This window comes from Pseudoalteromonas sp. 3D05 (assembly GCF_002723455.1).
In the GTDB taxonomy this organism is placed as follows: domain Bacteria; phylum Pseudomonadota; class Gammaproteobacteria; order Enterobacterales; family Alteromonadaceae; genus Pseudoalteromonas.
In genome coordinates, this window is sequence record NZ_PDUS01000014.1 from 57,672 (window position 1) to 115,342 (window position 57,671).

The following is a 57,671-nucleotide window of genomic DNA, read 5'->3' on the forward strand; positions in this document are numbered from 1 at the left end:
CTGAAGTAAGCAGGCTATGCTTGATAGCGCTATAATCAGCTTGATTATGATCTATCCACGACTGCGCAATCAACGCGTCGGCTTGTCGAGGTAAATCATTAATCTTTTTAAATTGACCTATCGCATCAGTTAGCTTTGTGGTGCTTAAGTTAAATAACTCTTTTTGAGTTAATACCTCACTTTGCATGAGCAAAGCATTCCCCACATAATGCGTGTTTTTTTGTAAAATAGCCGCTTTTTCAAGTTTTGTTGCCATCACCATCGCTTTTTCACGCTCACCCATTCTTAAATAACTATTTGTAAGATGACTAAGAATAATCAGATCGTTAGGAGCTTGCTGATGGGCAATTGTTAAGTTTGCTTGCTTAACTGGGGGCGCTTGCGCTTCATTAAGTAGATTATAGATAACGGGGTTATTTAAGTGCTTTAAGAGCTGTTTTGTCGCATCGCGTTGATCGGCCCCCAATACATGGCCACGCCAATCAGCAAACGGGCCCTTTAGAATAAAATCAATATATGTTTTTTGCTTAAATGTGCGCATCGAGCCTGACAAAATCAACGGATACTCACTGGCTAATTGAGGATATTCATAATCGGCTGAGACTTGAAAATAAGCAGTATCTAAATGAGCTATCTCAGTGAAATCAAAGTGCTCATCATCACTAAAATTGACACGATTTTGGTTTGACTGGGTACTAAATGGGATATACGCAATATTAATAACAGCGCTATCAACATCTTCGGATGGATTGGCGATTAAATACATCAACGCAATAGCAAAAAGGGTTAGCGCCGTAAACGCCATAGCTAGCCATTTTTTTCGCTGTTGCGAGAGTGATAAAGCCGCTGTTACCTGCTCTGCTTTATTTAAATTTAAAGCACTTAACGCTGTTTCGTTATCACTGTGAGTTGCATCAATTTTGAGTTGCCATTGATAACCTCGTTTTGAAAAGGTTTTAATTGCATGGCCACCAAAAAGCCCTCTTAAATTACTAATGCTTTGAAAAACAGCCTGCTCAGACACAACCTTGTCTTGCCACACCTGCGATAAAATATCGTCTTTACTAAATACAGTATCTGTATGTTGCAAAAGTAGTGTAAGTACTTTGGCTTCGTTGTGTCGAATAGCCAAGTCCTGACCATTATTTTTAAGTACCAAACTCGTACTATCAAACTCAAAAGTATCAAATATATAACGCATTGTTTTTATTATAATGGCTCATTTAGTAATTTGGTCTATTCGCATTAGCCCACAAGCCAATTAAGAATGGTTAATTTACAATCATATAGTAAAAAATCACGCGAGTCTGTACCCGTGTGATAGCTTTTAGAGACCACTCAATCACATTTAAAAACCTAAATTTATAGTATGTGCATATCAAGCAGGTGGGTTAACAACCATTAAAAACATCGTTTTGCTTAAAGAGCACTATTATAGAGCTGTTCACTTTTTCAATAAGAAAAGTAACTTGTAATTTCACCTCATTAAAATATGCCTTTCTAATTCTAAGTAAAATTATCGGTATGTGGTATGTAGGATGCTTAAGAAGCAGGTAGCGTTGAAAGTCGCCGCTGAAGATAGATTTATTATTCAGGGTTCTGGTTACTTTATATAAAAAAGCACGATAAATGGGTGAGCATTTAGCGTGCTTTTAGATATTGCTTTAAAATAACCCTTTACTTGTTAAGAACCGTATAGAGCTTTCATCAATTGGCGTAGATTTTTTTGGTTCTTCTCCGTCTTGATCAATGCTTTTAAACGTTTTTTTACTTTGGGTTGCGATTTTGCTTGTTGGCTTAACGCCGATATCGCAGCGCTTCGAATGTCTCTAGAATAATTAGAGTCAGCAAAGGCATAAATACTAGCGACTTGTTCGGCATCTAACTCATTGTTACCCATTGCCTTTATAATCGCGCCTTGTGCTTTACTATCGGTTTCCTGTTCTAGTTGATTACTCAGGTAATTCAAACTTTCTCTACTTGGCATTTTTGCCAGGGCTTCTGCCGCATTTAAGCGCAACCTTGGGCTATCAACAGTGAGATAGTCTCCAATAAGTTGTTGATGAGCATTATCCCCACTATTACCTAAAGCGGTAATTAAGGCTGATGCTTTCTCTTGCGTTGCACTGGTGCTCAATGTATCTGCTAATTTTTGGGTTAACTGAGTTGAAAACTCACTGCCCCGCTGGTTTTTTGCAATGGCCCCCATAACCATTAAAGCACTATGAGCCAACTTTGAGTTTTCTTCATTGAGACCATATGACATGGAATACTCAAAAATAGCCTCTACCTGTATGTCCGTTAATGGCTTTTCACTGTATTTTAGTGCCATTAAACTTCGAAAACGCTGATTAGGAGAAAACAAATCTTGCTCAACAAATACCTCTGTCAGTAACTGCTTAGAATTAACTGAATCATGTTTACCTAAATACATAAACAATTTACTTTCTAACGGATCAGCAATTGCTTTTGTTGAAATAAGCGCTTTTAAACTTCCCAAGTATTGATCATTGTTATAAAGAAATTGCAGTAACTCCTTTCGATCACCCTCAAGCCAATCCATACCTTTTAAAGTAGTTATAAACGCTTCAACATTTTTTAAAGGTTGAGGCGGCGCTTTAGGATAAACCCAATCAGCGCTCAAATATTTCCATTGTTTAGGGTCTTCAGGTAAATGCAGTAACCTAGCATCATCCGGTATAGATTGTTTTTTGCGGACTAAGCTAAGCGTTTGCATTACCTCAATCACCATATTGTCATCGCTACTGTTGACTTTAATATGACTATTTCCGAGGGTACTTGTTAGCCAGCATTTATCATTTTCAAAGGTAAACTCATCTCTAATAATGTTAGCCGTGTCTAGTTGCATTAGATTTTTGGCAGCATTAGTGCTTCGCCTAGTGTCAGTAGGTTCTATATAACTAAGTTTATTTCGCATTAGTTTATTGTCAGCTAAAACCGTGTAGAGTGATTTATATTGACCAATGTCATCACGCTCTTTAACCCAGTACGTGTCACCCTGTAAATTTTCAGGTTGCTTAGCACGGTGAAAGGCGCGATATAAAGCGATCAACTTTTGTTGATCGGCTTTTTTTAATTTAGCATTGAATCGATAATCTAGAATTTCCCCCGTGCTATTGCTGATTTTCACAGCAAATGGCACAGAGTATTCATTGCTTGTACTCAATATTTTATTTAGCTTTGCTGTGGCTTGGTACAACTCAAACCCCAACCAATAGGATTTCTCTTCAACCAACAATGGTCGATAAATTAACCGCCCGTGCAAGTCAAACTGACTTTTAGCAGGGCTGTTCATCGAAGTGATATTAGTATCAGCTTTTGATTGAAGTTCAGCCCAAACAGTGCAACGCGGCACTGCATAAGCGGCTGAAACATAACCTAATAGAGTGCAAATTAATAAACTTATTTTAATTAAACGCATCACACTTTGGCCTTTTTACTAATAATTTAAGGTTGCTGATTCTTCTAGAATTGTCCAGCTTTTGTCATACAAGGTGCCTGTATCGTAGATAGTTTGAGTTTTTGTTTTGGTTTTAATTTTACAGCACCACTTATATTTAGGGTACTTAACATAAACATAAAACTCACCAGAAATTGCTTCAATATCATTCGTTACATCAATCCCTAAAGTTATTTTAGAATCAGTAATTGCTTTAGCTAAATCCGCATAAAGTGTGGCATTGAATGTATCTGCAATAATCAAGAAATCGATACCAACACCGCCGCTTGCAACGCCCAAATTGATTTCAGCACTGGCGTAAGCATCCATGCTGGCAGAGACAATATCTCCCCCTAAGTCAATACGGCTATTACCATAGGCTAAACCAATCCCTAAATCTAAGCTTCCGCTAACACCCGCCTCAACAGTAACCGGAACAATAACAATGGTGAACGTTGTTTCCACTACTTTTTGCTCTTCGCTCCAACTGTATCCTAAAGATTTATCTAACGCCGTTAACGTATCGCCCTCGTCAATCAAAGTATCACCAAGCACACTAAAACTTGCCGCATACGTTATTTCACCATCGCTTACATTCGCGCTTGCTTCGGCACTGGCGCTCACTAAGCTCGCTGATTTATCAAATAGGTAAAGATCGAGATCGGCTTCTACTAACGCCTCTGCTGAACCACCATTACTAGACGTAACATTCATATAACTATAAAAAGAAGGGCTGATTGCCACTGCATCACTGTCACCATAAGTGCCACTCCAACTCCCAACTTTGGCCAACGATGTTGCCGCTGAAGCGTTAGTCTGTGAAGCTGGCGCTGAAGTGAGTGTTGTTTTTTTACTGCTTAACTCTGCCGATTCTGCTGTTTTAACTTCGTCATGGTAAAGCACATAAGGAACTTCAACGGTAATATTGTTATTTTCTTTATCATCTTCAATTTCAGCCGAGTCATCCTGAAAAGTAAATGTCATGCTGAAACTATTTTTGTCACTTTCGCGATCAAAGTTATCGTGTATCGCTTTAAGCAGTTCACCATTTACAGCAACATCCCAAGGAAAGTAATGAGATTGCTCGTGATCAGGAAATACGATTTTCATTGTATCCCCATAAGCTTGCTCAAGTTCATTCCATAAATGAGCATCATAAGTATTATCGCCGATGGTTATCGTTGCACTGATGTCAGCCTCTTTGACGGAATCGCCAAATTTTTTGGCATTAACAAAACCGATTAAATCAGGTACTTTATGCGTTGGTTGACCACCACCGCTGGTATCTCTTTTACCAGGACCTGGAAAAATAGCAAAGCCGTCTCCAACTTTAACTTTTTGTAAAACAAAATCATGGTATCGACCATCTTTGATGGCAATCGAGCTGTAAGTTGTTTCGTCGCCTGATTCAATCCCGCGCGATTTATTATCTGTCACATCAGCTTCATTTGATATTACACCGCTGGTGTCAACAAAAGCGGCAATAACAAACTCACCGGTACTGAGGTCTTCGTTTGGAAGGATCAGTTTTGCACTATGATTTTGCTCCCCTTCTTGTAACTGCTCAATATAAAACTCACCCAAATCATAACCATCTGGCTCTTCTTCAGTTTCAAGCTCACTCACTTTGCTTCTTTCAATTAAAATAAAAGAAACACCGACATGCTCATTCGTTAATAATGTTGTTTCTGTACTGAAATCTACAGTAATTTCTTGCCCTGGTTGGTAAACCTCATTGTCTACAGAGCTCATAGATTTCAAAGCGACATTAGCAACAACTTCTTGTTCGGTGGGTTCATTATCCGAACACCCAACTATTAAAGTTAGAGATAAAGCCAACACAGCGCTAACCCTTTTGGACTGATTCATATTGCGATTCCTAAGTTATTGATTGTCATTTTGAGAACTACTTATTAATTAACAAAACCCATGCTTTTATTTAAATTCTGATAGATTCATTTTCAATGGCGGTTAAGCTTAAACACAACTTAATTTATGGCTGAATTTAGGCCGTTTATTTATCATTAAAAATATCTCTACTTTGGTCTTTGATAAGTAAATAACAGCGCGTACTTTCACTTATTTGTTTAGTCAGAGTGGGCTCACCAGCTAAACTTTTTAGTGTAAATTTGCTATTACTTGGACCAGTAACCATCAATTATGTACCTTGAACCCAACAAGCACTTTATGTGTAACGACACCACACAATAAGTACGTAAATTTAACTACCTAGGAATATAGCAAAACATACAGAGTTTAATTTTAAACGCCGTGATTTATACCTAGATAGTACTTTTAGGGTACAAAAAACACATATTTCAAAGGCTATATCACAATAATGGATGAATTATGGAGGGATAAAAAATAAACCAATTTAATCAACGTTAGATGTCAGAAACTAACAAAAATGTTTAAGTTTCATACAGATTAAACTTTTCCTTATTATAGGATTGTTGCCATCCAATTGAGCCACTCTAGTAAGAAAGTAAGGGCTAGCAAAGAGGTCACCGATAAAATTTTTAAAGAGAAACAGAGAAGTTGCGTGCTAGGAATAATAAAAAATAAGAGCTCAGGGTAAACCCACAACCAACAGTTCGGCGATAAAGCGCCTCCTAAAACTCATAACTTGCAAACTAGTGCGTGCCATACCTGATAGCTGACGGCTCATAGCTCAAATGCGCGCCTGACCTTTTCGAATTTCAGGCGCGCACATTTACTTCAAGTTTATATAGCTTCAACCTGCTTTACTTTTTCCCTTTATTCTCCCGCAAACTTTAACATTCGCGTTTGATCGGTAAGCTCAATATCAACCAGCTTGAACGGGCCTTTGGCAGCTTTAGCTATCGCGAAAGGCATCGTGAAATTATCATTACTATCAATTTGTTTTGCTACTTCAACCGTTGCCAGTTTTATACGCTCACCTTTATCTCCTTTGCCAGTTAACGTAGCACGAATAGCGTAGCGACCTGAGTCAGTCACTTGCACAGGCACTTTAGCTTGGTACTTATTATTACCAAGCGCTGTTACTTTAGCTTTATCCATACTGATGGTTTGTGAGCTGTGTACAAACGGCATTTTTATAGAACGTTTTACCGTTTGACCCTGTACTTTAGTATCTACACTTGCCTCAAGCTCATAGTAGCCACTTGCAGCACCTAAGGTTTCTAGGGGGTAATTAAATACGGCTTCACCATTTTCGTAACGTACATCAAGCTTTTCGCCATCAGGGCTTGAAAGTGTGAGCTTCACATCACTATCTTTAAACCGCTTTTTACCCATACTCAGCTGCATTGCGACACGTTGTTGCTGATTTTTTACTTTAAACTGCGATTTAGCATGCAAAGAATTGCTCGAACCTTTTTCAATCACATGCAGCAAGTAGGTGTCTTTGTCGTTAAGCGCTTGGCTTGTTCTTAACATTGCTTTGCCATTTACCTGACCAAGCTTTAGCCCAACGCTGCCATCGCGAAACCCTGCATTTTTCATTTTCTCTTGTGCAACCATGGCTTGCATTGGCATTTGCCTAAAATTGTCATCACGCACCGACAGCTTATCAAGCTGTAAGCCATGGGGCTTAAATACTTCACCGCTATCAAAACGCGCTTTTGGCGCAATACGAATAAAGTTATCTGCTTGGTTTACAAATACCGGCACGCCGCGCTTAAGCTCTTTGCCCGAAACCTTCTGCCAATACTCAACACTGTCTTTTTCAAGCGTTTGTAGCTGAGCGTTCGATGCTGGTTGAACTTGAGGAAACTGATAAACCGTTTGCTCATTCGCTTGGGCTGCTGTGCTTACAAGTACCATTACAGCTGCGAGTGTGGTTAATTTATTAATCATAACGGGCTCCTAAATTCGATTTTTAAGCATGTTTGGCAAGCCAAAACAATTACGTCGACTTTGCTGATGACTCAAAGGTTCACCACCTTGGGTTCGTGATTTATCAATAAACCACACTTCACCAGCTAACGACTGAGAACTGCAATTTAAAAAGCCATCTGAGCAGCTATCTAACCAGTTTTGCGTCACTTCAAGGCCTACTTGATTTTGGTAACCGCCGCAATAGCTGTCGCTATCCCATACAGCTGACTCAACATCACTCCCCACCACAGCTTCGAATCGAGACGGTAAACTTGGACGATTCGGTGTGCCATACAACCACTGCGCGTTATACGATGCCATCCAAGACACTTGTTGTTGCTTTACCGCATCGCTGCCATAACCCAATAACCAACCCAAGCTTTGCTCAAAAGAATTACCCGCAACAACCGCATCAGCCAAAGGTGTTCCACCACTTGAAGGAGCAAGCGCAATGGTGTGCGTGACTTTACTAATGATATTTGGATAACGGCTATCAAACGTTGGGTTAGATAAAATCCAACGCACCACATTGCCGCCATTAGAATGAGTGATCAGGGTTAAATCAGTGATGTTTTTATTATTGATAAATGTAGTGAGCTGCCCAGCTAAACAGCCAGACGCCGCATCTGCCCACATATACTGATCAAAGTCACAATTAATGACCGTGTAATTACTACTGTTTGGTAAACCTTGGCGAACTGTATTAACAAAGCTGCCCGTCCAATAATCATTGTATGCATCGGTTTGTTCGCCTGTACCATGAACAAATGCAACCCCTTCTTCGGCAAATGCGCCGTGGCTTAAGCCAGCTACGAGTGTTAGAGCAGGCATTAATAAGCATGTTTTTATTTTCATGTGTATTCCTGTTGATTATAGTTATCAGGTTAGAGGTGTGACCTCCGATCAGAAAATAGACTACACAGGGTCAAACGCAAGTTTTAATTTACATTTATTTAACTTTTGTGCGTTTTTTAAGTACAACTTATTAGATTTTTATATTAATCGGCATGGGTTAATGGTGAGCTTTAAAGTGCGCAGCAGTGATAAACTTAAAATTAGATGGCAAAGAATAGAGAAACTCATTAGTGCTTCTTTCGCTTGTGTTACTTTTTAAGCCAAGACTTAACCTTACTCATGTGTGTGCGACTCACTGGCACACAGGTTTGGTTTGACATTTTCAATGCTCCTTCTCGGTTCTTTTTTTCTAATGAGTGAATATGGGCTGTATTAACCCAATAGCTTCTGTGAGTTTGTCCAACTGCAAGCTCTGGCGACAGTGAACTAATATCGTCTATGGCATCTTTGAGATTGTATAAAATTAAATGACTTCCAGACTCAAGCACAACATTTAAATAATGTAACTCAGCTTTTAGGTATATAAGCTCTGAAATAGCGTTGATGTTTGCCAATTGCAAAAATTGTTGCGCACGGCCTTGAGTCTCTTCATTTGTTGAAAGTTCAACGGCATTGTTACTGACTGTCTCAGAGGTCAGTGGTTGTGTTAATGCCCCACCAGTGTCACCGTAGCTACCTTGCTGTGAACACACCCTCTCAGTTTGCTTGGTCTTGGAGGCCATATTTGGCGTGTTTGGTTGTTGAATTTCAGGTACTTGTTTATGGGTGGACTCAATTTTAAATCCGAGGACCCAAGGCAAATTAATCGCAATCCATGATATCAGCGCGGGGGGAACCATATTTTGCCACTCTTCGATTAAAGCACCCACGCTGTAAGCTGTTTCTTGCTCTATATACACATCAAAAAGTAGTGAGATCGGCACATAAAGTGTCGCCGCAATTAATGCGCTAACAATCAGCTTAACAAAGTTATTTTGTTTACTAAGCACACCTCTCATTAATGTATGTGTGGCGATAAAAAAACCTAACGCTAAAAAAACCTGTCCTTGCCAAACAATAAAATTTAACCAAAAAGGCAGTATATTGTCGTCATCTGAGACGCTTAAAATACACGCTAAAACAAAGCCAACACACAGAAAATAGCGCCATGGGCTTATCGCACCAATCTGAAACTGCCCATTCATACAATAAACTGCCCATTCATACAAAAATCAATATGTTAATTAAACCAGAAATCATTTAAGGCGTAAATTATTGTTATTAAATAACGCATACAAAGGACGCAAAAATGACATTTACTAAATCATCAATCGCAGTATTAGTGAGCATAATATGTACACACGCTTGGGCTCAAACAGACAACAGTCAAAGCGAGATTGAAAGCATTACCGTGGTGGCTCCTCAACCAGACGGCATTAAAATTAGTTCGAACAAATTAGTAACGCTACCCGGTACGGGCAACGATCCACTCAAAGGTTTAGAAGCACTCCCTGGTGTTGTTTTAGCAACCCCGAATACTGGTGGCCCAGTAGCACAACCGGCTATTCGTGGCAGCTCCACTAACGACAACCTTTATCTAACAGATGGATTAGAGATGGGGTATATTTTTCACAACGATGGTTTGAGTATTTATAACCCACTGCTTATTGAAAGCTTTGAGTTAAAAACAGGCGCTTGGGCAAGCAACTATGCCAATGCAAATGGCGGGGTCATATTAACGCAATTAAGAGATCCAAGCCCTGACACACCAACCAATGTAATTGATTTAAGCTTTTTTCGCAGTGGCTTTTTATATGAACAAGCGATTTCGCCAGATGCCGCGTTCTACGTTTCATTTAGAGAGAGTTTAGTGCACACCTACGTTGATAACTTTATCGAAGACGAGGACTTTTCATTTTCAGTGCCACCGCGTAACCGGGATTACCAAGCAAAACTAATTTGGGATATAGATAACAATAATGTGTTACGTGCAACCGCCAGTGGCGCAAAAGATTACATTGAAATTGAATTTGATGCAGACGGCCGCGACATTGGTAAAAACCCTGATTTGGCTTCTGGCCAGCGATACCAAAGTTATTTTCATAGCCAAGCAATCAGTTGGCAATACACTGGTGACAACCTCGAGTCAATCAGCAGTGTCAATGTGTTAACACAAAACCAACAAGAGCGAGAAGGTGACATTTTTCGCTGGGATGCTGATATCACAAAAATAATTGTAAAATCAGATAACCAATATATTGCTGATTCATTCACCCTCGATTTTGGTATTCAACTCAAACAAAGTGATATTGATTACCTAAGCAGTGGTCGGTTATTGCCATGCAACACAGAATTTGAAGTGTGCCCACCCAGCTATTTTAGCCCCACATTTTCGCAGCAAGGCTCACTTACGGTAAGAGATTATCATGCCTATGCATCACTTATGGGGGACATTTCGCCTCGCTGGGATTACAACATTGGTTTGGCGTACCTCGCAACGGATAGCAATTCACAACGTTATTTAGAGCCTCGCGCACGTATAGGCTTTGATGTGACCGATAAGCATAAACTCAACATTAGCTACGGTGTACACCACGCACTGGTTGATGACTACCAATATTTGATTCCTCAATATGGCGAATCCACACTTGAAGCCAGTGAATCGACTCATTACACGTTGAGCCTAGATTCAAACCTTGGTCAAGGACTCGGGTTAAAAACAGAACTATTTTACAAAGAGCTAGATAACTTAATCGTTGCGAACCCTGATGCACAAAAGCGACGTTTAACACAGCATGTGGCTGGCGAGCCAACATTTGATGATGTCGCCAGTGGTGAATCGTACGGTATAGAGCTGCTGCTAAATAAGCAGTTATCAGAGGATTGGTATGGCTGGGCAAGCATTGCCTACAGTAAAACAGAGCGCGACAACCCATTAACCAATCAGCAATTTAACTCTGAGTTTGATTTACCTTGGGTTGCAAACCTCGTGCTGGATTATAAATGGAACGAAAATTGGCAAATTGGCGCGAAATGGCGTTTTCAAAGCGGGCGACGTTATACACAAGTGCAATCAGCTACTCCCTATACTGAAATTAATAATCAACCACTCTTTTATATACCTCAATACGGCGAGTTTAATGCTGAGCAATGGGGGAACTATCACAGGCTTGATCTTCGCGCAGACTATCAAACCCAAGTATTTGGTCTCGAATCGACTATTTATATCGAAGTGCTTAACGTTTACGGCTCAAAAACGGTGCAAGAACTTGAGTACAACATAGATTACAGTGATTTTGAAAAAGACTATCAATTTCCTGATATGCCGCTGCCTTCAATCGGGATTACGTTAAACTTTTAAGCACATACAATGAAGGCCGGTTAGTAATAAACCGGCCCTTTCAAACATGAGGGTTCACTCAATCAAACAACCCCAAGAGCAACATCATTGTGGTCATTTGAGATCTATAGGGTCTGAGATCTAATGGGTGCCCCCTTTGGTTGGACCCCTTTGGTTGCACCAATCAACGTCATTACTGGATGCATAGTCATATTTAAATTGAGTTTAAAAAATAAGAGCACTTGGTTTTTGAATTAAAAGATCAAGCAAACACAGTTACCTGCTTGACCGGAACTTTCTAATGGGTGACCCCTATGATTTACTACATCAATAAATTTACTTAGTTGTCATACAACCCTCCCATGTGTATATTATTTAACCAATCCAATGATTATTTTCAAGGAAGACTAATGAAAAATTTCTCGTTTGCAATCTTAGCTAGCTTAACCGTCACAGCTTGTTCATCTTTTGATATTTATGATAATAATGGAGAGTCTGTAAAAGGAATTCCATATTACGTAAAAAAAGGTGCAGTCAAACAAACAACTGCTTACTCAAGATCTTGGTTAGAAGTGACTATTGAGTATTCAAAAATAAAAGCCGATGGAAAAGCACTTACAGGTAGTAAAAATAGTGCCAAATTCGATATAAAAATGGGAAGTTACGATTCAATAGAGTTACTAAGCGCTTTTGCTGAAGCACAAAAGCAAGTTGATAGTGGTTTCGCTACAGCATTCGGAATATTTAAGACAGAACTAGATAAAGGGTGTTCAACTTCAGCCATAAACTGTTCAATTTCGCCATCAGATAAGTCAGATGATCTTAGTTCTAAAACTCGAACACCTTTAAATGTTCATCAAGAATTTATTAGTAATAAGGCTGCTTATGAATCGATAGTTGATTACAGCAAAGTATATTACTTCAACACTATTGTACCACCTTTCGGTACAACCACAGGTAGTGTTACATTAGCAGCTGATGGAACACTTACAACTGGAACTAGTACTGTAGATACTACAAAATTAGCTGAAGTAATTCCATTAAACGAGATATTACTCAAGAAATTTAAGTTAGGGGATTATTTACCAGCCTTAACCAATACAAATAAATCTAACACCAAACCAAAGTCACCAATTCCAACACCAATATTGACTATTTCAATCAGCAAAAAGAGCTATCAATACAACTTAACTAAACACTTACCCTATAATTCAGGCTTGAATCTTGTACCATTAGATTTCAATTCATCAAATATTTCAATTGCAGTAGTGACGAGTAATTCAAGCTCAAGTAAACCTGCTGAAAACACTAATGCCATAAAGCTAAACGGAACAATCGAACTACCTAAACCAAAATAAAGCCTTGCACCAGATATTCATTTAGCCAACACCGATTGCGAAGCTGCTTTTCAATCCCTTTGGCTTCAAAAGCAGCCAAAAATAAAGCCCGTTCCGACTTTATTGAAAACAACAAAAAGCCTCGCGAGTGTGAGGCTTTGGATTTAATTGGTGACACTACTCTATTACAGAAAGACGTAAACTTCCGAACAGCTCATTACCTCGTAAAACATCAATACATTTATCCTGTTTTCGTAACAACTCCAGAAAACCTTCTTCCATTACTCTAATAGCAACAGTTCAACTCTGAGCTTTTCTTGAATTAAACCGTTATCAGGAATACATTCAGATTGACTATTTAAAAGGAAAGGGTCAAATCTTGACTTCAGATATCAAACAATCTCGTAGCTTTTCCAATTGTAATTCAACCATATTATCTTCAATCATTAATACATTTAATCTACCGACAGTTTTTGATATAGCCGAATAGTGTTTAACATTAAATATATCTGCTAACGCCTGCAAATTTAATCCCGTTAAATCTTGGCATAATTTAATAGCAAACCAACGGGGTAAATTTTTCTCTTTTCGCCCCTTTTTAACAATTACTATATCATCTACCTCAACACCAAAGTATTGAGCTATGTAGGAGATTACATCATCTGCTGAGTACTTTTTAACAACAAGCTTACTTTCACTATTTGGTGATGCGATATGGTCTTTTATGTTTTCAATAAAGTCCTCACAGCCCAGAACCGACAATAACTTTTTAGCATTATAAAAAGCGCTTATTTCTTCACTGTTTTCAAACTCCACAAACTGCTTATAAGCTGCATATTTATGCTTTTTGCCTTGCAGCGAAAATATAAAATCTCGAACAAGCCATTTAGGCACCGCTACCCTTTTAATAAAAGCGGAATAGCTAGACCATTGATACTTAGCAAGGTCATCTACCATCGGGGTGCTCGTTTCAATTGGATTACGATGAATATACCGACTAACATGCAACAAGTAGTTATCAGCATCCACCAAAACCGCTTTATATCGCCCTCTAAACAGCGCACCGTCTGTGTTATGTGTTCGATTAAAGTATTGAGTATAAAGGCCATTAATATGCTTCATGCCTCGACCTAAATTAGCGTCGGGGGTTTTGATGAGTAGGTGGTAGTGATTGCTCATTAAACAATATGAATGCACTTCAATATTAAAGCGAAGGCTTGCTTGCTCAATGCAATATAAAAAATACTTAAAGTCGTCATCACTCAAAAAGGTATTTTCACGCCCTCTTCCACGATTCATCACATGATAAAACGCATTCTCATATTCTATTCGCAGCGGCCTAGACATAGTAATCTATTCAATAAGTAGTAAATTATAAATTTAGCCCACCAATGTCCGAAGTCAAGATTTGACCCCTTTAGTTTTACACCAATGTCCGAATGCGGAGGGTCAGGTCTTGCGTCTTGCCAAGACCAAACACCAATCTCACGTTTAACACTCTCCCCCGTCATCACGCACTGAAAATAAGCAATTGATGAGTAAATCATTTCATGGATGAAATGAAAGCCGTGACTTCGCCATGGATGGCGATTACACGGCGCTTACGTTCACATTAATTGTGTTTTGAAGGAAATTGCGTGATGCTCGGGTGCGCTGGGAGAGTCCAGAGAGGGGTCAGCGGCAGCCCCTCTTTGGCTGCGGTCGCCAGCGCGACAAAACCTTGAATAAGGTTATACTAGTTCGATTCTGACTGCCTTCTCGCGGCCGAAAGTGCAGACGCAACAATACCTGTTGGAACCGCAACTAGACCTAATCCAATCATTAAAATAATGAAAGTAAAAAAGCGTCCACCTATTGTTATAGGGTAGATATCACCATATCCGACTGTAGTTAATGTAGCAACTGACCACCAAAGACTATCAAAAATAGATTTAAATACTTCTGGTTGAGCTACATGCTCAAAATGATAGATGCCCACCGCAGAAAGGTAGAGCAAGATCAAACTCAAACCTGTAAAAATAGCCAACTCCTCTTTAGCTAAAAATAGAGCTTTGCTAAAGCGTTGTAATGCTGAGTTATATCGTGCAACTTTTAATACTCTAATCAAACGCAATAAGCGGATTAGCCTAAAGCTGCGTAAATCAATAGCAAAAGCTAAATAGAAAGGCAGGATAGCGATTAAATCGACAAGACCATAAAAACTGAAAATAAACCTTAGGCGCTTCGGGGATAATAAAATGCGTATGAAGTATTCGCAGGTAAAAATTACTACAACGACTATTTCTGAATATTTTAAAAACAGTCTTGTATCGGCGCTTAGATTAGGTAGTGTTTCCAAAGAAAAACAAAAAACAGAGTACAATATTAATATCGTTATAATCCAAACAAATATAGGCCTATCTAAAAAGATTTTATTGTCCATTAAACCGAAACTTCCTTATTTTTATTTTATATTAGAGTCAATAATTTACATCTCATAGTCAAGAAAAATTAACTATGAAATCTGTGTAAGTTTAAATATGCTTTGTCACTAGCTTTAATATGCCAAGACCAAGTACCAATCTCACGTTTAACACCCTCCCCCCGTCATCACGCCCTGAAAATAAGCAATTGATGAGTAATACGCGCATGGATGCGCGATAAGGAGAAACTAGGCCATGGGTGACGAGTGACCGAAACGAAGTTTCGCAGCGCGAGGAAGTGGAAGCATGGATGCTGACAGGAACCCAGCGTCAGGGATGAATTGCTTGCAGCAGAATCAATTTGAAAACCGATCGCCCCTTGGTTGCCGCCAGCAAGCTAAACCTTGAATAAGGTTTCTAATGTAGGTCGCGGATTTATCCCGATACAAGTTAGCAGTAAAAACCACCAGCCAAGGTAATAAAACTTTTTGGGCTTAAGCCCAACCAACAAATCACACGCGCCAGCAAGCTTAGCACCTACGGTGGTTAACTCTAACATTGGTGTAAACCATTCGTGGCTAAAGCCGACTCCTACAACAATATTTAACCTCGGTGCAACGGACCGCCTCTGTGATCTCTGTGGTGCAATTCACTTACCGCCCTAAAGAGCGACCTACAAACAATACATATTTACGTGCTTGGGAGATGGTAATGATATTGGAGAATCGTTGGGTTTCGTTGCACTCAACCCAACCTACGTTCATATAATTTATGACTTATCACCATGCACAAAAAAGCCGTTGCATTGCTGCAACGGCTTTTAAATTTTACAAATTCCCAACTTTTAAATGGAAATTCTAAAAATTATTAATCGCGGTATGTCTCTACCGCTGGGCATGAGCAAACTAGGTTACGGTCGCCGTATACGTCATCGATACGCGTTACTGTAGGCCAGAACTTGTCTTTTGCTACGCTCGGTACTGGGAATGCTGCGTAGAAGCGGTCGTATGCTCTGTCCCACTCATTACCTAGTACGTCAGCTTGTGTATGCGGTGCAAACACTAGCGGGTTGTTTTCGATAGACCATTCGCCTGACGTTACTTTTTCGATTTCGCCTTTGATTGACACCATCGCTTCGATGAAACGGTCGATCTCAACTTTAGACTCAGACTCAGTTGGCTCAACCATTAATGTGCCCGCTACTGGGAACGACATAGTTGGTGAGTGGAAACCGTAATCTTGTAAGCGCTTAGCCACGTCCATTTCAGTAATGCCTGACGCTTCTTTAAGTGGGCGCAAGTCAACAATACATTCGTGAGCAACACGGTTGTTGCGACCACGGTATAAAATTGGGAAGTGCTGGCTTAACTCGTGCGTTAAGTAGTTGGCATTCACAATCGCCATTTCAGTGGCTTGTTTAAGGCCTTCGCTACCCATCATGGCAATATAAGCCCATGAGATTGGTAGAATAGCTGCTGAGCCGTATGGTGCTGCTGATACCGCGCCGTTGCCTTCATTAGTGCCAGGTACGTTAATTACGCTGTGGTTAGGCATAAATGGCGCAAGGTGTGATTTAACACCGATTGGACCAACACCTGGGCCACCGCCACCGTGTGGAATACAGAACGTTTTATGCAGGTTTAAGTGCGATACGTCTGAGCCGATAGAACCCGGGCTAGTTACACCTACTTGGGCGTTCATGTTCGCGCCGTCCATGTAAACTTGGCCGCCGTGCTCGTGCACGATGTCGCAAATTTCGCGGATTGTTTCTTCGTATACACCGTGCGTAGACGGGTATGTGATCATGATGCATGATAGGTTTTCTGATACTTCTTCAGCTTTCGCTTTAAGGTCAGCCATATCAACGTTACCGTTTTTGTCACAATCAACAACTACGATTTTCATGCTCGCCATTTGTGCTGATGCCGGGTTAGTACCGTGCGCTGAACTTGGGATCAAACAAATGTTACGGTGTGCATCGCCACGTGACTCGTGGTATTTACGAATTGCGATTAAGCCTGCGTATTCACCTTGTGCGCCAGAGTTTGGCTGTAGTGATACGGCGTCGTAACCGGTAATGTTAACCAACCAATCATGTAGTTCGTTAATCATGATTTGGTAACCTTCTGCTTGGTCTAGCGGGCAGAATGGGTGAAGGTTAGCAAACTCAGGCCACGTGATTGGGATCATCTCAGCTGTCGCGTTTAGTTTCATCGTACATGAACCTAACGAAATCATTGAGTGGTTAAGCGCTAAATCTTTGTTTTCAAGACGCTTGATATAACGCAGCATCTCAGTTTCGCTGTGGTACGAGTTGAAGTTCGGGTGCGTTAGCACTTCGTCATCACGTACTAGGCTTGCAGGAATAGACTCGCTACCGTTTGCTTCAATGTCAGCGGCAATTGCATCAACACTTAAACCATGGCCTTCGCCTAATACGATGTCGAATAGTTCAGCTACATCTGCGCGGGTTGTGGTTTCTGATACTGCAATTGAGTATTCGCCGTCATGGTTAGTTGCAAAGTTAACGCCATTTGCAATTGCACGTGCTACTACGTCGTCTTTGTTGTCGCTAACTACAGTTAGGGTATCAAACCATGTGCTGTGCTTCAGGTTTACGCCTTTAGCTTGTAGGCCAGCAGCTAAAATATCAGCAAAGCGATGAATACGCTGTGCGATTGTTTTTAAGCCTTGTGGGCCATGGTACACCGCGTAAAACGCTGCCATATTGGCAAGTAATACTTGCGCTGTACAAATGTTTGAGTTGGCTTTGTCGCGGCGAATGTGTTGCTCGCGCGTTTGCATTGCCATACGTAATGCGTCGTTACCTAAACGGTCTTTAGATACACCAATGATACGACCTGGTAATGAGCGCTTGTACGAATCACGTGTTGCAAAGAATGCAGCGTGAGGACCACCGTAACCCATTGGTACACCAAAGCGCTGAGCAGAACCAAGTACGACGTCTGCGCCTAGTTTGCCCGGTGCTTTTAATAGTAATAAGCTCATGATGTCGGCTGCAACACAGGCAATCGCTTTTTTGCTTTGTACGCCAGCAATTAAATCAGTGATGTCGACCACTTCACCTGATGTTGACGGGTATTGGAATAACGCACCAAAAATCTCGTGATTCACTGCATCAGCCGCAGGACCTACAACAACTTCAAAACCAAATTGGTCAGCACGTGTTGCAACTACGTCAATTGTTTGTGTGTGTACGTCATCTGCAATAAAGAAAATATTCGCTTTTTTAGCTTTAGATACACGCTTTGCAAGGCCCATTGCCTCTGCAGCAGCGGTTGATTCATCAAGTAATGATGCACTTGCTAAATCAAGACCTGTAAGGTCTAAGGTCATAGTTTGGAAGTTTAGTAATGACTCTAAACGCCCTTGAGCAATCTCTGGTTGGTATGGAGTGTACGCTGTGTACCAGCCTGGGTTCTCAAGTACGTTACGTAAAATTACGTGTGGTACATGAGTTGGGTGGTAGCCTTGACCAATATAAGATTTGAACACTTTATTTTTGCTGGCTACTGATTTTAAGTAGCTTAGTGTTTCAACTTCAGTGCGGCTTTCGCCGATTGTTAGGCCTTCTTCTAAGCGGATGCTTGCAGGTACAGTTTGACCGATCAGCTCTTCAACACTCGATACTCCAAGAGCACTTAGCATATCGCTTACTTGTGCTGGGCTTGGCCCAATATGGCGGCGAATAAAATCTTGCGTTTGCTCTAATTGTTCAAGAGATTTGGCGTTTGACATTTGTCCAGATTCCTATGATCCAAAAAATAAATGGTTATCACTAATGGGTAACTAGCAATAACTTAAAAGCTTTTTGATTTAGTGACTTACAATGTATGGAAAGGTAAGCGGTAAAATCATAAAAGCCCCGTTAGTACTGTGTATGACGGGGCTTTTAGTACGGCGAAAACTAATGATTAGTCTTCGTCGATAGTGTTTGCATAGCCTTCAGCGTCAAGCAAGTTTTCAAGCTCAGACTCATCAGATGCTTTAATGCGGAATAACCAACCGTCGCCGTAAGCGTCGTTGTTTACAGTTTCTGGTGCATCTTCAAGATCTTCATTGATTGCAATGATTTCGCCACCGATTGGTGCGTAGATGTCTGATGCTGCTTTAACAGACTCTGCAACTGCACAATCTTCGCCAGCGTCTACTTCGTCGCCTACTTCTGGTAATTCAACAAATACCATGTCGCCAAGAAGCTCTTGTGCATGCTCAGAAATACCTACAGTGAAAGTACCGTCACCTTCGTTGCGAACCCACTCGTGTGAAGAGGCATACTTTAACTCGCTAGGGATATTGCTCATGTGTTTGTTCCTTTGGTTCTATATTGGGTGATAACACCAAATTTTAATTAATACTTTAAAGTACAGACTTACCGTTACGTACAAAGCTTGGTTTAACTACTTTTACGTTTACTAATTTTTTACGCATTTCTACTTGAGCTGTCTCGCCAGTTGAACGTGGTACACGTGCAAGGGCAACACTAAAGCCAAGAGTAGGTGAGAAAGTACCAGAGGTAATAACGCCTTCGCCACCTTCAACGATTACTTTTGAACCGCTACGCAACACGCCTTTTTCTTCAAGCACTAGGCCAACTAGTTTGTCTGTGCTTTTTTCTGCGCGTTGCTTAACTAATACATCACGACCGATAAAGTCACGATCTTCAGGCTCCCACGCAATGGTCCACGCCATGTTTGCTGCAAGTGGTGAAACGCTTTCGTCCATATCTAGGCCGTAAAGGTTCATACCTGCTTCTAAACGTAGTGTGTCACGTGCGCCAAGGCCTGCTGGTTTAACACCTGCATCTAGCAGTTGTTGCCAAAGATCAGCAGCTTGATCGTTCGGTACTACAATTTCATAACCGTCTTCGCCAGTATAGCCTGTTGTCGCAATAAATAAATCACCAACTTGAACACCAAAGAATGGCTTCATACCTTCAACAGCAGCTTGTTGTTCAGCAGTTAAAAGTGTGGCTGTTTTTGCTTTAGCATTAGGGCCTTGTACTGCAATCATTGCAAACTCAGGGCGCTCAGTCACTTCAACGGCAAAATCGGCTGATACTTTAGCCATATGTGCTAAATCTTTTTCGCGAGTTGCTGAGTTAACAACTAAACGGTATTGCGTTTCAGAGAAGAAGTAGATGATAAGGTCGTCGATTACGCCGCCTTGTTCGTTAAGCATACCTGTGTATAAAGCTTTACCTGGAACAGTTAACTTAGCCACGTCGTTAGCAACTAGTTTGCGTAAGAATGCTTGTGCTTGCTCGCCTTTAACATCCACAATCGTCATGTGCGATACGTCAAACATGCCAGCATCGGTGCGCACTGCGTTGTGCTCTTCGATTTGTGAACCATAGTTGATTGGCATTTCCCAGCCGTGGAAATCAACCATTTTAGCGTTAGCTTCAAGGTGCTTTGCATGTAAAACTGTTTTAGAAGTCATAATATTCCTTCACTTTATAATTAACCCAATGTTGGGCGTGGCCTCAATTTAATGAGGGGGAATAACATGGGCGGCGATTATACATAAGTTGTACTGCACTGACACCCAAATTGCGATTTGTTACTACAAACACGGCTCAAAAACCGGGTTTTAAAAACTAGTTAAGCAACCTCAGGCAGAGTTAAATCAAACCCGCGTTGCTGTAGTGTTGCTTGCCATTTTGCAAGCGCTGGGGTTTTAGCCACCAGCTGAAAATATTGCTGAGATTGTTTATCGATGGCGGTAATAAATACCTCGCCACTTTGTGCCCCATAACAGCTTGTCGCGTTAGATAAGCGTAAACCAGGGGTAAGCTTAAAAGCGTCAATCAATGTATCAAACGCTTGCTCACCGCATAGGGTTAATACAGCTAAATCACTGCGTACAACAAATTCAATATCGTAACGTAGCTGTTGCTCACAAATAAGCGACTGAAGTTGCGCGCTGGCATCGCTATGCAAAACAAATCTAAAGGCGGTCTCACTAAAGTAATACAAAGCAAAACTATAGGTGCTATTTAAGTCACCGTCTAACGTACCTTTTAGGCCCAAGCCGCTGGCAGTTAGTTTATTTAAATCTAACCCTAAAATAGCCGTTAAAAATGGGATTGCTTCAGTGCCGCTAAAATCAATGACCACACTATTACTATCGGCCTGTAGCATATTGCTCTGCGGCGCTTCGAGTTGGCTGTGACGAGCAAACATTATTGGAGTAAAAGTCATTGTAGACACCTATCAATCTATAGTTTAGAAAGTATATTGTGGGAGCTGGTGAACAACAAATTGTAATTTCTTATCAATTGATAAATAATAATTATGTATTTAACCTTATAAATTGAATTTTTTTATATGAAGAATATTTCAACAGATGGATTACGCACTTTAATTACCGTGGTCGAAGTAGGTGGATTCGCCAAAGCGGGCGAATTATTAGGGCTTTCTCAACCCGCTGTGAGCTTACAAATTAAACGCCTCGAGGACATGCTCGGCCATAAGCTATTTAAAAAGCAAGGTCAACGCCAAGTGCTTAACCAGTATGGTGAACTATTATTGCCGATGGCAAAACACATGCTATTGCAAAACGACAGTATCTTACAGTTGTTTACCAAAGAAAACGTTACTGGCAAAGTCAGATTAGGTATTCCCAGCGAATTTGCTGCGCGTATATTGCCCTCTATCATTGGCGATTTTATAGCGCTATATCCCGATGTATCGTTAGAGGTTAAATCACGTTTAAGTAAACATTTACTTTCCGTGTCGCGAGAGGATCAATTTGATTTAGTGTTGGCATTAAATGAAGATTTAAACTCTGAAAAGTTCCCCGTTTTTATGCAAGACCAACTTGTGTGGGTTGGCGATTTATCATTAGTGCAAAACGAAGTAGTGACATTAGTAACCGCGCCAGAAGGCTGTATCTATCGCCGCCGCGCCATTGAAGCCTTAAAACAAGCTGGTATAAATTACCGAATTGCCTACAGTAATGCCGATTTAACAGGCCTAACAGCGGCATTAAAAGAAGGGCTTGGCATTACCGTACTGGCAAAAAGTACTGTACCAAATGAGCTTAACTATCAATTACAAACAAAACACCTACCTGAACTTGGGCAAATTGGTATTAGCTTAATTAAACGCGCTGATCAGCCTGATAACGCGGCCGATAAACTCGCCGAGTTTATTGCACTACGTTTAACTTAGGGTTATTTACTCGCCTTACATACACTCAAATCATTTGTTTCCATTATCCAAACGGGCGTTTCTTGAGCGTCATGTACAATAAACAACCAGTTAACGCTATCATTATCACAAATAGGATTGATTCGTATTATTTTACATGTTTAAATTGCGCCAGTTTAAATTAGAATCAAAATCGAACCCAAATAGGAAGCACAATGACACCTAAGTTTATTGTTTCAACACTTTCGACGGCTATCGCTTTATCATTAAGTGCCAATGCGTTTGCAAAAGATGCAACTAATGAAGAAAAAAACTTTGAGCAAATTACCGTAATTGGCTCACAAGCGGCCATTAATGACATTCCTGGCTCAGCTACTTTTATTAGTGACGAAGAACTAGAGAAATTTGAATACACAGATATTTCACGTGTATTAAGTTCTGTACCGGGTGTGTATGTCCAAGAAGAAGATGGCTATGGCCTTCGCCCTAATATTGGTATGCGCGGTACAGGTACTGGTCGTAATGATAAAATCTCAGTAATGGAAGATGGTGTACTTGCAGCGCCAGCTCCTTACTCAGCACCTTCGGCATACTACTTCCCAACAATGGGTCGTATGGAATCAGTTGAAATTTTAAAAGGCGCGGCATCGGTTAAGTATGGCCCACGTACAACAGGTGGTGTATTAAACTTAGTATCGCGTAGCTTACCCACTGAAGGCTCAACAGGCTTAGTTAATGCTGAACTTGGTTCAGACGGTTTTTATAAAGGCCACGCTTACTTTGGTAAAAAGAAAAACAATGCCGCAGGTTTGGTTGAAGTATTTACTTACGGCGCTGATGGCTTTAAAGATTTACCTGTAGGCAGCGACAATACTGGTTTTGAAAAAAACGACTTTTTAGTAAAGTTTGGTTTTGACTTTGGTGAAAACGAAGCACATAACCTTGAAATGAAAGTTAAATACTCAGACGAAACATCTGATGAAACTTACATGGGTTTAACACAAGCTGATTACGATGAATCTCCATATCGTCGTTATGCGGCTTCGCAAAATGATGTAATGAACACACAGCACAACGCATATCAATTAAACTATGCATACCGTTTTGGTGATGGCTATGAGTTTCTTGCAACAGCATATTTAAACGACTTTCATCGTAACTGGTACAAAGCAAGTAAAGTAAGCGAAAGCTACTTACAACAGTACAGCGAGTTTGAAGCAAACCCAACAAGCGAAGGTATTGAAGGCATTGGTATTAAAGCCAATAACCGCGACTACAAAGCAAAAGGCATTCAGTCTGAGCTGCACATTCCAGCTGGCAACCACTACCTAACGGTTGGTGTACGCTACCATGAAGACGAAATGGACCGTTTCCAATGGGAAGACAAGTACACGCTTAACCAAGATCTATCTATGACCCTGACAAGCAAAGGCTTACCAGGTTCTAACAGCAACCGTATTGATAGCGCTGAAGCAACAACGTTATTTGTTCATGACGAATGGACTATGGATGCATTAATGGTTAGTGCAGGCCTTCGCTATGAAGATATCACTATTAACCGCCAAGAATGGGAAAAAACAGATCCAAAGCGTGAGGGTGCTCTTAAAAAAGACATCTCTAACGATACGCAAATCTTAATCCCGTCACTCGGTGCAACTTATACTGTAAACGATAGCCTAACGCTACTTGCCGGTATTCAACAAGGTTATGCACCTGCAGCCCCTGGTAATGCCGATCAAGAAGAAGAAGAAAGCTTAAATATTGAGTTTGGTGGTCGTTATAACGTCGCGGGCTTTGACGGTGAAGTTATTGCGTTCTTCTCTGATTACGACAACATGCACGGCAACTGTACGGCGTCTGTGGGTTGTAACGATGATAACATTGGCGATCAATACAACTACGGTGAAGTAGAAGTATCAGGTTTTGAATTCTCTGCTGGTCGCGTTTTCGCTACTAACAGTGCGTCATTCCCAGTGCGTTTGACTTACACATACACTGACTCTCAATTTAAAAATGAATTTGAGTCAGACATTTGGGGGTCTGTAAGTAAAGGCGACGCTATGCCTTACGTTCCTGAAAACCAACTTGCCTTATCTATGGGTGCGCAGCTTTCAAGTTTTGTGTTTGACACGCAAGTGCGTTACGTATCAGATGCTCACGCTGACTTATCTACAGATGGCCTTAATGCTATCGACAGTCGCGTAGTGTGGGATTTAGCCGCTAAATACTTAATTGATGACAATCAAAAAGTATACCTAACAGTGGATAACCTGTTTGATAAAACCTACGTTGCTAACCGCGCAAATGGCGGTATTCAACCTGGTAAACCTCGTACCCTACAACTAGGTTACAGCTACGCTTTCTAGGCTAAAGGCTAAAGGCTAAAGGCTAAAGGCTAAAGGCTAAAGGCTAAAAATTATAAAAACCGTGTTTGTTAATTCAAACACGGTTTTTTTGTTTGTGTTAAATAGCTTCGCAATGATACTTAAACAAGGCCAGTAATATAATTTCAATAATATGGACCATAGCTCATAAATTCTAAGTCTAAAATAAATATTGAGTGTTGCGTAAAAATTAATACCACCAAGCCCACAAGCATTACTTTAGAGCCTTATACTTCAAATATTTAAATGCCCAAAATAAAAGTACTAAAAGCATTTTTATTATAACTCTAATGCTCGTCCTTTACGCTCACCATTAATTGATATGACACGTATCTGCTGCGCTGATACTGGCTTGCTATCGAATTCATACTTAAGCCACTTACCATCACTATCTTGATACTCAATAGCCAGCCCAGGATAGGGTGTAAATGCATCGACACTATTATTAATATAACGAGCCGCTACGCTAGGTAAACGATAAAATCGCCCTGCTTGCTCTAATTTTGCAAACTCTTTAAAGCCAACCAACGCCGCAAAACGCTGCCAATCGGCTTCTGCTTGTTGTTTAAGGTTTGTATTAAAATGCTCGCTATTTTGATCATACTTAACACCCTTTTTATTATATTCAAGCTCCCATGGTGCTTTGTGCCATGCTCGCTCTGCCAATGCTAATAAGCGCGGATATAACATGTATTCTGTCTGTGTATCACTGCGCAGTAGCTCTGACCATAAATGTCCTTGTAAGCCATAAAATGATTTAGTTCGCATACTTTGACGATCATCAGCACTGTAGTTCTGTGATTTTACTGACTGCCATATTTCAGCATGCGCAGGCAAGTTATCCGGCATAAACTCAAACACTTTTTTACTATCAATCGCGCGACTCGCCCAGTGGTTACCCCGCTCTTGTGGATGCGACTGATACGGAAAATCAAAGTAAGTAACATCTGGGCTTGATAGCACCACATCCCAACCTTGATTAGCATGACGATGCGCAACCTCATGGCCGCCTTCGCTTAGCGTTGCCCACGCATTCGATTGAACATTGTTAGGCATCTTCGCAATGTTCACATCGCTCATGCCATCACTCCAACCAGCTACTTTTAAACCTTTACTGGCAACTAGGCTACTCACTTTTTCAATGAAGTAGCCATTAAATGAGTGCAGAGCTGGCTGTTGGGCTTTTAACGCTTTACAGCTAGGCGAATCAACCCAAGCTCCGGCCGTTTCATCTGCGCCAATGTGGTAGGTTTTAAACGGCACGCCTGCTTTAATATGTAATGCATTTACTTCATCAAGTACTTTATCTATAAATTCATAAGTAGAGTCTAAACACACATTTAAAGTGTTATCGCTATAATGCTGGATTGAGCTGTACTGAGTCTTATCAGCGGGTTCAACTAAACGGTATTGGAGTGCCTCAGTATGTTTATCTTGTGCCATTAAACGGTTAAATCTCGCTTCCATTGCGACAATTGCCGCGCGTGAATGCCCTGGCATATCAAGTGATGGGATCACTTCAATAAAGTGTGCTTGGGCATATTTTAAAATATCAATGTAATCAGCTTGGCTGTAATAGCCATTTACCATCGATGAGCTATCCAGCCCTGCACCTAGTTGCGGTAATAAACACGTTTGCTCAGTTAAATCTAAACAACGCTTAGCGCCAATATCTGTGAGCTCGGGTAAATCCTTTATAGCTAATCGCCAACCTTCGTCATCCGCTAAATGCAGATGCAGCTTATTAAGTTTGTAGGCAGCCATTTGCTCAATGGTATTTAAAATAAATTCTTTAGAACGAAAGTTGCGGGCTACATCAATGTGCATTCCTCTAAATGCATAGCGCGGCGCATCGGTAATGTTGAGCGCTGGTATGGTTAAATTATCAAGGCTGACTAATCCTGCAATGCTTTGTAACGCATAGAATCCCCCTGCCATGGTCTTTGCGTTGATCGTTATTTGATCATGCTGCACTTTTAAGGTGTAGGCTTCTGGGTTATCAGCATCTAAATCTAACTTAATCGTAGTTGCAATCCCTTGACTATGCTGCTCAATACCAAAACTTGCTAGCCTTGCAAGCACCGAGCTTAGCTGTGCACGATTAGTATCATCTAGCTGTAAGTTTAAGCCTTGACTTAAATCGACCATCTCACCCGATAATAAAGTTAAATCTACCGGTTTTGGGATCAAACTCAGCGGTGCCTTATTAAAGGTGGGGCGAGTCTCATTTTTATACAAATACTCAGCTCCCATCCATGGGGTCGCATCATCTTTACTCGTGTGTAATTGTTCGAGTGTTAAAAATGGCGCTAAATAAGGTTGTAGCTCAAGCTTAGTCTCAGCGTCAATTGTCGTTTTAGTACTGCTAATAATTCGGCTTGTTAAACCTTTACTTGCCAACATGTAATTAGGCATAAATTCTGAGCGAGTAATTTGCGATTCTTGGGTGTAAAACTCAATACTTAGTGGCGTATTTGCTTTAAAGCCTGTAAAAGCCACTGTGGGATTAACTTGATGTAAATCACCATTGATATGCGTAATAGTAAACTGCGAAGAGTCAGCGTTATAAATTGGCATTAGCTGACTAAAATAAATTGACCATTGACGACTATCTACATCAAAAGGTGTGTTAAAAGTTAAACGCGATAAGTAACACTGTGTTTGATGCGGTGCAGGGCAAGCCTTGGGCTTTGCCGAAAGTAACTCATATTTTACCGATAAATGCTGCGCTAGAGTATCTAACTCAACCTGCGAGGGTGGTTTAGCAAAAGCTGTAGCAGAGCACATAGCTAGCAGCAATAATATAGTTCTAGGCATAATTAGCTCCCAATGATTGTTCATAAGCCATGTCGTTTATAAATAACGCATGACTGCCAAATAATGGCGCGTCGTCACCGAGCTCACTAATTCGAATATCTAAAGATTGTAAAATAACGGGATTAACTAATTTAGTTAGCTGGGCATGTAAACTTGGCAAAAAGAAAGTCGATGATTGAGCAACCGAACCACCCAGTACAATAACATCTGGGTCAAACGCCAAAACTACATGGCTTATTGCATTAGCTAAGTGCACACCAAATTCATTGAATAGCTGCAACGCATCTACATCACTATCAAGAGCGTCTTGGTAAGTTTGTTTGCCTGTTGTGCCTTTATTAATGAAAAACTGCCCAGAGGTAAAGTGTTCAATAATACCTTGTTGACAGCTAAAACTACCAAACTCGCCAGCGGCAGAATGTTTGCCGGTGTATAGCTGACCATTTAACACCAACCCTGCGCCAAGTCCCGTACCTAAGCAAATACCAATTAGATTCGTATCTGATTTGAAATTACCTTGAGTAAATTCTCCCATAGCAAAACAATTGGCATCGTTATGTACCCTTACGGGCAAATTAAAGTGTGTACTTAATAGCTGCTTTAACTGCACATTCTTCCAGTTAGGGATATTGACCGTTTCGATTACTTCGCCAGTTTCCATCAGCACCATACTTGGTACACCTACGACGATACCAATACAACTATCATCAACCACTTGCGTGATAATTTGACATAAAAAGTCGTTTGTTTGTTGCTTACTTGCAGAGCCATCTACATCAAAGTAGCGCTTTTCTATTACACCATTTGCGGTGACTTTTGCTACCAAGGCTTTGGTGCCACCAAGATCAACACATAATAAAGTTTGTGACATTACATCCTCTTTTTTCATTAGTTACTTTGGGCAAGCTTTGCTGTTTGCAGGTTACTTTTAAGCGTGTGATTAGCGATTAGTGGGTTAGCCCAAATCCCAACACTAAAAATATAACCAAGCGGTATTAACAGCAGTAAAAGTGACAGCTGTAGGCTACCTGTAAGCTCACTCATCGCACCAATAATGGGCGAGGCAAATGCGCCGCCAACAATCCCCGTGCATAAAATGCCAGAAACAGCGCCATGCCCTTTTACAATCGAGTTTAATGCTAACGAAAATATTACCGACCACATAATTGACAAGAAAAACCCAACCGCAGGAAACGCCCATAATGCCAGCTCAGTGTGCGCAAATAAGGCGGTGAACAGACTTACAATTGCACCCACGCTGAATGTAAGTAACACATGTTTAGCATCAAACAGTTTTAACAGCACAATGCCTAATAGGCAGCCTAGTGTCAGAGATAGCCAAAATCGACTGACTACTTGGGCTCCGACTGTATTTGGGTCAAGTTGATGATAAGTTTGTAAAAATACTGAGATTGAATTAGCCACTCCTTGCTCAAGTGCCACATAAGCCACGATGGCAAAAAAGAACTTGATCACAATGGGCTCTTTAAATAATTGCAAGCTTTGCTTGATACTGCCTTGTTGCGATTTTTCTGTTTGCGCATTGTGCTTTATGGGTAATACGCTAATAACGACCAGCATCACGGTGCATAAAATAGCAAATAATAAGTACATATTTAGCCAAGTCATATCGGCGGGTACCCATTGAAATAACCAATTTTGACTCTGTGCTTGTGAATCAGCTTTAACAATCGCGCTATATACCAGCGGTGATAAGGTCGCAGCACCACCAAACATTAACTGCGCTGCGACAGAAAAAACCGCAAAATGTTTAGAGCCACCACTGGCTCTAAGTAACGGGTTAATTGCCACCTGCAGCAGCGCCATCGCGGTACCGATTAAAAATAATGCTGACATTGCAACAGCAAAGGTGGGTAGGCTAACAAATAATACACTGCCAAATAACGCCAGTGAGAACGCGATAAGCATAACCTTTTTTTCACCTAAGCTTTGCACTAATAACCCCGCCGGAATCGACATCACTCCATAGGCAATAAAAAATGCAAACGGGAAAAAACCGGCAAGGGTTAAGCCAATATTATAGCTTTGGATCAGAGCCGGGAATATCGGCGCTAATAAGTTCGTTATAAATGAAATAACAAAAAAGGTAACCAGTACTAATAACACTATCAAATAATTTTTTTTCATCATTGTTCTACCTGAAAGTCTTGTTCTAAAAATAAGAAGAGTGGTGATTACCATCTGTTCGTGGGCATACAAACAAAATGATTCAAGGGATTATTAATCACCACTCTTAATTAGCTAAGTCTGCCACTATAAAATGAGATATGCGGCACTCTTCTATGCCTTGCTGATACTTTTCAACTCACTTCATAGCAGCTTTCATCGCACTAAGTTGCTCAGAATGTGGCTCACAATGCTTATTACATAGTTCATTTAAATACATTCTTGCGCCGTAACAAATTGCCTCAGAGGCGGGCTCAAATACCTGCTGGCACTGCGAGCTTTTGTAGTCCATACCACCGAGCAAGCAATACCAACTGGGCCTAAAATAAACCTGTTTTTGAGAATACTTTGACAAGTACGCATCAAAATCATCGCCATTGAGCCACGCCTGCAATAAAGGCTTTAAAGGGTGGGAGCTGTAAGGTAATTGCTTTGCGCTAAGCCAATATTCAGTATCTGTACGTAAGCTTGTTGCATAGTGCGCAACCACATAATCTTTAATTCCATACACCAGTTCATGAAGTTGTTGGTTAACATCTTGGGCTACTTTTAATGACTGCTCGTTGTTTTGTAGCTTTATTAAAGCTTGGCTAAATAACTTTATGCTATGCTGAGTAACCATTAAAGATGTAGCCTCCAATGGTTCTATAAAGCTCTGTGCCAATCCTATTGCCATGACATTTTTTTGCCATGCAGACTGCATACAACCCACTTTCATCGTTAAATGTTTAAATGAGCTTGTTTGTGGATTTATCTTTAACTGCTCGGCAAGTTCAAGTTGGGCCTGCTCTGGGCTGATATGCTTTGCACTATATACATAGCCGTTACCAGTACGACTTGTTAATGGTATTTGCCAATACCATCCGGCACTTAGAGCGGTTGATTGAGTTGCACATGGAAGCACTCCACCTGTGCAGATTGGTGTTGCTACAGCGACTGCACTGTCGTTAAGTAGTTCACTCGAAAATGAGTGAAATGGGGTTTTTAAGGTTTGTTCAATTAATAATGCATTAAAGCCACTGGCATCTATAAAGAAATCGCCGCTAACGCGTCGACCATCAATAAGCGCTATCTCGGTAATACTGCCACTTTTATCTAACTGTGCTTGGCTAAACTCACCATCGATGTGTTTAACAGCTTTTTTTTGTGCATAGACTTTCAACACACCCGCTAACTTTAAGGCATCAAAATGATATCCATAAGTTTGCTCTTTAAGCATCGCTGTATGTACTTTAGGGCTTAGATTGCGTTTTGCTATATGACCAGTTAAAAAATACTCATCAGGGGCTTGCCAATCACCATTACCGCGCCTTCGGGCGTTGGCATTAACAAAATACACCTCAGCCGTTTTTTCGTCCATTTCGCTATAAAATGGGTGAAAGTATCCGCGCTTATCACCATTCCAATTATTAAAATAAATTCCCGCTTTGTAACTTGCATCGCATAAGGGCATCCATTGCTGCTCACTAATGCCAAGTGAATCCATAAAAACTTTTAAATGTGGCGTTGAGCCTTCACCCACACCGATACTGCCAATTTTGCTTGATTCGATTAAACTAATTGCCAATTCAGGGTGATGTTTAGATAGGTAGGCTGCGCACATCCAACCCGCACTACCACCGCCTAAAATTACTACTTTATTTATATTAGCCATAACTAAAAAAGGCCGCCATTTGGCGGCCTATCTCCATCAAAATTTATAGCTAACGCCAAGGTAATAACGTGAGCCAAACTCAATGGTATTTTGCGTCAGGGCAAAGTTAGTATCATACGATTGCACGACTTCGTTAGTTAAGTTGACGCCTTCGAGGCTAACATCTAGATTTTCCATCGCATGCCAAATAATTGAGGCATCTATTTGCTGGTAATCATCGTTTTTAACTGCTTGCGCTGCTCCCACACCAATCCATTCACTACGCCAGTTATAAGCTAATCGAGTACTGAAAATATCGTTCTCGAAGAACAGTGAAGCATTAAAACTGTTTTCAGAAACACCTGGCACCATTTCTTTTGCGCCATCTGATGTTGTTGTTTCACTGTCTACATAAGTGTAGTTTGTGACCACGCCAAAGCCATTATCAAAGGTATGTTGTAGTTGCAACTCAAGACCATTTACCGACCCTTCGCCATTACTGCGCGGACGCGTAACACGGCATTGTTCATACAAATCCGGACTTGCCCCACAGCCATCAACAAATTCAACCGCTTCAGTCGAAAAGACAACGTTGTCAATTTGTTTCGTGAAAATAGCTGCTGATGCCATAGATGCGCTTGTGAAATAGTACTCAATGCCAAGGTCAGCCTGATTCGCTTCGTATGGCTTAAGATCCGGATTCCCCCCTGTAGCACTGCCAAAATTTGCGTTAATTGCTAAACCTGGTTTTAAATCACTGTAATTTGCACGCGACATCACTTGCGATGCTGCGGCACGTAAAATTATGTCATCCGATAAATCATACGCAAAGTTAATGCTTGGCAATAAATTATTGTAATCAACAGTCTCGTTATAAACTGCACCGTCGGCATAACCACTCGAGGTTTGCTCGGTTTCTACATAGCGCAGGCCAACATTACCGCGGTAGTTTTCACCACTAAAGTCAGCTTTAGCGTAAATGGCAATAATATCTTCATCTACCGAAAATGTATTACCTAAGTTTGCCACTTCGGTTAGTTCGCCCGCAGCATATTTACCACTGATAAAATCCCACCATTTATCTGTATCAAGTGAGGCATATGCATCAAGCGTATGACCAGAGCTTTGCGAATGCAGGCCGCTTAGCACGCCATCACTCCAGTTTGATAAATTACCATCTGGCACAAAACCAAGAATTTCATCCGGGTTACGATTAAAAGCAACACGAGAGAACTCACTACTATTAAATTTAACGCCTGTTTCAATCGCAGTAAAAATATCACCGTCAAGGTCAAACTTTAAATCTACTTGTGCATAGCTCACATTATGCTCTTGCACTGTGGTATCAAAATTCGCTTCTTGAGCATGTTTAAACTGTGTTGCATCGGTAGCATCAAGTGATGTTAACCACACTTGGTAAGGGCCTGTAGCATCGTAAGTAAAACCGCCATCGGTACTGCTTTGGCCGTTAGGAAATGCCGGGTCGCCGATTTTACCACCGTCATCAGAAGCAGGGATCCACCATGAAGATGCACCAAATTGCGTACCACCATCAGAGGTTGACTTACCAACCACACCACTTAATTCAAAACCATCACCCTGGTATTTACCCGATAAGTTGAGTACATCAGCTTTCATATTTACTGCATTACGTACCACAGGGTTGTAAATAATCGAGGCATAAGCAGGCGTGATTGTAGCTTGCTCTGTACCACCTAAAGCATTATTAGTTACATTGGTTGAGCCTGCACCGCGAGCGCCAACGGTTAGAAAGTTATGGTTTACATGGGGGTTATCAAATTCGAAACGAAAGTAATCAAGTACGAACTCGGTGTTATCTGTAGGAGCAAACTGTGCGGTTAACTGTGCACTGGTACGTTCACGCTCCGATTTAAATGCTTGTGAGCCGATACTCCATGCGCCTACTGTCGACTCTTGTCCTGTAGCTTGATCTTCCGCAAAATATTCATAGTAGCCACCTATCGACTCAAGTACATGACGTCCAGATGTTAATTGTTCATACGAGTAAGCAGCTAAAATACCAAACTTTTCGTTTTCATCTTTCCAACTAGCAAGAAAAGATGCACCCGGATCGGTTTCGTCATAGAGCGAGCTTTGTGCCAGCTCTGCTGATACCATAAAAGTATTGGCGTCGAGGTCCAATGGCTTACGTGTAGTTAAATTAACCGTGCCACCAAGTGCGCCTTCTTCAATATTTGCCTCCGGCGTTTTATATACTTCGACACCCGAGACTTGCTCAGCAGATAACAACTCCATGTTAAAAGTACGTGTTGCTGGGCCTAAGTCATACCATGAAGTACTAGCAACCGTTTGCCCATTTAGTAACACCCTTGATTGCTCTGGTGCTGTACCACGAATAGTTACACCGTTTACTTCACCGTATTGGCGGTCAACTGTTACCCCTGAGATCCGCTGCAGCGCATCACCAATATTTTTATCTGGAAACTTACCAATGTCTTCTGCGGTAATAGCATCGACAACGCCATCAGCAAAGCGTTTAGTATTCATAGATGCCTCAAGTGAGCGACGAATACCTCGTACTTCAATGGTTTCTATATCAGTGTCGACTTGACTTTGACCCGAGGCGAGTGCCATTGGACTTACATATAGTGCTGAGATACATATCGCCAATGTTGACAATTTGAGTGGTGCATTGTTGTTTATACTTTTCATTCCTAGTCCCCTATTTATTGTTTTAATAGCGCACTTAGATTACCGCGCAAATTACGCACTAAAAGGTACAATTCTCATCAATTATGATACTTTTCGATCGGATAATTTGCAGGGATGTTGAAAAATCACACTAAAAAGCTATAAACCAAAAGGCATAATGATAGGTTAATACTAAATGTGAATAGTTTAGTATCACTTCTAATAGTATAAGTTGTTCAAATAGAGGCTAAGTAATAACCCAAGGAAGTAAGTTATGCGGGCAATGTGTGAAAAAGTCATTCCAAACAACAACTCATCATGGCGATATTGTAAGTATACTTTAGATTACATCCCTTTTAATTGGCACTACCATCCTGAGTTTGAAATATGTTTAACTCTTAATAGCCAAGGCGTTTGCCATATCGGTGATTATATTGCGCCTTATGGTGACCTTGATTTAGTCATTTTAGGTCCTGATTTACCGCATACTTGGCAATCATCCCCCAACTCAGATAACAGTGTTCAAATTGTACATGTGGCACAAATACCAAAAAAGTGGCTTAGCCAACATGTTACTAACCACCCTGAATTAGCTGTTTTAGAAGCACTATTGATTGCCTCGCAAAGAGGAGTAAAATTCTCAAGGCAAACAGCGGTTATTGCCAAGCAATATTTTGAAAAAATAGAGGCCAGTGAACCTTTTGAACAATATTTAGGGTTACTTGCATTATTAAGAGAAATGAGCAAAGAACGCACAACAAGAATGTTATCGAGTTCAACATTTAGTGTGTCAACAATTACCCATCAAGCCCATGATAAATTTGATAAAGTAATAGATTATATTTACCAACATTATACTGACGCATTAAGCGCCGAGCAGTTGGCTATTATGGCGCATATGAGCACCAACCACTTTCATCGCTTTTTTAAAAAGCGAATGGAACGCACATTAACCGAGTTTATTAACCAATTAAGAATTGGCCATGCATGTAAAGAATTAATCAATACTAACCGGTCAATCACTGCAATTAGCGATCAATGTGGGTTTAAAAACATTTCAAACTTTAATCGGCGTTTTTTAATGCTAAAAGACGCAACACCGAGTGAGTACAGAAAACGACTAAGAAAAAAATCGTTAGTATGACCACCAGTGAACTTTATTTACCCTGTCAACTTTATCTCAGTATTCGTTCATCTTTTGAGGTTAGACCCGTAGCTGTTAAGCATGCAGAGTCTATTGCTTATAGTTATTCCACACATATATACAATTACAAAGCACAGGTATTAAGCAGACAGTTCACGAAAGTGTATTTTAAAGAGTTGTTCAATTATGATAATTCTACAGATCTCGATAAGGGGGTGAGTACAAGCCGTGAAGATTGTGCCCTGCCTCTTATTGACCTACGAATTTACCAGTCTGATGTAAAACTAAACCCTTAAAGGGTTTAGTTATATAAATCAGTATATTATAGAGCGATTAGCTATTTCCCGATCGCTTGTTTCGCGAAAAGATGTTTTATTGGTCCTAAGTTATCAACCATACTTAACCCGAGCCCTCGAACTAATTTTTTCAACGGGTGCGTCCCTTCAAACAGTTCTTTTAAACCTTGCATCATGGCAATGTGCTTTTGTGCATCAAGCTTACGGGTGCGCTCATAATCACGCAATGTGCGCTCATCGGCAAACCCATTAGACTCATTGCTTAACAACTCAATTAAATAAGCAGCATCTTTAAGGCCTAAGTTCATGCCTAGGCCTGCTAATGGGTGTATCGTATGGGCAGCATCACCAATCAATACCACTTTGCCTGTAACCCACTGCTGTGCGTAACGCATTTTAAGTGGAAATGCGACTCGCTGGCTTTGCACTTCACATAAACCGCATTGTCCATCGAGCGCAGCCATCACTGCTTTATTAAAGTCATTATCAGATAAAGTTAACAATGTGTCGCAATGTGCAGGGCTGGTTGACCATACAATAGAGTGAGTGTTGGCCTCTGGTAAAGGTAAAAAGGCCAATGGCCCAGTAGGTAAAAACACTTGGCGTGCGGTATTGTCATGTGGCTGTGCCGTTTTCACCGTGGCAACAAGCGCATTATGATCATAGTCTTTAAACGTGATTGGTAAATTAAACTGTTTACGAATAGCTGAATTTGCGCCATCAGCTGCCACTAAAAGCTTAGCGATTATGGGTTCACCTGATTCAAGAGTAACAAATACATCGTTATCACTTTGGTGAATTTGCTGGTACCGCGTATCAAATAATAATGTTGCTTGGCTTTGCTGTTCTAACTCATTAATTAAAGCATAACGGATAATGTCATTTTCAACGATATGGCCTAGTTGAGGTAAATCAAGCTCGTCGCTATTAAATGCGATTTTACCAAAGCTATCTTGGTCGCGAACATCCATGTGTGTATACGCTCGCGCGCGTTGAGCAACAATTTCTGGCCACACATTAAGGGATTCAAATAATGCCTGACTTGCAAGGCTAAGTGCACTTACGCGTAACCCAAAGTCTTCACCAGGAAGGGCCTGTTTAGCTGCTGCATCAACAACAACAACGCTAATATTCGCTTTAGCTAAACCCAGTGCCAGCGTCAATCCTACGCAACCACCACCCACTATGCACACTTGTGCTTGCTTCATAGTCGTTTACCTTGTGTTACTTGTCCCATTAACTGCTTTGCTAGTGGTGTTTTTAATGATGAACATAAATCCATGGTGAATAAGCCACAACTTCGGCCAAATGCAAGAATTCGAGATTTATTTGAAAATAACCTGACCAACCCGTCTGTAAGCGTCATGACGGTATTAATATCGTGGCTGCGTTGCTTGGCATACTCACTCACAAATGCGTAACTGCCCATTGCATGCTCGCTACTGGCAAGTTCACATAATAGCTGTACATCCCGCAGTCCTAAATTAAAGCCCTGCCCTGCTATTGGGTGAATGGCGTGTCCTGCATTGCCAATTAATACTGTACGATGGCTAAAAAGAGAATCTGCACGTCCATAAACTAGTGGGTAACTAGCACGCACGCCAACTTTAGTAAATTGCCCTGCGCGATAGCCAAAATCATTTTGCAGCGCACTAATAAATGCATCGTCATCAAGCACCATGTGTTGCTTTATTTGCTCAGGTTCCATACACCAGACTAACGAGTAACGGTTATTACTCATCGGCAGTAATGCCATAGGTCCGTGCTCAGTGAAGCGTTCAAACGCGTGATTGTGGTGACCACCAGCCACCTCAATGTTCGCAATGATCGCACCTTGTGAATATGCTTTAGTGTTAAAGTTTATATTGGCTAACTGACGTGTTGGTGACTGTGCACCGTCTGCAATGATCACAAGTTTTGCGTTTAGCTCAGCTCCGGACTCGAGTATTAACTGTGCTGAGTCTACTTGATAATTTAAGCTTGCAACGGTATCGGGACAAAACACTTTAACTGGGGTATTCATTAATTGACTATGTAAAGAGCGCCCAAATGGATTAACCTCAACCACATAACCTAAAGCATTTTGTGCAAATTCATTGCAATCAATATGCGTTTTTCCAAAATGGCCGCGATCTGACACACTAACTTGTTTAATTGCAGCTGCAAACGAAGCTTGTGGGTCAAATATATTGGCAGTTTGTAAAAATTGCACCGACTGCTGGGCAAGTGCAATACTGCGATCATCAAAACTAGGGTGATAGTCACCACTGGGTTGATTGGCTTCAATAACCGCGATGGTTAAATCGGGTGCATAACTTGCAAGGCTTAACGCACAACTTGCCCCTGCTAAGCCGCCACCGATAATTACAACATCAAACTGTTCTGCCACGCTTTACTCCTAGCACTTAGTTAGCCTTCGGGCTCATAAACGCTTCAATTTCACTGATAGTCTTAGGTACATTAACAGTTAAGTTTTCATAGCCATGCTCTGTAACTAACAGGTTATCTTCAATACGAATACCAATGCCTTTAAATTGCTCTGGTGCTTTAGCATCAAGGCTAATATAAAGCCCAGGTTCAATAGTCAGAACCATGCCTGGCTCAAATAAGCGCTCTTTCTCATCTTGCTTGTAATCACCCACATCGTGAACATCTAAACCAAGCCAATGACCAAGACCATGCATATAAAATGCCTTGCACGCTTGGCTTGCCAAAAGCTCTTGTAACTCACCTTGCAGAATACCTAAATCAATTAAGCCTTGAGTAAGTACGGTCATTGCGCATTTATTTGCTTTTGAAAGGCAACCACCCGGTTTAACCTCGGTAAATGCAGCTTTTTGGGCAGCTAATACGATATTATAAAGCTGGGCCTGAGGCTCACTGAATTGACCACTTACAGGGAACGTTCGTGTTATATCAGCGGCGTAGCCTTGTAGCTCACAACCCGAATCAATAAGCACTAAGTCACCATCGTTAATTACATCGCTGTTATCGGTGTAGTGTAAAATGTTGGCATTATCGCCACTACCAACAATAGTACCGTACGCTGGATGGCGCGCACCATTCATCGCGTAATGGTGATGTAGCTCAGCTTCAAGTTGATATTCAGTAACGCCTGGTTTAGCAAACTGCATAGCGCGAATATGACCGGCGGCACTAATTTCACATGCACTGCGCATAATATTGATTTCAGCGTGGGATTTAAACAAACGCATTTCATGGATCAAAGCACTGATATCTTTGATCGTTGTGGGTGCTTTAAATGAACGGTTACTTCGCAGTGTGCCTAATAATGACCATACTTTGTCATCGAAGCGAGGGTAAGTGCCTTGTGCATAAAATAAAATCTGCTGGCCGTTCACCAAATTCAATAATTGTTCAGTTAGCTCACTGAGTGCACATGTTTGGTCGAATAAATATTCTGCTTTCGCTTTTTCAAAGCCAATACGGCGGCCATGCCATATTTCTGCGAGCTTATCTTTGTTTAAACAAAACAGTGTACAGGGCGTTTCACTGCCAGGGTTAAGTACCAAAACAGCATCAGGTTCATTAAACCCTGTTAAATAGAAAAAGTCGCTATCTTGGCGAAAAGCATAGTCAGTATCTCGGCTTCGTGTGACCTCACTGGCGGCAGGAATAATCGCCACACTGTTTGGTTCCATCATCGCGAGTAAACTCTCGCGACGAGCTTTAAACTCAGCTTTATCAATACACACTGTTGGCATAGTTATCCCTGTTTTACTGTTTAGTGAAGTGTTTTTTTCGTGTCCGTCACTTGCTCTTTACCAAGTTCAGCAAAACATAACAATGCTGACACTCGCACGTACTCAATCACTTCGTGAAGTGCTTGAGCGTCCTCTTCTGTTTCATCAAACATAGTGTCTAGGCGAGTAATTTCACTAAAATCGCTAATAACCTCTTTAACATCAGCTGATAGCTTGCCATAGTCTTTTTGCTTTAAGCCAAAGCCCAACATAAAACCAGCAATCCACGACACTAAGCCATTTGCTTGATCAATCAGGGTTTCATCTTCACTTGGTAAAAAGAGGTCAAACTGAAACTCTTCATCGCTAAAACTATCGACGACTTGCTTATAAATAGTGGCAAAAAAGGTTTTTAGATCATTACTAAATGATTGACCATCATTGAACACGTCACTCAATAAGGCTAGGTATTCTTTTGCCTCTATGCTCAATCCACATGCAAGTAAACCACTGATCACGCCGTGGGCTTCAGCTGGGGCAACAAATATCTCGTTTTTTTCAAGTAATAATTGGGCTTGTTGGTAATCAGGTAGTTCGCTCATGATGGACTCTTCACTGTGTTAGTTAAGCTAATGCTACCACTCGATAAATAGCAACTCCAATAAAATGTATGATTAGGATCAAGCTACTTGTTTAACGCTAAGCTTAGTGGTCAAAATGCGAACCTAAAAGTAAATACTTGGTTACCAGTGATGGAAAACCGTGCAAACAGTAGATTTATTTTGATTTTGGGTTTAAGGATTGGATTATGTCTTATATACTGAAGTTGTTCCCTGAGGTGCTGGAGCTTGGTTAAGTCCCTGAGCCGATAAATTTTATGTTAGGGTTTCTGTTCGTCTACTATTGTGCAAGCTCGGCATGTACCGAGAAGCCTACGGTAAACCGCAGATTCCCGCCCTGAGACCTTATGGTTTCAGGACTAATACCGAGTACCGCATTCTTGGGGAACACTTTCTATTACTTCGTTATAAAAAACACACTACCTACAACAAATTCAAAACAACAAAACCTCGCAACTTTTATAGTAATGTAGGTAAACACTCCGTCAATACTTAATTTCTATAACAAAAATGAGCAATACTGAGGCAGCTATACTTACTAAATACAATTTAAGTAGCAAAAACAACATGTTACAATATAACAAAACACTAAAGATGAATTTTTTTCACGTTTACATACAGTCCCTTTAACAACAATAAACTGTCTCAAAAGACCTTACATTACGAAGCTCTGCTCTATTTTAATTGCACTAATAAAAATAAAACAAAACATATCAATATCTGCCCACTTTTATACATTGCGTAAGTTAAAACCATTTGTATAATCACCGGCCAGGAAGCACCACACCATTAAAAAGGAACTATTATGAATGCTTATCTAAAGAAAACGATCGCCACTTTATCACTTGCTGCATCACTCGCTCTAACAGGCTGTGTATCTACAGAACTTAAGACAAATGATAAGTACGAACTACCTGTTGAATTTTCTACTTCTAACCCTGCAATGATTTTCCCTGTGTCATTACATGGCGTACCAGGAAATAAAACGGAAGTAGGCTTAGCAATTACTGCTGGCGTAGCTGGCAAATATGGCGCTTCGGTAATATCTGCACAACAACTTTATAGTACTGTTGGTAACCTATCTTGGACCTTAGGTGAAAGCATTCGCCGTGGTGCCAATAAAGGTGATTATAAAATCAATACCTATGGTCAGAAAATTGCGACTGATTTACAGTATTCTATGGATAAATTAACCAAAGCATTGAAAAGCTCTGGCGCAATTAATGACAAGAACTTCTCTTTTGAAAATGTGATTGTTTTACACGTAGACAGCAGCGGCGGTATTCCAGTACCTGGCGTAAGACGTGTTACTGCTTTTGGTGGCATTATCAATGTTAAAAACTTAGAAGTTGTTTCTTATATTGAAAAAGACCTTGTATTAGCAAATGATCATGATTCTATTTTGGCGCAAATGCCACTTGAAATGAATGCAATCGTTGAAGAGCTAACTGGTAAAAATTAATGCTCAAAGCCTTGTGAGTCAAAAACTCACAAGGCAAACTTTATATTAACTTGCCGTATAGATTTGCATTATAAAAAGTTCCCTCTTTATAAATCGCTTTTTCTAGTAAAGCCTCATGCTTAAAACCTGATTTAAGTAATACTTTATCTGAGCCTGTATTTCCATCAAAAACAATTGCATGCAACCGAGCAATATCAGTTGTTGATTCAACTTGTTCTATCAATAACGCTAGGGCTTCAGTGACTATTCCTTGTCCCCAATACTCTTTTGCTAGCCAATAACCAACCTCTGCTGATTTACAATATTCAAGCTCACCTTTGATTGCGCTGACGCAACCAATAAATATGCCGCCTTTCTCAATTGCAAAAATTTCGCCTGCCTTACTGCCAATTTCAACCCACCAGCGGGCATCATCCATTGTATATGGCGACGGTATTTTTGGGGATAAAAATCGCTTTACATCGGGGTTATTTAAGTGGTCGACGAGTAATGTTTTATCTTCTGGTTTAAAATCTCTTAAACGTAGCATGGTATTCTTTTTTCGGTAAAAGCTTAAAGCTGGTTTTTGTTACAATACGTCGCTTTTTCAAAGTCATTTATATTCATAGCGATATTTTTAATATCAGGAAACATCTCATTTAACTTAGTGACAACCGCTTTAGATAGTGCCGCTTTTTGTTCTGTAATGCGCCCTTGCATTATGTGCGTGAATACATGAATAAATGGCTCTTGCTTATTTCCGACTAAATAGCTATCAAAGGGATTAACTCTTACCTTTATATCACTTTCAATAAATAAGTCGGTGCTATGAGCAACCTTGTGTATTGCTTTATTAATCGTCATTTCATCATGGTCGTCTAAAATAGAACTGGCACAATCAATCACAAAATGTGGCATTACAAACTCCTTTTTAGTTGTTAAAAATATAACTACTGATGGTATTTGCGTATCATCACTATTTTTCCATCTTCGACTTCAATAACATCCATAATAGTCCGGTTATATTCTATAGGCTGCTGGTTTTGCGGGTGAATACCTTTAGCATGATGACTATAGCGAATTGCAAAACCTGAGTTATTAAAAATAAATGTGTCGAGCAATTTTGCTTCATACTCGGTGTGAGCAGCTAGATAAAATGTCATGCCTTTGCGCATACTTTCTTTACCGTCAGGTGCTCGTGTATCATCACGCTGAAATGGAATATGTTGATTGCCTACATCATCACTTAATAACGCCAAAAAAGCTTCTAGCTCTTTATGTGTTGCGTTTGGTGCTTGAGTGGCTACCATTGTTGAAAAGTATTGTTGAGCAAGTGTCTCTAGCTCTTTGTTCGCAGCCGTAACACTGAGCGACGCACATATTAAAACCACAGAAAATATAATTTTTATCTTTTTCATCATGCATTCCATTGATTAAATTACAGACATTATATAAACAATAAACAAATGAAATGTATAGCGTTATATTTTAATGATTCATTTAAAAAAGCAGATCAGTAAGGTAAAAACTACCACAAATATAGAGAAAATTAATGAAGGCTCTTACAGGCATTGAAAATTGAGAAAACGATAAGTTTAGTTTGAGGCTCAGCAGCACACACACCCCCATTAAACTAAACCAAGGGGTAAAAAAGCATAATAGCTTCCATTTTATTAGCATGACGGCTAAGTCGTGCAACGCCCCACTGATTGCAAATGTTACTATCACAGCACACCATTGAGGCAAAAATGATGATACCGGCTTCATCACATAGCGTGACAAGTAGTAACTCCAAATGGGATTCCAATAGCGCCAAAATAAATAAAATGAAGACGCCCCTAAAGAGCGTTTAAGCATGTTGCTCATTGAGCCCTTCGCGCCTAAAGGCACACCAGTACGCTTTTTTACATATTGAGCAAGGGTAATATGATTAGACACATTGGCTCCTAGGCTGATTAAATAGCCAATTAACTATTGAATAAAATAACCGATAACTAACCATTTTTGATCCGACTTTTTTAAAGTAACCGTTTCTGTCGACTCAGATCTATTAGCAAAATCAGTATTAAATTGCAGTAATACATACTCACCTTTAGGTAGCTGTGGCAATGAATCAAACGTTTTACGGTTTAGTTGCTGACGGGATTTAACATCACCTAGCGGGTTACGAACCTCCCCTAGTTTTGATACCCAAAGGTCTTGGCTTACATTTTCTTTAAAAAATGTACCACTATGCTGCCAACTCAACGAGTAGTCACCACTATCTACTAAAGCTAACCACTGTGTAGCGGCTGTTTGCTCTTCATTGGCTTGCAGATTAAATGTAGCAAAAACCATAAAGACCAATAAAACACATTGCTTTTTCATCAAAACTCCTTGTTAAAAATTGTCGTTTCAGCCTACTAAAGAGCGCTTAATTTTTAAAGTATTGTTTATCAAACAGTGTCAATTTCATTCTGCTCACATCTTACTTTTCACTTTGTTGGTGGCAACACTATTAGCTGGGTCATCGGGCCAAAAATGTTTGGGGTAACGGCCTTTCATTTCTTTTTGTACTTCGCGATAACTGGTTGCCCAAAAGTGAGCTAAATCTTGAGTTAGTTGCAATGAACGTTTACCTGGCGATAATAACTCCATCAGTAATGGCAATTTACCTTGGGCAAGTAGAGGAGAGCTTGTCATACCGTACACTTCTTGCATACGCACGCTAAGCTTTGCAGGGCCATCAAGTTGATAGCTTATTTTAATATTTGAACCGCTTGGCACAGCTAAGCGCAGTGGTAATAATGCTTTCAATGCCGTTTGTTGTTGCCAATCAAAACCGTTTTGCAGTGCTTCAAAATAGTTAAACTTTTTAAGTTGATCCAGGGTTTTTATATCTTGCAGGTATACGCCGAGCCAAGTATCAGCTTGCTCAATAAGCGATTGCTCTGTAATTGGTGGAAACTGCTCAGGTAAAAGTTTATAAGCTAAACTCATGCGAATAAGTAATTGCTGGGCATCGGGTTGCTCGTTAAAAATTGCAAAACCGTGCTTTCTAAATAAGCTAAGCCATGCTTTGGCACGCTCATTTTTATCAAGCTTTTGTTTACTGGGTTGACTGCTAAGAGTTATAGCACCGAGCTTAACTTCATCTTGATGAATAAAGCGCGCTGCTTTTTCGTCAAACTCACAGCGAGTTTGCTCAGTGAATAAGTGCGGCAAATACTCCTCAAGCTCAAATGGGCTTAACGCTGTTGCTGCAAATATCCGCCCACCTTTATGGCCGCCCATAGTTGCTATTGCTAGATATTCGTCGTTGTGCCAATAGTCGCTATTAAGTTCAGCGCCAGCGCCATTAGCAAGTAAGTATCCATTACCGCGCTTTTTGGCTATGCGATCTGGGTAAGCAAGTGCGACTAGTACGCTAAGGTATTCACTCTTTAGTTCGCTTTTTTTATCGTTTACTTTTAAACGGCTATGCCAATACTTAAGCTGCTGTTTAAATACTGGATGAGGCCGTTGTTGCATACTGTGCAGGGCAACATTAAGCTCAGCAGCGCAATTAATGCGGCTTTCTAATAAGGCGACCAAATAAATAGCTAACTGATATATGCCTTCGCATTGTTGATCTAACTGCTGCGCTTTTAATAACATGTGTGCCAAGCGAATATCAGCACCAAATGTTAGCATTTTACTGCCAAGCTCAGTCAGCTTACCCTTATCATCTAACGCTTCTAACATCTGTAGTAAGCTCAACCCTTGTTTAGCTTGCTGCTCAGTTGGTTTATCCAGCAATGTTAGCTCATTAATATCAGCGCCCCACAGCTTGGCTTCGAGCATAAGCTGGCTAATATCTGAGGTGAGAATCTCTGGGCTATCATGGCTATTGCGCCGTTCAAATGTTTGCTTTGAGCCCAATCTGTAAACCACGCCAGGCTCTATACGTCCAGCACGTCCTGCACGTTGCACTGCTGATGAACGCGAAATACTTTGCGTAGTAAGCTCTGTTACCCCGGTTTTTAAATTAAAACTGGCAGCGCGGCGTTTACCGCTATCAACAACAATGCGGATGCCTTCAATGGTCAAACTGGTTTCAGCGACATTCGTTGTCAGTACTATTTTTCGTTTGCCCTGAACGACTGGTGCAATAGCAGCTTGTTGCTGGCTTTTATCTTGCTCACCAAACAGGGTAAATACCTCACAATCAGCAGGTAAATCATTAAGCGCTTGTTGAACACGCACTATTTCGCGTTGCCCTGGTAAAAACACTAATACACTGCCCCCTTGCTCGCTCAGTGCTTGCTTAATTATGGCGGGTATTTCTTCAAGCCAGCGGCTTTCATCTTTTAGCGGAATATACACTTCGTCAATTGGGAAGCTTCGCCCTTGCGATTGAACTACAGGGCAGTCAAAAAAAGCCACATATCGCTCAGTATCAAGTGTTGCCGACATAAGCAAAATAGTTAAATCTTCGCGCAACGCAGCTTGGCTCTCAAGTGCAAAAGCCAAGGACGTATCAGCTGCAATGGAGCGTTCATGGAATTCATCAAATATCAGTAAATCAACATCACTTAGCTCAGGGTCATTTTGCAGCATGCGCGTGAGCATGCCCTCGGTCACAATCTCAAGGCGGGTATGAGCGCTTACTTTGCTTTCACCGCGCACCCGCAAGCCTACACTTTGGCCGACAGGCTCACCTTGGCAACTAGCCAAATAATTTGCAATATTACGCGCAGCTAAACGTCGTGGCTCCAGCATAACAATGCGTTTAAAGTGCCCGTCACGCATTAAGTTTAGCGGCAACCAAGTTGACTTACCTGCACCAGGGGGGGCTTGCAGTAAGGTCATCGGGTTTGTTTTTAATGTATTGACAAGTTGTTGATAGATATCCTGAACGGGCAGCACGCTTTACTCACCTAAGTTGGCTTTTTAGCTAGTGTATCAAACTAAATAAAACCCGTGCTGCAAAAATTATTTGCTCTATCAAATCAGTTTACTGTTTAACCGTAGGCTAAACAGTAAACTGATCCATTAAGCTCTTCAACGCTTCTGCATCTTTTGATAAGCTGTTGCTAGAAGAATTAGTATTTTCAACAAGCTCGCCATTCATCTGAATGATCCTATCCATCTCTTTTACCGCGCTATTAATTTGCGCAATACCTGATGATTGCTCGCTGCTAGCACTGGCAATATCTTGCATAAGTGATGCTAAATTTTTAATGCTTGAAACTATATCACTTAACGTCTTTCCTGACTTTGCAGCTAACTCCATTCCGTGTTGCACTTTTTCTGAACTATCATTTAATAGCCCAGCAATACTTTTTGATGCATTACCACTGCGCTGTGCCAAGTTTCTGACCTCTGCTGCAACAACGGCAAAACCACGGCCTTTTTCACCCGCTCGGGCAGCTTCAACAGCTGCATTCAATGCTAACAAATTTGTTTGAAAAGCAATTTCGTTTATTACTTCTATAATATTTGAAATTTCAGTAGAGCTATTACTTATTTCCTTCATTGCTTTAACTGTATTATTAACTAACTCCCCTCCTTCTTGCGCCTGCTGATCTGTCACTATTGCAAGCTCATTTGCCTTATGCGCATTGGTAGAGTTTACTTTTACGGTTTCTGTCATTTCCCCCATCGATGCTGTTGTTTCTTCAATTGATGCGGCCTGTGACTCTGTGCGTGTATTTAAATCATTCATCCCTGCGCGAATATTATGAGAGGAGCCTGTAATTGTTAGGGTTGTTGACGTAATTTCAGACACCATGTTTGAAAGGTTACTTACACTTGTATTTACAGAACGTTTTAACTCGTTAAATTGGCCTTCGTAATTACCTTGAATTTGTTGACTCAAGTTGCCCTCTGAGAGTGAGTGCATTACAGTAATGCATTCACCCAAGGGAGCTGATATGGCATCAAGTGTGCTGTTTATCCCTTTAACAATCGATAAAAATTCACCATTATGATTTTGTTCATTTGCTCTGGCCTGTATATCCCCTTGGCTTGCAGCACTGGCTAAACGAGCACTGTCTTGCACCATATTCTGAATAGCTAAAATACTGGTTTCTAAACTTGTTTTAATTTGTAAAAAATCACCTTGATACTTATCACTCAAAGCTTGAGGTAACTTTCCGACGGCAATATCGTCTAAATAATGGGATGTGAGCTGTACCGGCTCAATGATCGAATCTAATGTTGAGTTTATGCCTTGGATTATCTTTTTAAAGTCACCTTGATGTTTTTCTTCATCAGCCCGCTTTGACAATAACCCTTGTGAGGCAGCATCCACTAAATAATTAGTGTCATTTATTAATTCTTTAATCGCGTTAGTTGATGTTTCAAGGCTTTGCTTAATTTCTAAAAAATCACCTTGGTAACTTCCATCAATCGATGTTGGTATATTACCTTTTGCTATATGATTTAAGTAATCACGGGTTTGATCTATTGGACTAACTATAGCATCGAGCATTCTATTGATGCCTGAAGATAAAACCAGCATAAATCCACTGTAGCCTTGAGTGCTTAATCTCGACGCTAACTTACCCGCTACAGCGGCTTGGATGATTGTCTCTATTTGTGACTCAGCTTGACGCTGCTGTGTTAAATCTGTCAGTTCATATACCACTCCATTTGACTGTCCAGCGTCATCAAGTACAGGGTTGGCAATTATATTTAATATGACATGTTCAAATTCGGCTTCACAGTTAACTTGTTGTGACTCACCTTTTTGTATAGTTGGCAATTGCTCATGGCCTGCAAATAATTGCTTTATTTCTAGCGACATTAACTCTCGCGTATGACCAATAGCTCCCTGATACTGGGAAAATAATGCCTGACATTGTTGGTTAGCGTAAATAATAACGCCATCTTGGTTTGCAAGCATAACGGGAGACGTTGCATTATCAAGCGCTTGCTTTATCCTGCCGTTTTCTTGTGCTTGTGTTCGTTGATACTCCATTTTTTGGGTCAGGTCATCTTGCATTTTATTTAAGTTGTCTTGCATTGCATCTAAATTTAACAGCAACTTACCTATTTCATCCTTGCTATGTACTCTGATCTCATTTGCAAGATTTCCTTTTGCTATTTGGTCAGCAATTTTAGAGGCTGCTAAAACAGGTTTAATGATCAGCTTTTGCACATAAAAAGTGAGCAACAATATTACAATAAAGGCTAAGACCACCAGCACAACCGTACTTTGTGTTATAAATGTTTCTTTTTTTGCGATCAGGCTGTTAGTTTTGGTGTTAACCAAGTTATCAATACTGCTATTGAGATCTGCCAACAAAGACACCGCAGCTCTATCAATGCCTTTTACTGCTCTATCTCCAGCTTGCGTATTATAGTTAGCGGCTTTAAAAGCTATTAACCCCTCACGGTAAAGCTGCCCTAGTTTTTCATGTTCAACCTTAAACTCTTTTACCTGTTTAAGCATGCTAGGGGGTAAATAAGATGATTTAATAAGCTCGTTGGTAATTTTTACGACTGCTTGTTCTTTTTCTTTAAAACTCGCCAAGTACTTCTCATACTGTTGAGGGTTTTCCCCACGAATAAGAATATTTTTCCACTCTTGTACTTGGGATTTAAACTGATTTAAAACAAGGCTCACTTGCTGGCGAGAATGTAACTCTTGATTTATGAGGCTATCTAAATCTTTTGCAACACCTTGAACAACGTAAAGAGCAAACAATGCACCTACTAAAATAAAGAAAAATGCACTTACAATAGTTAACATTAGCTTTGCTTTAATACTTTTCATCCACCCCAGTCCTTTGTTATTACACTTTTATGACGCTCTATAAAATGTAGTAATAAATTTAGCTTTAACAACTATTTATTTTATAAAAGCTTATTTCGGTAAAGTTATGTGTCTGAAATAATTACAGAGCACCTTGTAAGAACGATGTAATTTTAAATCTAACAAAATGAATTTTTTGAGCGGAACTTGTAAGACTCTGATTTTTATACAACTTAAAATCTGGTGTGGAGCTTGCTTATTTACTAATGAAAGTAAATTCATTAACCAATATAAGGAGCTAATTATGAACAGTGATCGTATCGAAGGTAATTGGAAAGAACTTAAGGGTAAAGCGCAACAAAAGTGGGGCGACCTTACCAACGACGATTTAGACAAAATCGAAGGTAGCCGTACAGAGCTGGTTGGTAAAATCCAACAGAAATACGGTAAATCTAAAGAAGAAGCTGAGCGCGAAGTTAACGACTTTGAAAAAAGCCATTAATTCATAAATGCTTAGCAGCAAAAAACCGCCGTTTGGCGGTTTTTTATTATCCACTAAATAATGGTTATTCAACCTAAAATCATTTAGATAACGCTAATTTCACTGCCTCTTGCGCATGTATTTTAGCAGTATCATATAGAGGCACATTCGTGTGTTGCGGCTTTACCAACAACGCTATTTCTGTACACCCTAAAATGACAGCCTGAGCACCTTGATCAAAAAGACGCTGTATAACGTGTAGGTATTGCGTTCTCGAACCATCGTTTATCTTACCTAAGCAAAGCTCCGAATAAATAACATCATGAATAACTTTTTGCTCTGCTAACTCTGGAGTAATTACTTCAATATTATGTTTATCGACTAAACGCTTTTTATAGAAGTCTTGCTCCATGGTAAATTGCGTCCCCAACAACCCTACTCGCGAAATGTTATCGCGTTTTAGTTGCTCAGCCGTGGCATCGGCAATGTGCAAAATTGGAATGCTAATATTACTGGCAATCTCATCGGCCACTTTGTGCATTGTGTTGGTACAAATTAGCAAAAAATCGGCACCACCAGCCTCTACTGACTTTGCAGCTTGGGTAAGTATATTCGCAGTCTCGGCCAAATTCCCTTGATGCTGTAATTTTTCAATTTCAGCAAAATCAACGCTAACCATACAAATTTTTGCACTGTGCAGCCCACCCAACGAATTTTTAACGCCTTCATTTAAGGCCTTATAATAGCTGGTTGTTGACTCCCAGCTCATGCCTCCGAGCATGCCGATTGTTTTCATCGCTAGTTACCACTTTTAATTACAGTTTGCGCTTAACAGCAAATTAAAAAATAGCTGCTCTTCACTAGATACTTAATTAGCCTTATTAACTGCACTGATCACAGCGTCAGACAATAACAACTTCTCGTCTTTGTATACTTCAAGCCAACCGGGTGGTGAGGTATCACAACCAATTACCGTGACTTGCAATACGTAGCTATAGCGGCCGTTTTTAAATGTGTAGCTATGATTACCGCCACTGCCTTCAAATTCAAGCTCACCTTTTAGTAAGACTATATCTGGCTTATCACTGGTTTTTTTACCTTTACTCCATGACGCATAACGGTAGTTTCCATCACCTAAATTATCAACACGAACACGATATTTAGCCGTTTGCCAATCTAATATTGGCTTTGTAAAAGTACTAACACTTGGGTGCAGCGCTTGTTTATCGGCTGTTATTAAATTCTCTGCTAGCGACTGCTCTTTCGCTGTTTGATGATTTATCCCGATAATTTTACCGTCGGTATCAACCCAAACGATACCACTATTTAGCATAATGCCTCGCCAGCCCACTTTATCCCAATCAGTATCGATATTTGACTTGGCAACCTGTTTAATGAGCGTCTCATCAAACACTTCATCAAAACGCTCTATCAACTCAGCTTCATTTTTAATAGCAGGCAGTGGGTATCGTCTTTTTAGCGGGTAACGTATAAGCGCTGCAATAGCCGCTCTATTATCAGCTTTAAACGCTGTAATAATAGGGGAAATATTTTGATGATATTGCTGCTCAAGCGCAAAACTATTCGCATTGAATAAAAAGGCCAAGCTCAAGATAATATAATGAGGGAGCTTCATGTGTGGTCCTTTAATTAAAGTCATTAAGTTGAATACCAATAAAGAACAAAAAATGTTAGCTGAAAGTTTAAAAGCTAAGTAACTATTCACCGCCACCGCAACCTCCATCGCCACAACTTCCGTCACCTCCAAAAAAACCACCCTCACTCCAAGTTTTTGAGCGTTTAGAGTAATCTAGGAGTGAATCGAAATTAAAATGAAGCCAACCACCAAAGCACTTTTTAGAAACAATAGCGCGTAAGTCATCATAAGTTGATTCAAACTCTAGATCTTCAAATTCAGATTGCAGGCAAAACATAGCAAAGGCATACTCTATATTATGATTCGTCTTTAACGCGCCTGCAAAAACACTTTTTACCTCTTCAATAGAATAATAACTTTTCTTTTCAAAGGCTTTGACTAAAGCAGGTGGTAGAACCCTTGCAATTTTTTTTACTGAGTTTTTCTGGAAAATATCAAGCATCTAATTTAACTCCTTTTACATGCAAAACTTTCATATTTAAGGCGTGAAGATTTACTTTTTATAACTTTTATAATTAAACCCGATCAAATCCATTAGGATAACTAATCTGTGGTAAACACTTTTAAGCAATATCCTTTGTTTCTATTAAACCGAATTTATCACATTGAAACAACTACCTTACCCTACCCCCCTTAATTTAACTCAACAATAAAATAGCCTTACCCATAAAAAACGAGCCTAATTTGGCTCGTTTTTTACTTACAACTTATCACTTAAAGCCTACAGCTTCACTTACTCCGGTTCATACCCCAAGTTAGGTGATAGCCAACGTTCGGCTTCTTCAAGCGTCATATTGGTTCGTTTGGCGTAGTCTTCAACCTGATCTTTTTGTACTGCCGCTACCGCGTAGTATTTAGCCTCTGGATGAGAGAAGTACCAACCTGATACTGCGGCACCTGGCCACATGGCGTATGAGCTGGTGAGCTGCATGCCAATGCGCTTTTCGGTATCGAGTAACTGCCAGATTTTCTTTTTCTCTGTGTGCTCAGGGCACGCTGGGTAACCAGGTGCAGGGCGAATACCTTGGTAGTTTTCACGAATAAGCTCATCGTTTGATAAGTTTTCATCCGGTGCAAAACCCCAATACTCTTTACGTACCTGTTCGTGCAAATATTCTGCAAACGCTTCAGCGAGTCTATCGGCTACCGCTTTGACCATAATTTTATTATAGTCATCTTGTTTAGCATCAAATGCTTCAGCAAGGTCGTCCTCTTCAAGTCCACCAGTAACCGCAAACGCACCAAAGTAGTCAGGTGTGCCTTTTGGCGCGATGTAATCCGCTAAGCAATAATTCGCAAAGTCAGTTTTTTCGGTTTGTTGACGTAAATGGCACGACGTGGTTAATAGTTCAGAACGAGTTTCGTCGGTGTATATTTCAATATCGTCACCCACACGGTTTGCTGGGAATAAACCAATTACACCAAGCGGCTGCAAAGTGCCTGATTGCTCAAGCTCGTCGAGCATCTCGTTGGCGTCTTTAAATAAGCTTTGCGCTTGCTCACCGACGACTTCATCAGTCATTATCCGTGGGTATTTCCCCGCGATTGACCACGTCATAAAGTATGGCGTCCAGTCGATGTATTTGCGTAATGTCGCGATTGATACATCTTTAAACTCAGTCACACCGAGTTTTTTCGGCACCGGTGGCGTGTAGGTATCCCAATCAAGTTGGGCTGCGTTATCACGAGCGCGTTGTATAGTCACCGGTTTTGAGCGCGGCTTTTTGCGCGCTTGTTGCTCGCGTACTTTTACATATTCAGCTTTGGTTTTTTCTAAAAAAGCAGGTTTTAACTCTTTTGATAATAAGTTTGAAACCACACCCACGGCGCGGCTGGCGTTATTTACGTACACTACGCCTTTGTCGTATTGTGGCTCAATTTTAACCGCTGTATGGGCTTTTGATGTGGTTGCGCCACCAATCAATAACGGCAGTTCAAAACCGCGGCGTGTCATTTCTTTAGCAACATGTACCATTTCATCAAGTGACGGCGTAATTAGGCCTGATAGACCAATAATATCGGCTTTTTCATCAATGGCTGTTTGCAGTATTTTCTCAGCCGGTACCATTACACCTAAATCAATTACTTCATAGTTATTACATTGCAGCACCACACCAACAATGTTTTTACCAATATCGTGTACGTCACCTTTAACAGTGGCCATTACGACTTTACCGTTAGTGGCGCCTTCTTCTTTTTCAGCTTCAATGAATGGGTCAAGGTAGGCCACGGCACGCTTCATTACACGGGCTGATTTAACCACTTGGGGTAAAAACATTTTACCTGCGCCAAATAAGTCACCTACCACGTTCATGCCATCCATTAATGGCCCTTCAATGACGTGAATGGGTTTATCAGCACCCGCGCGACATTCTTCGGTATCTTCGTCTATGTATTCTGTAATACCTTTCACAAGCGCATGTTCAAGGCGTTTTTCAACAGGCCACGTACGCCACTCTAAATCTTCAACACGCTCAGCTTGCGCCATACCTGAAAACTTAGGTGCAAGCTCTACTAAGCGCTCACCCGCACCTGAGTCGGTATTTAAGATAACGTCTTCAACGGCTTTACGTAGCTCTTCTGGAATATCGTCATAAACAGCTAATTGCCCTGCGTTTACAATACCCATATCCATGCCTGCTTTTATGGCATGGTACAAAAACACCGAGTGAATTGCTTCACGCACTGGGTTGTTACCACGGAACGAGAACGATACGTTTGATACCCCACCCGACACTTTACAATGGGGTAAGTTTTGCTTGATGCGACGCGTACCTTCAATAAACTCGACCGCGTAGTTATCATGCTCTTCAATACCCGTTGCAACGGCAAAAATATTTGGGTCAAAAATAATGTCTTCTGGCGGAAAGCCTATTTCGTCGACCAAAATTCGGTAGCTGCGCTCGCAAATTTCATACTTGCGATCTGCGGTGTCGGCCTGGCCATCGGTATCAAATGCCATTACCACGGCAGCAGCACCAAAGCGCTTAATAATTTTAGCTTGGCGAATAAATGGCTCTTCGCCTTCTTTTAGTGAGATTGAGTTAACAATCGCCTTGCCTTGAATACACTTTAAGCCCGCTTCGATCACTTCCCACTTAGAGGAATCAACCATAATAGGTACTTTCGAAATATCAGGCTCTGAGGCAATTAAGTTTAAAAACTTTACCATTGCGGCTTTTGAGTCCAACATGGCTTCGTCCATGTTGATATCAATTACTTGCGCGCCATTTTCAACTTGTTCACGGGCAACATTAAGGGCGGTTTCATAATCTTCTTCCATGATCAAACGCTTGAACATGGCTGAGCCGGTTACATTGGTACGCTCACCGACGTTAGTAAATACTGCTATTTGTTGTGTCATGTCGGTTTCCTAATTTAAATTACACGCTTCAAGGCCAGATAAGCGCATGCGCACTTCAAGCTCAGGTAATTGGCGAGGCTTAACCGCTTCAAGACCTTTAGCAAACGCTTTAATATGAGCAGGCGTTGTGCCGCAGCAACCGCCAACAATATTTATAAAGCCTGACTTACCCCAATCAATGATTTCTTCTGCCATTTCAGGTGCTTCTAAGTCGTATTCACCAAACTCATTAGGTAAGCCTGCGTTAGGGTGAACAGAGACAAAAGTTTCGCAAACCCGTGATAATTCTTCCACATATTGGCGCAATAAATCTGGGCCAAGAGCACAATTTAAACCAATTGAAATAGGCTTAATATGGCGGATTGAGTTATAAAACGCTTCGGTGGTTTGCCCTGAAAGTGTACGGCCTGATGCATCAGTTATCGTGCCTGAGATCATTACTGGTAACTTGCGCCCTGCCTGCTCAAACGCTTCTTCTACCGCGAACGACGCCGCTTTAGCGTTTAAGGTATCAAAAATAGTCTCAATTAAAATTAAATCAGCGCCGCCTTCCATTAACGCAAGGGTCGATTCAACATACGCGGTGACTAATTTATCAAACGTCACGTTGCGATAACCCGGGTCATTTACATCAGGCGAAATTGAACAAGTTTTAGACGTTGGCCCTAGCACTCCTGCCACATAACGTGGTTTTTCAGGGTTTTTAGCGGTGAACTCATCACAAATGCTGCGTGCTAACTTGGCAGACTCTAAGTTTACTTCACGGCTAATGCTTGCCATGTCGTAATCTTCCATAGAGATAGTGGTCGAGTTAAAGGTGTTAGTTTCGACAATATCGGCACCGGCATTTAAAAAGCCACGGTGAATATCAGCAATTATTTTAGGCTGAGTCAGGCTTAACAAGTCATTATTGCCTTTGATTAATACATGCCAGTCTTTAAAACGTTCACCACGGTAATCTTGCTCTTCTAATTTATGCTCTTGGATCATGGTGCCCATAGCGCCGTCGAGGATTAAAATTCGCTGTTTTAGCGCCTCGGTTAGTTCTGCATGTTTATTCACTGTATTACTCGGCATAGTTGTTAGTCCTTACTGCTTGGCTAACGAGATTAATATCATAGGGTGTGGTTTGATACACATAATAATTTAACCAATTCGAAAAAAGCAAAAAGGCATGGCTTTGCCACGTTTTCGACGGCTCGTTATCTGGATTGTTATCTGGAAAGTAGTTCTCAGGAATTACCGCGTCAGGCCCTTTTGCAAGGTCGCGTTGGTATTCACCTTTTAATGTGTCGGCATCGTATTCTGGGTGGCCGGTTATGTATACTTGGCTGCCTGACTTATTCTTAAGTAAGTAAGCACCGACTCGCTCCGAACCCGCCAGCACAACTAAATCATCACAAGCATTTATCTTTTCAATATCAATATGGCCAAAACGAGAATGTGGCACTACAAAAGTATCATCAAAACCACGAGTAAGCGCGGCGTGTTCAAAGTAACAATGGTGAGTAAATACACCGCTGAGTTTATTCGGTTTTAACTCGCGTTTTAACCCGTAGTGATGAAATAACCCTGCATGCGCCGCCCAACACGAAAACAAAGTTGATGTAACATGTTGCTCAGCCCAATCGAGAATCACTTTAAGTTCATCCCAATAGGCAACGTCGTCGTATTCTAAATGTGCCAGCGGTGCGCCGGTTACCAACATAGCATCGTAGTTGTTGTCCTTTACTTCAGAAAAGTAGCGGTAAAAGGTGTCTAAATGTTGCTCAGAGTTACTACTACTTCGGTGAGTGTCTAAACGTAAAAGCTCAACATTCACTTGCAAAGGGGAATTTGCCAGTAAGCGAATAAACTGAACTTCAGTTTCTACTTTATTCGGCATTAAGTTTAAGATAGCCAGTCGCATCGGGCGAATTTCTTGCGTTTTCGCACGGGTTTTTGGCATTACAAAGACGTTTTCTTGACGTAGCTTTGCAATGGCAGGCAATTCATCCTTTACTGTAATAGGCATTCATTCACTCCACGCATCATTTTAACCAATGGCTAATTATGAACGGTTAGCAGTAAATTTCAACCTCTAGATGTATAGATGTCTAAATGAATTTTATTTAAGTCGGTTTTACCCTGAGTAATAGGTCACGTTAAACTACTATTAAGGTATACCGTGACCTTCATGAACAAAGTTACACTTCTAGCGGCTTATTGGCTTTTACCCACTAAAATTAAGTTTTGCTGGGGCGGTATTAAGTAGTCAGCACCGTTTGCAGTGATGACTGCCATTTCCTCAACGGAGATGGTTTTAAAAGTATCGCTACTTAAACGCCAGCTGAAAAAACCATCAAAGGCAAACACCATTCCCTCTTTAAGCTTACGCTGAGATGCAGGCCTTACTTGTGCACTTCGAGATCCCCCCAAGTTAGGGCCCGTGTCATGTGCAACATATCCTACAGGATGACCTGTACTCCAAGGCACTGGTTCTGAATTGTATTTATTCATTAATACGGTTTGCGCATCATCGACCTCAATTCCCTTTACACCTGGTTTCATTGCGTTAAAAGCAGCAAAACCACTGTCTCGTGCGTTCACCCAGTATTGTTGAATATTGGCGGGCGCAGCCGTTTCGCTTTCCCTAAGTACGTATGCAAAACGTTGGATATCGCTTACCCATTTATTGTGAAGCTTTATACCAAAATCAATTTGTATGACATCACCAGGCATAATCACTTTATCGGTAGAATGAGAGTGGCCTCGGTCAGGGCCTGAATTTACATTCGGGTTTTGGTCTGCAGCCCAAGCATCCGTGACCCCATGAGCTTTCATTTTCATTTTTAAAAATTTAGCCACTTCTGCATCGGTCGTTTTACCAGGAACAATAATGCTATATGCTTCTAGTTGCCACTTTGCTGAAAGCATCGCAGCTTCTTTCATTATTTCAACTTCAGCCGGTAACTTGATTGATAACCATTGATAAACCACCTCTTCAGATGATATTAACTTCTCAGCCTGCTCAGCACTTAATAAACTAGTTAGTTGCTTATATTGCGAGTGCGATAGCCCATCGGCCTGTGCATTAAGATCGGATACATTTATTGCAATTCGACGAAATAATTGCGTGTTTATAAACTCAGCGGCGTATTT

Annotated in this window: 42 protein-coding genes and 1 other RNA gene (2 of these 43 cut by a window edge); 8 read left to right on the plus strand and 35 right to left on the minus strand. The window is 40.7% G+C overall.

All coding sequences use genetic code 11. The annotated features are described in order from the left end of the window. From CSC79_RS14155 to CSC79_RS14185, 6 genes are all read right to left on the minus strand, one after another. Nucleotides 1-1,201 carry the 5' portion of a winged helix-turn-helix domain-containing protein gene (locus CSC79_RS14155; RefSeq protein WP_099296414.1) on the minus strand. The gene continues 623 nt to the left of window position 1, outside the view, so 1,201 of the gene's 1,824 nt are visible here — the first part of the coding sequence; its start codon is at nt 1,199-1,201; its stop codon lies off the left edge, out of view. A 483-nt stretch (nt 1,202-1,684) separates the two neighbouring features. After that, nucleotides 1,685-3,442, minus strand: coding sequence for a HEAT repeat domain-containing protein (locus tag CSC79_RS14160; RefSeq protein WP_099296415.1), 1,758 nt, complete (start codon nt 3,440-3,442; stop codon nt 1,685-1,687). An 18-nt stretch (nt 3,443-3,460) separates the two neighbouring features. Then, nucleotides 3,461-5,329 carry a hypothetical protein gene (locus CSC79_RS14165; RefSeq protein ID WP_099296416.1) on the minus strand — a complete coding sequence of 623 codons (1,869 nt, stop codon included), beginning with the start codon at nt 5,327-5,329 and terminating at the stop codon, nt 3,461-3,463. Nucleotides 5,330-6,217: 888 nt separating this feature from the next. Next, a complete protein-coding gene (locus tag CSC79_RS14170) occupies nt 6,218-7,300 on the minus strand; it encodes a DUF4785 domain-containing protein (RefSeq protein WP_099296417.1) in 1,083 nt (360 codons plus the stop codon). Nucleotides 7,301-7,309: 9 nt separating this feature from the next. Further along, on the minus strand, nt 7,310-8,152 hold the full coding sequence (locus CSC79_RS14175) for a hypothetical protein (protein ID WP_237114029.1): 843 nt from the start codon (nt 8,150-8,152) through the stop codon (nt 7,310-7,312). Between the two features lie 272 nt (nt 8,153-8,424). Then, nucleotides 8,425-9,360: a LytTR family DNA-binding domain-containing protein gene (locus CSC79_RS14185; protein WP_099296420.1), complete on the minus strand. Its 936-nt coding sequence runs from the start codon at nt 9,358-9,360 to the stop codon at nt 8,425-8,427. 104 nt (nt 9,361-9,464) lie between these two features. On the opposite strand from CSC79_RS14185, the gene CSC79_RS14190 reads away from it, so the two are divergent. Together CSC79_RS14190 and CSC79_RS14195 are read left to right on the plus strand one after the other, a co-directional pair. Next, on the plus strand, nt 9,465-11,516 hold the full coding sequence (locus CSC79_RS14190) for a TonB-dependent receptor plug domain-containing protein (protein WP_099296421.1): 2,052 nt from the start codon (nt 9,465-9,467) through the stop codon (nt 11,514-11,516). A 389-nt stretch (nt 11,517-11,905) separates the two neighbouring features. Further along, nucleotides 11,906-12,853, plus strand: coding sequence for a hypothetical protein (locus CSC79_RS14195; RefSeq protein WP_099296422.1), 948 nt, complete (start codon nt 11,906-11,908; stop codon nt 12,851-12,853). 351 nt (nt 12,854-13,204) lie between these two features. Here CSC79_RS14195 and CSC79_RS14200 read toward each other — a convergent pair whose 3' ends face one another. The 6 genes from CSC79_RS14200 to CSC79_RS14230 all read right to left on the minus strand — a co-directional run bounded on the left by CSC79_RS14200 (nt 13,205) and on the right by CSC79_RS14230 (nt 21,458). Next, entirely contained in the window at nt 13,205-14,179 is a 975-nt protein-coding gene (locus tag CSC79_RS14200; protein ID WP_099296423.1) for a transposase, read from the minus strand. A 388-nt stretch (nt 14,180-14,567) separates the two neighbouring features. After that, entirely contained in the window at nt 14,568-15,254 is a 687-nt protein-coding gene (locus tag CSC79_RS14210) for an ion transporter (protein ID WP_099296425.1), read from the minus strand. Nucleotides 15,255-16,101: 847 nt separating this feature from the next. After that, the gene (gcvP, locus tag CSC79_RS14215) at nt 16,102-18,993 is read right to left on the minus strand and encodes an aminomethyl-transferring glycine dehydrogenase (RefSeq protein ID WP_099296426.1); all 2,892 of its coding nucleotides are present in this window, start codon (nt 18,991-18,993) and stop codon (nt 16,102-16,104) included. Between the two features lie 176 nt (nt 18,994-19,169). Next, nucleotides 19,170-19,559: a glycine cleavage system protein GcvH gene (gene gcvH / locus CSC79_RS14220; protein ID WP_099296427.1), complete on the minus strand. Its 390-nt coding sequence runs from the start codon at nt 19,557-19,559 to the stop codon at nt 19,170-19,172. Between the two features lie 55 nt (nt 19,560-19,614). Continuing rightward, complete coding sequence (gcvT, locus tag CSC79_RS14225) at nt 19,615-20,697, minus strand: glycine cleavage system aminomethyltransferase GcvT (RefSeq protein ID WP_099296428.1); 1,083 nt, start codon at nt 20,695-20,697, stop codon at nt 19,615-19,617. Nucleotides 20,698-20,858: 161 nt separating this feature from the next. After that, on the minus strand, nt 20,859-21,458 hold the full coding sequence (locus CSC79_RS14230) for a hypothetical protein (RefSeq protein ID WP_099296429.1): 600 nt from the start codon (nt 21,456-21,458) through the stop codon (nt 20,859-20,861). Between the two features lie 126 nt (nt 21,459-21,584). Here CSC79_RS14230 and CSC79_RS14235 point away from each other — a divergent pair, with 126 nt between their 5' ends. Both CSC79_RS14235 and CSC79_RS14240 read left to right on the plus strand, forming a co-directional pair. Further along, the gene (locus CSC79_RS14235; protein WP_099296430.1) at nt 21,585-22,430 is read left to right on the plus strand and encodes a LysR family transcriptional regulator; all 846 of its coding nucleotides are present in this window, start codon (nt 21,585-21,587) and stop codon (nt 22,428-22,430) included. A gap of 194 nt (nt 22,431-22,624) precedes the next feature. Next, nucleotides 22,625-24,775 (plus strand): TonB-dependent receptor, encoded by a 2,151-nt coding sequence (locus CSC79_RS14240; protein WP_099296431.1) that lies wholly within the window; start codon nt 22,625-22,627, stop codon nt 24,773-24,775. A gap of 297 nt (nt 24,776-25,072) precedes the next feature. Here the strand turns inward: CSC79_RS14240 and CSC79_RS14245 are convergent, their stop codons facing one another. The 5 genes from CSC79_RS14245 to CSC79_RS14265 form a co-directional block, all read right to left on the minus strand. Beyond that, on the minus strand, nt 25,073-27,610 hold the full coding sequence (locus tag CSC79_RS14245; protein WP_099296432.1) for a family 20 glycosylhydrolase: 2,538 nt from the start codon (nt 27,608-27,610) through the stop codon (nt 25,073-25,075). Beyond that, nucleotides 27,603-28,481, minus strand: a complete 879-nt coding sequence (locus tag CSC79_RS14250; protein ID WP_180270443.1) for an ROK family protein — start codon at nt 28,479-28,481, stop codon at nt 27,603-27,605. The genes CSC79_RS14245 and CSC79_RS14250 overlap by 8 nt, the downstream gene beginning before the upstream one ends. 17 nt (nt 28,482-28,498) lie before the next feature. Beyond that, complete coding sequence (locus CSC79_RS14255; RefSeq protein ID WP_099296468.1) at nt 28,499-29,758, minus strand: MFS transporter; 1,260 nt, start codon at nt 29,756-29,758, stop codon at nt 28,499-28,501. A 178-nt stretch (nt 29,759-29,936) separates the two neighbouring features. Further along, nucleotides 29,937-31,451 (minus strand): tryptophan halogenase family protein, encoded by a 1,515-nt coding sequence (locus tag CSC79_RS14260; protein ID WP_099296434.1) that lies wholly within the window; start codon nt 31,449-31,451, stop codon nt 29,937-29,939. Between the two features lie 36 nt (nt 31,452-31,487). After that, nucleotides 31,488-34,124 (minus strand): TonB-dependent receptor, encoded by a 2,637-nt coding sequence (locus CSC79_RS14265; protein WP_099296435.1) that lies wholly within the window; start codon nt 34,122-34,124, stop codon nt 31,488-31,490. Between the two features lie 253 nt (nt 34,125-34,377). Between CSC79_RS14265 and CSC79_RS14270 the strand changes: the two genes are divergently transcribed. Then, nucleotides 34,378-35,247 (plus strand): AraC family transcriptional regulator, encoded by an 870-nt coding sequence (locus CSC79_RS14270; RefSeq protein ID WP_099296436.1) that lies wholly within the window; start codon nt 34,378-34,380, stop codon nt 35,245-35,247. Between the two features lie 337 nt (nt 35,248-35,584). On the opposite strand, the gene CSC79_RS14280 is transcribed toward CSC79_RS14270, so the two are convergent. Genes CSC79_RS14280 through CSC79_RS14295 form a run of 4 tightly spaced genes read right to left on the minus strand, consistent with a single transcriptional unit; the run spans nt 35,585 to nt 39,849 of the window. Beyond that, on the minus strand, nt 35,585-36,751 hold the full coding sequence (locus CSC79_RS14280) for an FAD-dependent monooxygenase (RefSeq protein ID WP_099296438.1): 1,167 nt from the start codon (nt 36,749-36,751) through the stop codon (nt 35,585-35,587). Further along, complete coding sequence (gene ubiH / locus CSC79_RS14285) at nt 36,748-37,932, minus strand: 2-octaprenyl-6-methoxyphenyl hydroxylase (protein WP_099296439.1); 1,185 nt, start codon at nt 37,930-37,932, stop codon at nt 36,748-36,750. The genes CSC79_RS14280 and ubiH overlap by 4 nt, the downstream gene beginning before the upstream one ends. Before the next feature lie 16 nt (nt 37,933-37,948). Then, the gene (gene pepP / locus CSC79_RS14290; protein ID WP_099296440.1) at nt 37,949-39,268 is read right to left on the minus strand and encodes a Xaa-Pro aminopeptidase; all 1,320 of its coding nucleotides are present in this window, start codon (nt 39,266-39,268) and stop codon (nt 37,949-37,951) included. Between the two features lie 20 nt (nt 39,269-39,288). Next, nucleotides 39,289-39,849 (minus strand): UPF0149 family protein, encoded by a 561-nt coding sequence (locus tag CSC79_RS14295; protein ID WP_099296441.1) that lies wholly within the window; start codon nt 39,847-39,849, stop codon nt 39,289-39,291. A gap of 225 nt (nt 39,850-40,074) precedes the next feature. Between CSC79_RS14295 and ssrS the strand changes: the two genes are divergently transcribed. Both ssrS and CSC79_RS14305 read left to right on the plus strand, forming a co-directional pair. Beyond that, nucleotides 40,075-40,258: non-coding RNA, 6S RNA (gene ssrS / locus CSC79_RS14300), on the plus strand. Between the two features lie 414 nt (nt 40,259-40,672). Next, nucleotides 40,673-41,329, plus strand: coding sequence for a hypothetical protein (locus tag CSC79_RS14305; RefSeq protein WP_099296442.1), 657 nt, complete (start codon nt 40,673-40,675; stop codon nt 41,327-41,329). Between the two features lie 40 nt (nt 41,330-41,369). Here CSC79_RS14305 and CSC79_RS14310 read toward each other — a convergent pair whose 3' ends face one another. The 7 genes from CSC79_RS14310 to CSC79_RS14340 form a co-directional block, all read right to left on the minus strand. Further along, complete coding sequence (locus tag CSC79_RS14310; protein WP_099296443.1) at nt 41,370-41,858, minus strand: GNAT family N-acetyltransferase; 489 nt, start codon at nt 41,856-41,858, stop codon at nt 41,370-41,372. Between the two features lie 23 nt (nt 41,859-41,881). After that, nucleotides 41,882-42,226, minus strand: a complete 345-nt coding sequence (locus tag CSC79_RS14315; protein ID WP_099296444.1) for a 5-carboxymethyl-2-hydroxymuconate Delta-isomerase — start codon at nt 42,224-42,226, stop codon at nt 41,882-41,884. Between the two features lie 32 nt (nt 42,227-42,258). After that, nucleotides 42,259-42,726, minus strand: a complete 468-nt coding sequence (locus CSC79_RS14320; RefSeq protein WP_099296445.1) for a nuclear transport factor 2 family protein — start codon at nt 42,724-42,726, stop codon at nt 42,259-42,261. An 82-nt stretch (nt 42,727-42,808) separates the two neighbouring features. Continuing rightward, entirely contained in the window at nt 42,809-43,246 is a 438-nt protein-coding gene (locus CSC79_RS14325; RefSeq protein WP_099296446.1) for an MBOAT family O-acyltransferase, read from the minus strand. Nucleotides 43,247-43,279: 33 nt separating this feature from the next. Next, nucleotides 43,280-43,675, minus strand: coding sequence for a DUF4019 domain-containing protein (locus CSC79_RS14330; RefSeq protein WP_099296447.1), 396 nt, complete (start codon nt 43,673-43,675; stop codon nt 43,280-43,282). A 93-nt stretch (nt 43,676-43,768) separates the two neighbouring features. Next, nucleotides 43,769-46,195, minus strand: a complete 2,427-nt coding sequence (gene hrpB / locus CSC79_RS14335; RefSeq protein ID WP_099296448.1) for an ATP-dependent helicase HrpB — start codon at nt 46,193-46,195, stop codon at nt 43,769-43,771. Nucleotides 46,196-46,301: 106 nt separating this feature from the next. Beyond that, nucleotides 46,302-49,049 (minus strand): methyl-accepting chemotaxis protein, encoded by a 2,748-nt coding sequence (locus CSC79_RS14340; protein ID WP_099296449.1) that lies wholly within the window; start codon nt 49,047-49,049, stop codon nt 46,302-46,304. A 283-nt stretch (nt 49,050-49,332) separates the two neighbouring features. On the opposite strand from CSC79_RS14340, the gene CSC79_RS14345 reads away from it, so the two are divergent. After that, a complete protein-coding gene (locus tag CSC79_RS14345; RefSeq protein WP_099296450.1) occupies nt 49,333-49,530 on the plus strand; it encodes a CsbD family protein in 198 nt (65 codons plus the stop codon). Nucleotides 49,531-49,609: 79 nt separating this feature from the next. Here CSC79_RS14345 and CSC79_RS14350 read toward each other — a convergent pair whose 3' ends face one another. The 7 genes from CSC79_RS14350 to CSC79_RS14380 all read right to left on the minus strand — a co-directional run. Next, a complete protein-coding gene (locus CSC79_RS14350; RefSeq protein WP_099296451.1) occupies nt 49,610-50,305 on the minus strand; it encodes an aspartate/glutamate racemase family protein in 696 nt (231 codons plus the stop codon). A gap of 72 nt (nt 50,306-50,377) precedes the next feature. Then, nucleotides 50,378-51,145, minus strand: a complete 768-nt coding sequence (locus CSC79_RS14355) for a hypothetical protein (protein WP_099296452.1) — start codon at nt 51,143-51,145, stop codon at nt 50,378-50,380. 82 nt (nt 51,146-51,227) lie between these two features. Continuing rightward, nucleotides 51,228-51,608 (minus strand): DUF6559 family protein, encoded by a 381-nt coding sequence (locus tag CSC79_RS14360; RefSeq protein ID WP_099296453.1) that lies wholly within the window; start codon nt 51,606-51,608, stop codon nt 51,228-51,230. A gap of 291 nt (nt 51,609-51,899) precedes the next feature. After that, nucleotides 51,900-54,530, minus strand: coding sequence for a methionine synthase (gene metH / locus CSC79_RS14365; RefSeq protein ID WP_099296454.1), 2,631 nt, complete (start codon nt 54,528-54,530; stop codon nt 51,900-51,902). Between the two features lie 9 nt (nt 54,531-54,539). Continuing rightward, nucleotides 54,540-55,607 (minus strand): homocysteine S-methyltransferase family protein, encoded by a 1,068-nt coding sequence (locus CSC79_RS20140; protein ID WP_099296455.1) that lies wholly within the window; start codon nt 55,605-55,607, stop codon nt 54,540-54,542. After that, complete coding sequence (gene metA, locus CSC79_RS14375; protein ID WP_099296456.1) at nt 55,597-56,544, minus strand: homoserine O-succinyltransferase; 948 nt, start codon at nt 56,542-56,544, stop codon at nt 55,597-55,599. Before metA ends, CSC79_RS20140 begins: the two co-directional genes overlap by 11 nt. 188 nt (nt 56,545-56,732) lie before the next feature. After that, nucleotides 56,733-57,671, minus strand: partial view of a M24 family metallopeptidase gene (locus tag CSC79_RS14380; RefSeq protein WP_099296457.1) — the 3' portion only. The gene runs 366 nt beyond the window's last position; 939 of the gene's 1,305 nt are visible here — the last part of the coding sequence; its start codon lies beyond the right edge, outside the window; its stop codon occupies nt 56,733-56,735.

Bases quoted from the DNA above. Each gene is read 5' to 3' on its own strand.
- CSC79_RS14160 (WP_099296415.1), bottom strand. From the start codon at position 3,442: ATGCGTTTAATTAAAATAAGTTTATTAATTTGCACTCTATTAGGTTAT.
- CSC79_RS14165 (WP_099296416.1), bottom strand. From the start codon at position 5,329: ATGAATCAGTCCAAAAGGGTTAGCGCTGTGTTGGCTTTATCTCTAACT.
- CSC79_RS14170 (WP_099296417.1), bottom strand. From the start codon at position 7,300: ATGATTAATAAATTAACCACACTCGCAGCTGTAATGGTACTTGTAAGC.
- CSC79_RS14175 (WP_237114029.1), bottom strand. From the start codon at position 8,152: ATGCCTGCTCTAACACTCGTAGCTGGCTTAAGCCACGGCGCATTTGCC.
- CSC79_RS14185 (WP_099296420.1), bottom strand. From the start codon at position 9,360: ATGAATGGGCAGTTTCAGATTGGTGCGATAAGCCCATGGCGCTATTTT.
- CSC79_RS14190 (WP_099296421.1), top strand. From the start codon at position 9,465: ATGACATTTACTAAATCATCAATCGCAGTATTAGTGAGCATAATATGT.
- CSC79_RS14195 (WP_099296422.1), top strand. From the start codon at position 11,906: ATGAAAAATTTCTCGTTTGCAATCTTAGCTAGCTTAACCGTCACAGCT.
- CSC79_RS14200 (WP_099296423.1), bottom strand. From the start codon at position 14,179: ATGTCTAGGCCGCTGCGAATAGAATATGAGAATGCGTTTTATCATGTG.
- CSC79_RS14210 (WP_099296425.1), bottom strand. From the start codon at position 15,254: ATGGACAATAAAATCTTTTTAGATAGGCCTATATTTGTTTGGATTATA.
- gcvP (WP_099296426.1), bottom strand. From the start codon at position 18,993: ATGTCAAACGCCAAATCTCTTGAACAATTAGAGCAAACGCAAGATTTT.
- gcvH (WP_099296427.1), bottom strand. From the start codon at position 19,559: ATGAGCAATATCCCTAGCGAGTTAAAGTATGCCTCTTCACACGAGTGG.
- gcvT (WP_099296428.1), bottom strand. From the start codon at position 20,697: ATGACTTCTAAAACAGTTTTACATGCAAAGCACCTTGAAGCTAACGCT.
- CSC79_RS14230 (WP_099296429.1), bottom strand. From the start codon at position 21,458: ATGACTTTTACTCCAATAATGTTTGCTCGTCACAGCCAACTCGAAGCG.
- CSC79_RS14235 (WP_099296430.1), top strand. From the start codon at position 21,585: ATGAAGAATATTTCAACAGATGGATTACGCACTTTAATTACCGTGGTC.
- CSC79_RS14240 (WP_099296431.1), top strand. From the start codon at position 22,625: ATGACACCTAAGTTTATTGTTTCAACACTTTCGACGGCTATCGCTTTA.
- CSC79_RS14245 (WP_099296432.1), bottom strand. From the start codon at position 27,610: ATGCCTAGAACTATATTATTGCTGCTAGCTATGTGCTCTGCTACAGCT.
- CSC79_RS14250 (WP_180270443.1), bottom strand. From the start codon at position 28,481: ATGTCACAAACTTTATTATGTGTTGATCTTGGTGGCACCAAAGCCTTG.
- CSC79_RS14255 (WP_099296468.1), bottom strand. From the start codon at position 29,758: ATGAAAAAAAATTATTTGATAGTGTTATTAGTACTGGTTACCTTTTTT.
- CSC79_RS14260 (WP_099296434.1), bottom strand. From the start codon at position 31,451: ATGGCTAATATAAATAAAGTAGTAATTTTAGGCGGTGGTAGTGCGGGT.
- CSC79_RS14265 (WP_099296435.1), bottom strand. From the start codon at position 34,124: ATGAAAAGTATAAACAACAATGCACCACTCAAATTGTCAACATTGGCG.
- CSC79_RS14270 (WP_099296436.1), top strand. From the start codon at position 34,378: ATGCGGGCAATGTGTGAAAAAGTCATTCCAAACAACAACTCATCATGG.
- CSC79_RS14280 (WP_099296438.1), bottom strand. From the start codon at position 36,751: ATGAAGCAAGCACAAGTGTGCATAGTGGGTGGTGGTTGCGTAGGATTG.
- pepP (WP_099296440.1), bottom strand. From the start codon at position 39,268: ATGCCAACAGTGTGTATTGATAAAGCTGAGTTTAAAGCTCGTCGCGAG.
- CSC79_RS14295 (WP_099296441.1), bottom strand. From the start codon at position 39,849: ATGAGCGAACTACCTGATTACCAACAAGCCCAATTATTACTTGAAAAA.
- CSC79_RS14305 (WP_099296442.1), top strand. From the start codon at position 40,673: ATGAATGCTTATCTAAAGAAAACGATCGCCACTTTATCACTTGCTGCA.
- CSC79_RS14310 (WP_099296443.1), bottom strand. From the start codon at position 41,858: ATGCTACGTTTAAGAGATTTTAAACCAGAAGATAAAACATTACTCGTC.
- CSC79_RS14315 (WP_099296444.1), bottom strand. From the start codon at position 42,226: ATGCCACATTTTGTGATTGATTGTGCCAGTTCTATTTTAGACGACCAT.
- CSC79_RS14320 (WP_099296445.1), bottom strand. From the start codon at position 42,726: ATGAAAAAGATAAAAATTATATTTTCTGTGGTTTTAATATGTGCGTCG.
- CSC79_RS14330 (WP_099296447.1), bottom strand. From the start codon at position 43,675: ATGAAAAAGCAATGTGTTTTATTGGTCTTTATGGTTTTTGCTACATTT.
- CSC79_RS14340 (WP_099296449.1), bottom strand. From the start codon at position 49,049: ATGAAAAGTATTAAAGCAAAGCTAATGTTAACTATTGTAAGTGCATTT.
- CSC79_RS14345 (WP_099296450.1), top strand. From the start codon at position 49,333: ATGAACAGTGATCGTATCGAAGGTAATTGGAAAGAACTTAAGGGTAAA.
- CSC79_RS14350 (WP_099296451.1), bottom strand. From the start codon at position 50,305: ATGAAAACAATCGGCATGCTCGGAGGCATGAGCTGGGAGTCAACAACC.
- CSC79_RS14355 (WP_099296452.1), bottom strand. From the start codon at position 51,145: ATGAAGCTCCCTCATTATATTATCTTGAGCTTGGCCTTTTTATTCAAT.
- CSC79_RS14360 (WP_099296453.1), bottom strand. From the start codon at position 51,608: ATGCTTGATATTTTCCAGAAAAACTCAGTAAAAAAAATTGCAAGGGTT.
- metH (WP_099296454.1), bottom strand. From the start codon at position 54,530: ATGACACAACAAATAGCAGTATTTACTAACGTCGGTGAGCGTACCAAT.
- CSC79_RS20140 (WP_099296455.1), bottom strand. From the start codon at position 55,607: ATGCCGAGTAATACAGTGAATAAACATGCAGAACTAACCGAGGCGCTA.
- metA (WP_099296456.1), bottom strand. From the start codon at position 56,544: ATGCCTATTACAGTAAAGGATGAATTGCCTGCCATTGCAAAGCTACGT.